Below are 44,330 nucleotides of genomic sequence, written 5' to 3' on the forward strand. Positions count from 1 at the left end.
CGGATGCCTCGGCCGAGGCATCCGCTCATCTTGTGTCTCGTCGCGGTCAGGCGCCGAAGTACTGGTTGCCCAGCGCCTTGCTCTTGAGGGCGTCGAACTCGCCCTGCGTGATCGTCCCGGCGTCGAGGAGCGCCTTCGCCTTCGCGATGTCTTCCGCGGGGCTCACCGACGCGGACGGCCGGTAGTCGTCGGCCTCGGGAACGCCCGCGTACCGCTCGCGGGCACGCTCTGCCATGCCCTTGCCGCGCGCGATGACGTAGATCAGCGCGGTGAGGAAGGGCACGAAGACGAGCGCGATGATCCACAGCGCCTTGAACCAGCCGCTCAGGTTCTCGTCACGGAAGAGGTCGGTGATCACGACGATCACGACGTAGATGTAGGCGGTGAACCAGAAGATCCACAGAAGCCACCAGATCAGGTCCATGCGAGGGGCCCCCCTGTCAGAGAAACGGAACGGTCGCGCTCAGCATAGTGAGCGCGACCGTCCGGTCACAGGATCGCCGCGGGACTACTCCCCCGATTTGTAGATCGGTGCCTTGCCGTGCACGGCGTCGCCGATCTTGTGGATGCGGATGTCGTTGGTCGAGCCGATGATCCCGGGAGGGGAACCCGAGATCACGACCACCTTGTCGCCGACCTTCGCGAGGTCGTTGGACAGGAAGTAGTCGTCGACCTGGATGAACATGCGGTCGGTGTGCGCGACGTGCTCGACGAGCGCCGACTGCACGCCCCATGTGAGCGCCATGCGACGACGGATCGCCGGCTCGGGCGTGAAGCCGATCATGGGTATACGCGGGCGGAGGCGCGACATGCGACGCGCGGTGTCACCCGACTCGGTGAAGATGCAGAGGTACTTCGCCTCGACGAACTCCGCGACCTCGAGGGCTGCGAGGGTGATCGCACCGCCCTGTGTGCGCGGCTTGGTCGTCAGCGGCTGGATGCGCTCCAGGCCGTGCTCCTCGGTCGAGTCGACGATGCGTGCCATCGTCTCCACGACGCCCACCGGGTACTTGCCCACGCTGGTCTCGCCGGAGAGCATCACCGCGTCGGCGCCGTCGAGGACGGCGTTGGCGACGTCGCTCGTCTCGGCGCGGGTGGGGACCGGGTTCTCGATCATCGACTCGAGCATCTGAGTCGCGACGATGACGGGCTTCGCCATGCGGCGGCACAGCTCGACGGCGCGCTTCTGGACGATCGGCACGGCCTCGAGCGGCAGCTCGACGCCGAGGTCGCCGCGGGCGACCATGATCCCGTCGAACGCGTCGATGATCTCTTCGAGATTGTCGACGGCCTGCGGCTTCTCGATCTTGGCGATCACCGGGATGTGACGACCCTCTTCGGCCATGATCACGTGGACGCGCTGCACGTCCTTCGCGTCGCGGACGAACGACAGCGCGATGATGTCGGCGCCGGCGCGCAGACCCCAGCGCAGATCGGCCTCGTCCTTCTCGGAGAGCGCGGGTACGTTGACCGCGACACCGGGAAGGTTGATGCCCTTGTTGTTGGAGACCGGACCGCCGACGATGACCTTCGTGGTCACGACGGTGCCGTCGGTCTCGACGACCTCGACGCGCACCTTGCCGTCGTCGATCAGGAGGAAGTCGCCCGCCTTGACGTCCTGCGGGAGGCCCTTGAAGGTCGTCGAGACGATCTCCTTGGTGCCGAGGATGTCGTCGACGGTGATCTTGAAGATGTCGCCGGCGGCGAGGTCGTGCGGGCCGTTCTCGAACTTGCCGAGGCGGATCTTCGGACCCTGGAGGTCGACGAGGACGGCGACGGGGCGTCCGGCGTCGTCTGCGGCCTTGCGCACGTTGGCGAAGTTGTTGTCGTGAACCGAGTAGTCGCCGTGGCTCAGGTTGAAGCGGGCGACGTCCACGCCGGCGTCGATGATCGCGCGCACGCTCTCATAGGTCGACGTGGCGGGTCCGAGGGTTGCGACGATTTTGGCGCGTCTCATCCGTGTGTGTTCTCCGGGTGGTTTCGAGGGCGAAATGCCGTGGCCAGCCTACGCGGGCAGCAGGCCGATAGCGACATCATGGGGGCGGACAGGGGCGGGCAGCTGGGTGGCGCCCATCAGGTAGGCGTCGACGCTCGCGGCGGCCGCACGGCCCTCGGCGATCGCCCACACGATCAGGGACTGTCCGCGGCCGGCATCGCCCGCCACGAACACACCCGGGGCGGTCGTCTGGTAGTCGTCCTCGCGGTGCACGTTGCCCCGGTCAGTGAAACGGGCGCCGAGCTGGTCCTCGAGGAACGTGCGCTCCGGGCCGGTGAAGCCCATCGCGATGAGGACGAGGTCGGCGGGGATCTCGCGCTCGGTGCCGCTCTTGGGCACGCGCCGGCCGTCGACGAACTCGGTCTCGGCCACGCGCAGCGCGCGCACTTCGCCGGCCTCGTTCGCGAGGAACTCGACCGTCGACGCGAGGTACGACCTCTCGCCGCCCTCCTCGTGCGCGGACGAGACCTCGAACAGCGTGGGCGACATGGGCCAGGGCTGGTGCTCGGGACGGTCGCCCGGAGGGCGGCGCCCGATCGCGAGGTTCGTGACGCTGAGGGCACCGTGGCGGTGCGCCGTGCCGATGCAGTCAGCGCCTGTGTCGCCGCCGCCGATGACGACGACGTGCTTGCCCTCGGCGCTGATCTGGTTAGGCACTGCGTCGCCGGCCACGGCCTTGTTGGACTCGACCAGGTACTCCATGGCGAAGTGCACGCCCGCGAGGTCGCGCCCGGGGATCGCAAGCTCCCGCGGAAGGGTCGCGCCGGTGGCGATGACCACGGCGTCGTAGCGCGCGCGAAGGTCGCTCCACGAGATGTCCTTGCCGATCTCGACCCCGGCGCGGAAGCGCGTGCCCTCGTCCCGCATCTGACGCAGGCGCGATTCGAGGTGCTTCTTCTCCATCTTGAAGTCGGGGATGCCGTAGCGGAGCAGACCGCCGATCCGGTCGTCGCGCTCGAACACGGCGACGGTGTGACCGGCGCGCGTGAGCTGCTGCGCGGCCGCGAGGCCGGCGGGGCCCGATCCGACGACGGCGACGGTCTTGCCGGTCAGCCGTCCCGGCGGCTCAGCCTCGACCCAGCCGTTCGAGAACGCCTCGTCGATGATCGAGACCTCGATCTGCTTGATGGTCACGGCGGGCTGGTTGATGCCGAGCACGCACGAGCTTTCGCACGGGGCGGGGCACAGACGGCCCGTGAACTCGGGGAAGTTGTTCGTCGAGTGCAGGCGCTCGATGGCCGAGCGGCCCTCGCCGCGCCACGTGAGGTCGTTCCACTCGGGGATCAGATTGCCCAGGGGGCAGCCCTTGTGGCAGAACGGCACGCCGCAGTCCATGCAGCGACCCGCCTGACGACGGAGCACGGCCGTGTCGCCCGGCTCGTAGACCTCTTTCCAGTCCATGATGCGCACCGGCACGGGGCGCCGCGGGGGCAGCTCGCGCTCGGTGTTCTTCAGAAAGCCCTTCGGGTCAGCCACCCGTCACCTCCAGGATGCGGTTCCAGACGACGTCGCCGTCGGGGTCGAGCCCCTCGGCGACGGCGTTCTGGCGCGTCTGCAGGACCGCGGCGTAATCGCGCGGCAGGACGCGGACGAAATTGTGCAGCTCTCCTTCGAAGTCGGCGAGGAGCGCCGCCGCGAGGGTCGAGTCGGTCTCGGCGACGTGCTGCTCGAGCAGATCGCGCAGGATCTCGGCGTCGCCTGAGCCCAGCTCGCCGAGTTCGAGCTCGCCGGACGCGAGCGCCTCGCGGTTGACGAGCTTGCGGTCGAGCCTGTAGACGTACGCGGTGCCGCCGGACATGCCGGCGCCCAGGTTCCTGCCCGTGGCGCCGAGGATCACGGCGAGACCGCCCGTCATGTACTCGAGCGCGTGGTCGCCCACACCCTCGACGACGGCGGTCGCGCCGGAGTTGCGCACGAAGAACCGCTCCCCCACGACGCCGCGGAGGAACAGCGTGCCCTGGGTCGCGCCGTAGCCGATGACGTTGCCGGCGATGACGTTCTGCGACGCGTCGAACGCGGCGTCGCGCGGTGGGCGCACGACGATCTGACCGCCCGACAGGCCCTTGCCGACGTAGTCGTTGGAGTCGCCCTCGAGACGCAGCGTGATCCCGGCGGGCATGAACGCGCCGAAGGACTGGCCGGCCGAACCGGTGAGGTTCACCACGATGCTGCCGGACGGCAGGCCGTTCTCGCCGCGCGCCCGGGTGACGTGGTGTCCCAGCAGCGTCCCGACGGCGCGCTCCGTGTTGCGGATCGGCAGGTCGATCGTCAGCTGACCGCCGCTCGTGATGACGTCCTGAGCGAGCTCGATGAGGGGAACGTCGAAGTGCTGCTCGAGCTCGTGCTCGTGGCTCGTCGTGTTGCGCCGGGGCTCGTCCTCGGCGAAGGTCGGGCCCTCGAGCACGGGTGCGAGGTCGAGTCCGCTCGCCTTCCAGTGATCGACGGCGCCGTCGACGTCGAGGAGCTCGCTGCGGCCGATGGCCTCGTCGAGCGAACGGAAGCCCAGCTCGGCGAGGTACTCGCGCACCTCCTCCGCGATGAACTCCATGAAGTTCACGACGAACTCGGGCTTGCCGTTGAACCGCTGGCGCAGCACGGGGTTCTGGGTCGCGACGCCCACGGGGCAGGTGTCGAGGTGGCAGACGCGCATCATGATGCAGCCGGAGACGACGAGGGGCGCCGTGGCGAAGCCGAACTCCTCGGCGCCGAGCAGCGCGCCGATGATGACGTCGCGTCCGGTCTTGAGCTGGCCGTCGACCTGCACCACGACGCGGTCGCGCATGCCGTTGAGCATGAGCGTCTGCTGCGTCTCGGCCAGGCCGAGCTCCCACGGGGTGCCGGCGTGCTTGAGCGAATTGAGCGGGCTCGCGCCCGTTCCGCCGTCGTGACCCGACACGAGGATGACGTCCGCCAGCGCCTTCGCGGTGCCGGCGGCGACCGCGCCGATGCCCGACTGGCTCACGAGCTTGACGTGCACACGAGCCGAGGGGTTGGCGCGCTTGAGGTCGAAGATCAGCTGCTTGAGGTCTTCGATCGAGTAGATGTCGTGGTGCGGCGGCGGCGAGATGAGCCCGACGCCGGCCGTCGCGTGCCGCGTGCGCGCGACCCACGGATACACCTTCGTGGGCGGCAGCTGTCCGCCCTCGCCGGGCTTCGCGCCCTGGGCCAGCTTGATCTGGATGTCGTCGGCCTCGGTGAGGTACAGGCTCGTGACCCCGAAGCGTCCGGAGGCCACCTGCTTGATCGAGCTGCGACGTTCCGGGTCGAGCAGGCGGTCGACGTCCTCGCCGCCCTCACCGGTGTTCGACTTCGCGCCGAGACGGTTCATCGCGATCGCGAGCGTCTCGTGCGCCTCCTTCGAGATGGAGCCGTAGCTCATCGCACCGGTGGAGAACCGCTTTACGATCGACGACACCGGCTCGACCTCGTCTATCGGCACGGCGGTGCGCCCGGTCGTCTTGAGCTTGAACAGGCCGCGCAGCGTCTTGAGCTCGTTCGCCTGGTCGTCGACGAGCTTGGTGTACTCGCGGAAGATGTCGTAGCGGCGCGTGCGCGTCGAGTGCTGCAGGCGGAAGACCGTGTCGGGGTTGAAGAGGTGCGGCGATCCGTCGCGGCGCCACTGGTACTCGCCGCCCGTCCACAGCCGCTCGTGGGCGCGGACCGCGGCGTCCTCGGGATACGCGTACGCGTGGCGCGCCGCGTTCTCGGCCGCGATGACGTCGAGCCCGACGCCGCCGAGCTTGGACTCGGTGCCCGTGAAGTACTTCGCGACGAACTCGTCCGACAGGCCGACGGCCTCGAAGACCTGTGCGCCGGCGTAGGACGACACGGTCGAGATTCCCATCTTGGACATGATCTTCAGCACGCCCTTGCCGAGCGCGTAGATCAGGTTGCGCACGGCCTTCTCCGGCGTGATGCCCGTGATGTAGCCCGCGCGGACGAGGTACTCGACGGTCTCCATCGCGAGGTAGGGATTGACGGCGGATGCCCCGTACCCGATGAGCGTCGCGATGTGATGCACCTCGCGCACGTCGCCGGCCTCGACCACGAGACCGCACTTCATGCGGGTCTGGTTGCGGATGAGGTGATGGTGCACCGCGGCGAGCATGAGCAGGGACGGGATGGGCGCGAGGTCCTTGTTGGAGTCGCGGTCGGACAGCACGATGAACTCCGCGCCGTCCTCGATCGCCTGGTCGACCTCCTCGCACATCTGCGCGAGACGTTTCTGCATCCCCTTGTGCCCGGCCTCGACGCGGTAGAGGCCGCGGATCGTGACCGACGTGCGGCCAGGGAGCGCAGTGTCGATGTGCTGGATCTTGGCCAGCTCGTCGTTGTCGATCACCGGGAAGTCGAGCGTCACGACCCGGGTGTGGTCGGGACCCCACTCGAGCAGGTTTCGCTCGGGGCCGAGCCCGAGCGACAGCGACGTGACGACCTCTTCGCGGATCGAGTCGAGCGGCGGGTTGGTGACCTGCGCGAACTGCTGCGTGAAGTAGTCGAACAGAAGCCGCGGGCGCTCGCTGAGCACCGCGACCGGGGTGTCGCTTCCCATCGCACCGAGGGGCTCGGCCCCGGTCTGACCCATCGGGGTCAGGAGGATCCGCACCTCCTCCTCGGTGTAGCCGAACGTGCGCTGGCGGCGCGTGATCGAGGCGATCGGGTGCACGATGTGCTCGCGCTCCGGCAGTTCGGCCAGGCGCACGCGGCCCTTGTCGAGCCACTCCTGCCACGGCTCGAGCTCCGCGAGGTCGCGCTTGATCTCGTCGTCTTCGACGATGCGGCCCTGCGCCGTGTCGACGAGGAACATGCGGCCGGGGCGGAGGCGGCCGCGCCGCTTGATGCGCTCGGGCGCGAAGTCGAGCACGCCGGTCTCGCTGCCGATCACGACGAGGCCGTCGGTGGTCTCGGTCCAGCGGCCGGGGCGCAGCCCGTTGCGGTCCAGCGTGGCGCCGACGAGCGTGCCGTCGGTGAAAATGAGGGCTGCGGGCCCGTCCCAGGGCTCCATCTGCATCGAGTGGAACTCGTAGAACGACCGCAGCTTCGGGTCGATGTCGGCCTGCTTCTCGTAGGCCTCCGGCACCATCATCATGATGGCGTGCGGCAGGCTGCGCCCGGTGAGGGTGAGCAGCTCCAGCACCTCGTCGAATGACGCCGAGTCGCTCGCGCCCTCGGTGCAGATCGGCAGCAGCGGCCGGATGTCGCCGAGCAGCTCGGACTCGAGCTGCGACTGACGCGCGCGCATCCAGTTGCGGTTGCCGTTGACCGTGTTGATCTCACCGTTGTGCGCGAGCATGCGCAGCGGCTGGGCGAGCGGCCACGACGGGAAGGTGTTGGTCGAGTAGCGGGAGTGCACCACTGCGAGCTCGGACGCGAAGCGCTCGTCCTGCAGGTCGGGGTAGAACGGCTCGAGCTGGAGGGTAGTGACCATGCCCTTGTAGCCCAGCGTGCGGGCCGACAGCGAGACGAAGTACGCGTCGAGCTCGGTGCGGGCGCGCTTGCGCAGACGGAACGTGCGACGGTCGAGCGCGATGCCCGACAGAGCGGGCGCGTCGCCGACGGCCGGGCGCGAGACGAACAGCTGCTCGAACACGGGGCGGGCCGCGAAGGCCAGCTTGCCGAGGTTCTCATCGACGGTGGGAACTTCGCGCCAGCCGAGGACGGTGAGGTTCTCGGACGCCGCGATCTTCTCGATGCCGGCCTTCTGCGCGGCACGGGCCTCGTCGTCGCGAGGCAGGAACACCATTCCCGCCGCATACTCCCCCACGACGGGAAGGTCGAAGTCGACCACCGCGCGCAGGAAGGCGTCGGGCATCTGCGTGAGGATGCCCGCGCCGTCGCCGGTGCCCGCGTCGGAGCCGATCGCGCCGCGGTGCTCGAGATTGCGCAGCGCGGTCAGCGCCAGATCGATGATGTCGTGGCCGGCCTCGCCGCGCAGCGTGGCGACCATGGCCAGACCGCACGCGTCCTTCTCGAAGGCAGGGTTGTACATGCCCTGCTTGGCGGGGAAGCCGCTCAGGCCGTTCGGGGAAATGCTCGCCTGCGGGGAGGCGTCGCGACGGGGGCTCGAAGCCATACCTACCGTCCTCACGTTGATGCTCAAGATGGGACGACGTCGGCCCTGTGCTAGTCGAACTGCACGTGCTAGCTGTTCAGCATGCGTTATTTCGTGGCGGGGGTGCTTGTGGCGGTGCCTTCGACGGACTCGGACGTCGGGGGTTCGCTGACGTCGACGAAGTCGTCGGTATTCTGCGATTGTACAGCCTGTCCGGCGGTCCACTCGCGCCCGGACACATAGGGCGAAGGCTCGAAGCCGGGGTGACGGCGCTTCTGCACGAAGAAGATCGCCAGGCCCAGGATCACGCCGAAGATGGCGGCCCACACGTTGGTGCGGAGCCCGAGGAAGATGTCGCTCGGATCGATGCGGATCGACTCCCACACGATGCGCCCGCCGCTGTACCAGATCAGGTACAGGCCGAACAGGCGTCCCCACTGGAGGCGGAACTTGTGGCCGGCCCACAGCAGGACGACGACGCCGATCAGGTTCCATACGACCTCGTAGAGGAACGTCGGGTGGAAGAGCGTGCCCTCGGGCAGCCCGACCGGCCAAGCCGAGTTCGGGTAGTCGATCTCGAGGCCCCACGGGAGGTCGGTCGGGAGGCCGAAGAGCTCCTGGTTGAACCAGTTGCCGAAGCGGCCCATCGCCTGCGCGAGCAGCAGGCCGGGGGCGAGGGCGTCGGCGAAGGTCCAGAAGCGGATGCCGGTCCAGCGGCAGCCCAGCCATGCGCCGATCGCGCCGCCGATCAGGGCACCGTAGATCGCGATGCCGCCCTCCCAGATGTACAGCGCCGAGAGCGGGTTGCTGCCCTCGCCGAAGTAGAAGTCGAAGTGGGTGAGCACGTGGTAGATGCGTGCGCCGATGATGGCGAGCGGCACCGCGAGCAGCGAGATGTCGATGACGACCCACGGTTCGGCGCCGCGCTTGGTGAGACGGTGGTTCGTCAGCAGCACCGCGGCGATGATGCCGGCGATGATGCAGAGCGCGTAGAAGTGGATCGTAAGAGGCCCGAGCGGGAACGAGCTCACATCGGGGCTCGGGATGCTGGCGACGACGCCCTGGGCGAGGCTCTGTGCGGCGGTGATCATGTGCGATCGAATCCTTGCTGGTGGGGACGACGGCGGCGAGCCGACGTGAGAAGTCTAATTCGCGGTGCGGATCGTGCCCGCGGCGAGGGCGCGCGCGGCCTGTGCGAGGCCGTCGATCCCGCCGTCGCGCAGCGCGCGCACGAGCGCGGTGCCGACGATGGCGCCGTCGGCATAGCCCAGCACTCCCGCGACCTGCTCGGCGTTCGAGATCCCGATGCCCACGCACGCGTGCCCGACGCCGCGTTCGCGCAGGCGCCCGACCAGGGTCCGGGCTGCTGCGTCGAGCTGCGCCCGCTCCCCCGTGATCCCCATCGTCGACACCGTGTACACGAAGCCGGTGGAGTTCTGCACGATCAGGTCGAGGCGCTCGTCCGTGGACGTCGGAGCCGCGAGGAAGACGCGGTCGAGACCGGTCCGCTCGCTGGCGGCGATCCATTCGGGCGCGGCCTCGGGCGTGATGTCGGGCGTGATGAGGCCCGCCCCGCCCGCGGCGAGCAGGTCGTCGGCGTAGCGGTCGACGCCGTACTGAAGAACCGGATTCCAGTACGTCATCACGAGGACGGGCACGTCGACGCGCCGGGTGATCTCGGCGACCGCGGTGAACGTGTCGCGCAGCCGGTAGCCGTGGGCGAGGGCGGCCTGCGTCGCCTCCTGGATGACGGTGCCGTCCATGACCGGGTCGGAGTACGGCGGGCCGAGCTCCAGGACGTCCGCGCCGTTCTCGGCCAGGGCGACCGCGGCATCGATGCTCGTCTGCAGGTCGGGGAAGCCGAGCGGCAGGTAGCCGATGAGCGCGCCTCTCCCGTCGGCGTGCGCGGCGTCGATCGCGGCGGCGACGCGTGAGCTCACAGCTTCTCCCCCTCGCCGTGCGCGGCGTCGGCGTGCGGCGCCGCAGCCGCGGTCGCGGCATCCTGTCCCTCGTCGTACAGCGAGAAGTAGCGCGCCGCCGTGTCCATGTCCTTGTCGCCGCGGCCCGAGAGGCACACGGCGAGAATCGCGTCGGGACCGAGCTCGCGGCCGATGCGCAGCGCGCCCGCGAGAGCGTGCGCGGACTCGATCGCGGGGATGATGCCCTCGGTCTCGGACAGCAGCCGCAGAGCCTGCATCGCCTCGTCGTCGGTCGCGGGGATGTACTCGGCACGCCCGATCGCGGCCAGCCACGCGTGCTCGGGTCCGACGCCGGGGTAGTCGAGGCCCGCCGAGATCGAGTGGGACTCGGTCGTCTGGCCGTCCTCGTCCTGCAGGACGAAGGTCTTCGCGCCGTGCAGCACGCCGGGGCGCCCGCGCTGGATCGAGGCCGCGTGGCGGGGCGTGTCGACGCCGTCGCCTGCCGCCTCGACCCCGTAGAGCCGAACGCCCTCGTCGTCGAGGAATGCGTCGAACATGCCGATCGCGTTCGATCCGCCGCCGACGCAGGCGAGCACCGCATCGGGGAGACGGCCGGCCTCGTCGATCAGCTGCGCCCGAGCCTCTTCGCTGATCACCTTCTGGAAGTCGCGCACCATCGCCGGGAACGGGTGAGGCCCCGCGGCGGTGCCGAAGATGTAGTTCGTGGTCTCGACGGTCGCGACCCAGTCGCGGTAGGCGTCGTTGATGGCGTCCTTGAGCGTGCGCGACCCGGTCTTCACCGGCACCACCTCGGCGCCGAGCAGCCGCATGCGGGCGACGTTGAGGGCCTGGCGCTCGGTGTCGACCTCGCCCATGTAGATCGTGCACTCGAGGCCGAAGAGGGCTGCGGCCGTGGCGGTGGCGACGCCGTGCTGGCCCGCCCCGGTCTCGGCGATCACACGCGTCTTGCCGAGGCGCTTCGTGAGCAGGGCCTGCCCGAGCACGTTGTTGATCTTGTGCGATCCCGTGTGGTTGAGGTCCTCGCGCTTGAGGAAGACCCGCGCACCGCCCGCGTGCTCGGCGAAGCGCTGCACCTCGGTGATCGGCGACGGACGGCCGGCGTAGGTGTGGAGCAGACGGACGAATTCGGCCTGGAACGCGGGGTCGGCCTTCGCGGCCTCGTACTCGGCGGTGAGCTCGTCGATCGCCGCGATGAGCGACTCCGGCATGTAGCGCCCGCCGAAGTCGCCGAAGAACGGGCCGGATGCCTCGCGAAGACTCATGCGCCTGCCTCCAGGAACGACTGCAGGGTGGTGACGGGATCGTTGGTGACGAGCGCCTCGCCCACCAGCACGACATCGGCTCCGGCGGCGCGGTAGTGCGCGACGTCGGCAGGGGCGAGCACCGCCGACTCGGCGATCTTGATCGCATCGGCGGGGATGCGCCCGGCGAGGCGGCCGAACAGGTCGCGGTCGAGCTCGAACGTGGACAGGTCGCGGGCGTTCACCCCGACGAGCCGCGCGCCGATGTCGGCGGCCCGGTCGACCTCGGCGGCCGAGTGGGTCTCGACGAGCGGGGTCATGCCGAGTGCGAGCGTGAACGCGTGGAGCCGGGCGAGGACGTCTTGCTCGAGGGCGGCCACGATGAGGAGCACGAGGTCGGCGCCGGCCGCGCGAGCCTCGAGCACCTGGTACTCGGTCGCGATGAAGTCCTTGCGCAGGACGGGGAGTCCCACTGCCCCCTTGACGGCTTCGAGATCGGCGAGGCTGCCCTTGAAGCGCCGTCCCTCGGTCAGCACCGAGATGGCGGAGGCGCCGCCCTGCTCGTAGAGCCGCGCCTGCAGCGCGGGGTCGGGGATCGAGGCGAGATCGCCGCGCGAGGGGCTCGCGCGCTTGACCTCGGCGATGATCTTCACCCGGTCGGCGGGTGCCAGGGCGGCCAGGACGTCGAGCGCCGGCGACTGGGCGAGGGCTGCTGCCTCGACGACCGCCTGTGGCCGCGCCGAGGCGCGGGCCTCGGCATCCTCAACCGCGCCGGCCGTGAGGTCGGCGAGCACGTCAGTGCTCTTTCGCGCTGTACTTCGAGCCGTTGACGCCGTAGCCGGCCTTCGCCATGACCCAGCCGACGATGAGGCCCACGACGAGGAGCGCGGCGGATGCCCACACGAGCACCGGCATGTCGAACCAGTAGAACACCGTGCCGAGCGCGACCGCGACGAGCATGATCACGACGGCCGTCCAGGCGGCGGGCGAGTGTCCGTGGCCGGGGTCGCCGATGTGGTTGCTCATGGATCTCCTCCAGGTAGGCGCGGGATGTGGTCAGTCTAGCGGGCGGGCGGTGGGATCCTCGCCACGCGACAGGTCATCCCACGAGTCGATGGCGTCGTGCGGACGGGACCCGGTGGGGCCCGCGGCGCGCACGGATTCCTCGGTGCGGTAGCGGCGGCTGCCGCTCTTCCAGCGATGCCCCGTCGCCAGGATGAAGACGCCGACGGTGAGGAGCGCGACCCAGATCGCGAAGGTCGCGGCGGGCCACGGCGTCGCATCGATCGAGGCGACGAGGTCTGCCACGGCGGACTCCCCTGTGATCCCCGTGGCCTCGGTCACGGTGGACGCGACCGCCGAGGTAGGGCGCGCGAAGGCGACCTGGGCGGTGAGCCAGCCGAGCAGCGCGGCGATGACGACGGTCAGGCCGCCGAAGAGATACCGCAGCACCAGTCCGACGATCGACAGCGCGCCGCCCAGGGCGAGCACCGCGAGGCTCAGGGGAGCGAGAACCGGGATCGCCGATGCCCCGGCGACGTCGAGTGTCCGGCCCGCGCTGTCGTCGAGGACGACGGTGAGCCACGTCTGGGTCGAGGAGATGACGCCGATCGCGCCGCAGAGGAGGAGACCGGCGACGGCGAGCAGGCGGGCGCGGTGGATCACGGAGTGGATCCCAGACCGTCGACCGCCTCGAGATCGCGTCCGTCGAAGCACGTGCGCGTGCCGGTGTGGCACGCCGCGCCGACCTGGTCCACCTCGATGAGGATGGCGTCTCCGTCGCAGTCGAGGCTGGCGCCGCGCACGACCTGGATGTGGCCGGACGTGTCGCCCTTGCGCCAGTACTCCTGACGCGACCGCGACCAGAACGTCACGCGGCCCTCGGTGAGGGTGCGGCGGAGCGCCTCGGCATCCATCCACCCGAGCATGAGCACTTCGCGCGAGTCCCACTGCTGGATGATGGCGGCGACCAGCCCGCGGTCGTCGAACGCGACGCGGTCGATGCGGTCCTGCACGGGGCCCGTCACGCTGCGGCCTCGCGCACGTGGCGCACCTCGATGCCGTCTCCGGCCATCGCCGCCTTCACATCGCCCACGGTCAGCTGACCCGAGTGGAACACGGATGCCGCGAGCACTGCGTCGGCCCCGGCGGCGACCGCCGGGCCGAAGTGCTCGGCGCTCCCGGCGCCGCCGGAGGCGATCACCGGCACACTCGAGACCTCGCGCATGAGGGAGACGAGTTCGAGGTCGAAGCCCTCGCGGGTGCCGTCGGCGTCGATCGAGTTGACGAGAAGCTCACCGGCACCCCGTTCGATGGCCTCGCGCGCCCACAGCAGGGCGTCGAGGGTCGTCTCTGTCCGGCCGCCATGGGTCGTCACGACGAATCCTGACTCGGTCGCCGCCGACCGCTTCACGTCCAGCGAGAGCACGAGCACCTGTGCTCCGAAGCGGTCGGCGATCTCGTCGAGCAGGGCAGGGCGCGCGATCGCGGCGGAGTTCACGCCGATCTTGTCGGCGCCGACCGACAGGAGGCGCGCGACGTCCTCCGCGGAGCGGACTCCCCCGCCGACCGTCAAGGGGATGAACACCTCTTCCGCTGTGCGCCGCACGACGTCGTACGTCGTCGAGCGCTCGTCCACCGTCGCGGTGACGTCGAGGAACGTGAGCTCGTCCGCACCCTGCCGGAAGTACTCGCGCGCGAGTTCGACGGGGTCGCCCATGTCGCGCAGGTTCTCGAAGTTGACGCCCTTCACGACCCGCCCTGCGGCGACGTCGAGACACGGGATGACGCGGCAGACCAGGCTCATCAGAGCCTCGCGTTGTGGATGGCGGTCACGAGGATGGCGCGGGCGCCGAGCGCGTAGAGCGCATCCATCACCTGGTTCGCCGTCTGCCGCGGGCTCATGACGCGCACGGCCACCCACGCGGGATCGCGCAGCGGCGAGATGGTGGGCGACTCGATGCCGGGCGCGAGGGCGACGGCCTCGTCGATGAGCGACGCGGGAAGGTCGTAGTCGATGAGCACGTAGCGCCGGGCGACCATGACGCCGCGCAGCCGTCGCAGGAGCGTCTGCGTGCCCTCGACCTCGTCGGGTGCACCGATGAGGACGGCCTCGGACTCGAGGATGACGGGCCCGAAGATCTCGAGGCCCGCCTGGCGCAGCGTCGTGCCGGTCGAGACGACGTCGGCGACGGCATCCGCCACGCCCAGTCGGACCGCGGACTCGACCGCACCGTCCAGCGGCACGAGATCCACCGCGACGCCGTGGTCGTCGAGGAAGCCGTCGACGAGGCCGGGGTACGCCGTCGCGACGCGCATGCCCTCGAGATCTTCGACCGTGTCGAAGCGCCCGGGAGGACCGGCGAAGCGGAACGTCGAGCCGCCGAATCCGAGCGCCTCGATCTCGCGGGCCCCGGGCATGCGGGCATCCAGCAGGAGGTCGCGGCCGGTGATGCCGACGTCGAGCGCGCCGGAGCCGACGTAGGTGGCGATGTCCTTCGGGCGGAGATAGAAGAACTCGACCTCGTTGCGGGGGTCGATGACGTGGAGGTCTTTCGGGTCGCGACGGCCGGTGTAGCCCGCCTCGGAGAGCATCTCGGAGGCGGTCTCGGCGAGCGAGCCCTTGTTCGGCACGGCGATTCGCAGCATGGCAGCGGGGCTTTCGGTTCGAGGGCGGTGGGCGGGCGCGCGCTCAGAGATGTCGGTAGACGTCTTCGAGGCTCAGACCCTTCGCGAGCATCAGCACCTGCAGGTGGTACAGCAGCTGCGAGATCTCCTCGGCCGCGGCATCCGTCGACTCGTACTCGGCGGCCATCCAGACCTCGGCCGCCTCTTCGACGATCTTCTTGCCGATCGCGTGGACGCCGGCGTCGAGCTGTGCGACCGTGCCCGATCCCTCGGGGCGCTCGGCCGCTTTCGCGGCGAGCTCGGCGAACAGCGCATCGAACGTCTTCACCATGCCAGGTTATCGAACGAGCGGATGCCGCGGCCCCGCGTGACGCTCGCGCGGCGGTGGCGCGCACGGACGCGTCGCGTCAGCTGGCTGCCTTCGCGAACTCTTCCACGACCCTCTGTCTCAGCCATCCGGTCGAGGGATGCGGGATTCGAAGGTCAGCACCCGCACGGGAGGAGGCTATCGCAGGGGCGCGCGGCCCCGCGTGACGCGGGGCGATCAGTGCCGGTGGTGGTGCGCCGCCGCTCGCAGGCCGGCGATCGCGTTCGCCGGGTCGGTGGCGCCGAACACGGCGGAGCCGGCGACGAACGTGTCGGCCCCGGCCTCGGCGGCCTGGGCGATCGTCGACTCGCCGATCCCCCCGTCGACCTGCAGCCACACCGACGACCCGCGCCGCCGCGCCTCGTCGGCGAGCCGGCGCAGCTTCGGCATCGTCTCGGGCATGAAGGACTGGCCGCCGAAGCCCGGCTCGACGGTCATCACGAGGATCTGATCGAAGTCGTCGAGCAGGTCGAGGAGCCCCTCGACCGGGGTGGCCGGCTTGACCGCGACGCCGGCGCGGGCGCCGATCTGCCGGAGCCGCCGCGCGAGCGCGACGGGCCCGGTGGCCGCCTCGAGGTGGAAGGTGACGGAGGCGGCGCCGATCTCGGCGTACTCCGGGGCCCACCGATCCGGGTCGGCGATCATGAGGTGCACGTCGAGCGGCACGGGGCTCGTGGCCTGGATGCGCTCCACCATCTGCGGCCCGAAGGTGAGGTTCGGCACGAAGTGGTTGTCCATGACGTCCACGTGCACGAAGTCCGCCGTGGCGATGCGGGCGAGCTCCGTCTGCATGTTGACGAAGTCGGCGGCCAGGATGCTCGGGTTGATGCGGACGCCGGCGCGGCCGTCCTCGTCGCGGTGGGTCACGGCTCCATTATGGTCGAGCCGTGGACTCCATTACGGCGCTCCTGAGCAGCGCACTCGAAGAGGTACGGCCACTGGACGGGGGCGCCACCGCCTCGTACATCCCCGAGCTCGCGGACGCCGATCCGGAGCGCCTCGCCCTCTCGGTCGTGGGCCCGCGCGGTCGCGTGCGATCGGTGGGCGACGAGGACGCGGAGTTCACGATCCAATCGATGTCGAAGCCCTTCGTGCTCGCCCTCGCGCTCGCCGAGCGCGGACGCGATGCCGTGCTCTCCAAGGTCGGCGCCGAGCCGAGCGGCGAGCCGTTCAACGCCATCAGCCTCGAGGCGGTCACCGGCCGCCCGGCGAACCCGATGATCAACGCGGGCGCGATCGCCACGACCGCGCTCGTCGGCGGCGACGACGTCGACGCGCGCACGGGTCGGATCGTCGAGCTCATGTCCGGCTTCGCCGGCCGCTCGCTGTGGGTGGACGAGGCCGTGTACGCCTCCGAGTCGAGCACCGGCGACCGCAACCGCGCGCTCGCGCACCTCCTGCGCTCGTACGGAGTGATCGAGGTCCCGGTCGAACTCGCGGTGGAGACCTACTTCCGGCAGTGCTCGGTGCTCGTGACGGTGCGCGATCTCGCGGTGATGGCGTCGACGCTCGCGTTCGGGGGCTGGAACCCCGTCACGGGCCAGAGGGTCGTCAGCGAGGCCGTGGCGCGCGATGTGCTGTCGATGATGGCGAGCTGCGGCATGTACGACTTCTCGGGGCAGTGGCTGCTGCGCGTCGGGCTGCCGGCGAAGAGCGGCGTGAGCGGCGGCGTGCTCGCCGTCGCCCCGTCGCAGTTCGGCGTGGCGGCGTTCAGTCCGCGTCTCGACGCGCACGGAAACAGCGTGCGTGCGGTCGCGGTCGTCGAGCTGCTTTCGGAGCGGCTCGGCATGCACCTGCTCGAACCGCACGAGAGCATGGCGGCGCCGGCCGTGTCGGTCGATGCCGGCGACGACGGCCCCACCATCCGGCTGAGCGGCGAGCTCGGCTTCGCGGGCACGGAACGCGTCGTGGCCGTGCTCCGCGAACTCGCCGGCGGGCTTCCCGCCGGCTCCGTCGTGCGTCTCGACGCCCGTGAGCTGGCCCGCACGCACCCTGCCGCCCTGGCGGCGCTCGAGGGCGAGTTCGAGGGACTCCCCCTCGGCTTCCGACTCGAGACCTGACTCAGACGCGCCGCAGCAGCGAGATCGACATCGCGTCGGTGTTGTGCCGATGCGGCCAGAGCTGCGCGCGCTCGGACCCGTCAGCCTGCGGCGCGAGGCCGGGATCGGCATCCGACAGCGCGGTGATGACGTCGCGTGCGGACACCTCCTCGAGGGCCGCGCCCCACTCGCGCCGCACCTCGGCGACGACGCCGGCGGTCTCGGCGAGGTGCGGTGAACAGGTGACGTAGGCGACGATGCCCCCGGGCTTGAGCGCGCTGACCGCAGCCTCGAGCAGCTCGCGCTGCAGGCCGGTGAGCTCCGGGACGTCCGCGGGCGCTTTGCGCCAGCGCGCCTCGGGCCGCCGGCGCAGCGCGCCGAGCCCCGTGCACGGCGCGTCGACGAGGATGCGGTCGTAGGTCTCGGGCGACTCGGCGGCGCGGACCCGTCCGTCCTGCTCGGACACCGGCACCTCGAGCGGGACGCCCTCCAGCGCCTTGCGCACGAGACCCGCCCGCGACGGGGAGATCTCGTTGGCCTCGAGCCGCGCACCGTGGGCGAGCGCCTCGGCGGCGAGCAGCGCCGTCTTCCCGCCGGGGCCCGCGCACAGGTCGAGCCACCGCTCCCCCTCGCGCACCGGCATCGCCCGGCTGAGCGCCAGCGCCGCGAGCTGCGATCCCTCATCCTGCACGCGCACGCGACCTCCGGACGCGCGGATCGCCGCTTCCGGATCGCCGCCGCCGAGGCGGAAGCCGACGGGCGAGAACGGCGTGCTGCGGGCTTCTTCGGGCACCTCTGCGAGCCCCGGCAGGGCGATCATCGTGACGCGCGGGGCGGCGTTGTCGGCCGTGAGGAGCGCTTCGAGCTCGTCCGCCCGCCCTTCGGCGGCCAGTGCGCGACGGAAAGCGCGCACGACCCACACCGGGTGCGAGAAGAGCAGGCCGAGCTTCTCGTCGTCGGACCGCGCACCGTCGGCGATGCGCGTCATCCAGTCACCGGGCGTGTCGCGCGAGACCCGCCGCAGCACGGCGTTGGCGAATCCGGCGGAGCCGCGCCCGCCCGCCCCGCGCGCGAGCTCGACCGACTCGTTCACGGCGGCGTGCGAGGCGACGCGCGTCGAGAGCAGCTGGTGCACGCCGAGCCGGAGCGCGTCGAGCACGGCGGGGTCGATGTCGCCGGTGCTGCGGTCGGCCGCGATCGCGATGACCGCATCGTAGGTGCCCTGACGTCGGAGCGTGCCGTAGGTCAGCTCCGTCGCCAGCGCCGCGTCCGAGGTGGCGAGGCCCGCGCGGGTGATCGACGTCGGGAGCAGCAGATTCGCGTAGGCGTCGGATTCGTGAACCGCGCGGATCGTGTCGTACGCGACACGCCGCGACCCGGCGACGCCGCTCACGAGCCCGCCACCGGCGCGGTCGAGCGCAGGCCGCGCCACCAGTCCGCCGCACGCATGGGGCCCTTGCCTGCGGGCTGCACGGTCTCGAGCACGATCGGGCGGCTGCCGGTGCCGGCGATCACGCTCTTGCCGTGGAGGGCCAGTCGACCGGGCTCCAGCGTCGGGGCGCCGGCGTCGGCCCGCCCGACGGCGAGGACCTTGAGCCGGGCACCCTCGACGATGGTGTGCGCACCCGGCTCCGGGGTGACGCCGCGGATGCGGCCGAGCACCGACTCCGCCGGCTCGGTCCAGCGCACTGCGCCGTCGGCGTCGCCGAGCTTGGGGGCGTAGGTCGGTTCGCCCGCCTGCGGGCGCGACCGCGCAGTGCCGGCGGCGATGTCGTCCACGACCTGGAGCAGCAGTTCGGCACCGCTCTCTGCCAGAGCGGTGAGAAGCTCACCGGCCGTCTCATCAGGCGCGATCGCGCGGGACTGCTCGGCGAAGACCGCGCCCGCGTCGAGGTCGGGGACGAGCTGGAAGACGCTCGCCCCGGTCTCGGCGTCACCCGCGATCAGCGCGTGCTGCACGGGTGCCGCACCGCGCCAGCGGGGCAGGAGCGAGAAGTGCAGGTTGATCCACCCGTAGACCGGCGTCGACAACAGCGGCTCCCGCACGAGTCCTCCGTAGGCGACGATGACGCCGAGGTCCGGACGAAGGGCGGTGATGCGCTCGGTCACCTCGGTGTCGAGGCGGTCGGCCCGTATCGCGTGGAATCCCAGCTCGTCCGCCGCTGCGGCCACCGGCGACGGGGTCAGCACCCTCTTGCGTCCGAGGGGCGCATCGCGCCGTGTGACGACGGCGGCGATGTCGTGGCCTGATGCCGCGAGCCGCCGCAGAGCCGGCACCGCCGGCTCGGGGGTTCCGGCGAAGACGAGTCGCATGGGGTTCCTCACAGATCGAGATCGGGCACGTCGACCCTGACTCTGAGTGTATTGCGGGCACCGGGGGCGCGCCCCTTCGCCGGGCGCCGGGCCTTGATCGCCGTGCTCACGACGGAGGCGCGCAGGCTCTCCGCGACGCGTGCGCCCAGCGCGTACTCGAAACGCACCAGGGCGCGTACGCCCTCGTCGCGGGGCAGCGGGCCGAGCACCGCGTCGTCGTCGAGTTCCGGGACGGCGGCGCTCAGCGCGGCGACGGCCGCATCGACGGTGCGCCGGTCGCCGTCGAGCGCCGCCACCCGCACCGTGGGAGGCATGCGCAGGGGCGCACGGTCGGCGAGCTCGGCACGGGCGTAGGCCGCCTGCGTCCACGTCGCCAGGGCGCGGGCCACGGGACCGGCCACGCCCACGAGGTGCACCGGCGCGCCGGGCGCGGCCAGCGCCGCGGCATTCGACCACCAGCGCAGGCAAGACTCACCGATGCGCAGGTCGTCGGCGAGCAGCATCCGATCGCCGTCGAGGAGGATGACGGCGCGGTAGCCGCCTGCCGCGAGCGGCTCCGCGCCGCGCGTGGCGACCACGAGGGCGGGTCTCGCGTCGACGTGAGTGACCGGATGCTCGCCGTCGGCGACGATCACGCGCACCCCGGGGAATGCGCGCCCGAGCTCGTCGGCGGTGCGCTCGCTGCCCGACGACGCCATGCGCAGACGCGTCGATGAGCAGTCGGGGCAGGTCCAGCCGGGCGCTCCCCGCCCGCACCACGTGCACGTCGGCACGGCGCCCTGCTTCGCCGCGTGCAGCGGACCGCCGCAGTGCCGGCAGCGGGCGGGATGCCGGCAGTCCGCGCAGACGAGGACCGGGGCGTAGCCGGGGCGGGCGACCTGCACGAGGACGGGGCCGTGCGCCAGCGCCTCGCGCGCCGCGGCGAAGGCGGCGGACGGCACGCGCGACCCGCGCGACTCCCCCTCGCGCGTCGCACTCAGCACGACCCGCGGGCTCGGGCGCCGAGCCGCCGGAAGTCCTCGCACGTAGCCGACGGCGACGAGCCTCTCCACATCGGTCGTGCGCGTATGCCCCGCGAACACCAGGGCGCCGCCGTCGAGCTCCTGGCGGAGCAGCGCGGCATCGCGCGCGTGGACGCCCGGGCTCAGCGGCTCCGAGAGCAGCGGATCGCCGTCGTCCCACAGGGCGACGAGCCCGAGAGCGTGCACGGGCGCGTAGACCGCGGAGCGGTTTCCGATGACGATGCACGGCGCGTCGGAGAGCGTGCGCAGGAAGGCGGCGTAGCGCAACGGCGAACTCTGCTTCGCATCGTCGCGTACGACCGCTCCGGCGGGGACGCGGTCTGCGAGCACCGCCTCGAGCTGGGCCCGGTCGCGGTGGTCGGGCACCACGAGGATCGCACTGCGGCCGGAGGCGAGCGTGCGTACGGCCGCGGCGACCAGGAGCGCCGCCCACGCGCCGACCGCGGTGCCGTCCTCGAGCGACGCGGGCGACGGGGGTGCGTCGAGGGCCAGACGCTGTGCGCGGTCGAGCGCCTCGCCCAGCCCCGGGTACGGCGCGAGGACGGACTCGGCCCACGCGCGCGCATCGTCGGCGACGGCCGGCGTCTCGGGTGGACCGGCCGCGAGCCAGGCCTTCTCGGCCCGCACCATGCGCTTCGGGATCGCGAGGCGCAGGATGTCGCCCGCCGATCCCGCCGCCCGGTCGGCGCAGCGCCGTGCGAGCGCGTAGAGCCCGGACGTCAGCACGGGGACCGGTGAGACGACCGCGTCGAGTTCGGAGAGCGGCCGGTCGGAGGCATCCGGCTCCCCCAGTTCGACGAGGTAGCCGTCGACCATGCGCCCGGCGGTGCGCAGCGGTGCGCGCACGCGGACCCCGGGTACCGCGAGCTCGGCGAGCTCGCTCGGGATGGCGTAGTCGAACAGCCGGTCGAGCTGCGGCAGCGGAGAGTCGATCAGCACCCGCGCGACGCGCCGCGCAGTCACCGCGTCGCTCCGCGCGCGGACGGGCCGGCCTCACGCCCCCGGCGCGGGGCGCGGCCCGGCATCACAGCCCGGCGGCGGCGCGCAGGTCGTCGGCGCGGTCCGGGCGCTCCCACGTGAACTCGGGCAGCTCGCGCCCGAAATGACCGTAGGCCGCCGTCTTCGCGTAGATCGGGCGCAGCAGGTCGAGCTGGTCGATGATGGCCTTGGGGCGGAGATCGAACACGTCGAGGATCGCGCGCGTGATCGCCTCGTCGGAGACGCGCCCGGTGCCGAAGGTCTCGACGTACAGCCCGACCGGCTTCGCCTTGCCGATGGCGTACGCCACCTGCACCTCGAGCCGCTCCGCCAGGCCTGCCGCAACGGCATTCTTGGCCACCCAGCGCATCGCATACGCCGCCGAGCGGTCGACCTTCGACGGGTCCTTCCCACTGAAGGCGCCACCGCCGTGACGGGATGCTCCGCCGTACGTGTCGATGATGATCTTGCGGCCGGTGAGCCCGGCGTCGCCCTTCGGGCCACCCGTCACGAACGGGCCGGCGGGGTTGATGTAGAACTTCACGTCGGGAAGCTCGAGCCCGGTGGCCTCGAGCACCGGGTCGATGACTTCGGCTCGCACGGCGGCGCGCAGCGCCTTCTGCGAGATGTCGGGCTGGTGCTGCGTGGACAGCACCACCGACTCGACGGTGCGCGGCGTGTGGCCGTCGTACCCGAGCGTCACCTGGGTCTTGCCGTCGGGGCGAAGGAACGGCAGCTCGCCGGAGCGGCGCACCTCGGCGAGTCGCTCCGCCATGCGGTGGGCCGTCCATGCCGCCATGGGCATGAGCTGCGGCGTCTCGGTGGTCGCGTAGCCGAACATGATGCCCTGGTCACCGGCGCCCTGCAGGTCGTGCGGGTCTTCCGAGCCGTCCTCGCGGCGCTCGAACGCCTTGTCGACACCCGCCGCGATGTCGGACGACTGCGCGCCGATCGAGACGCTCACGCCGCACGAGTCGCCGTCGAAGCCGGTCTCGCTCGACGTGTAGCCGATGCGGTTGACGACCGAGCGCACGATCGCCGGGATCTCGACGTACGCCGAGGTCGACACCTCGCCGGCGACGTGGACGAGACCGGTGGTCACGAGCGTCTCGACGGCCACGCGGCCCTTGGGGTCGGCGGCGAGGATGGCGTCGAGGATGCTGTCGGAGATCTGGTCGCAGATCTTGTCGGGATGCCCCTCGGTGACGGATTCGGACGTGAACAGACGAAGGTCGGTCATCGATGCTCCAGGTCGGATGTGTGCCGGCACCAGTATGCCCCCGTGGGCGGACAGAGCCGCCCCGGGGGCATCAGGACGTAACGTGCCTACTCGACGGGACGCAGGCGGAGCTTGTCCTCGTGGATCTCGTGCATGGCGATCGTGAGGGGCTTGTCCTCGACGGTCGAATCGACGAGGGGTCCGACGTTGTCGAACAGGTTGCCCTCGTGCAGGTCGGAGTAGTAGTCGTTGATCTGGCGCGCGCGCTTGGACGCGAAGATCACGAGCTGGTACTTGGAGTCGACCTTCTCGAGAAGGCTGTCGATGGGGGGCTCGATGATGCCCTGGTTCGTTCCGGCCATGGGAATCCTCCTGGATCGGATGACGGTGGAGAGGTCTGCGGGCCCCGGACATGCCGAGGCATCCTGTCATTCTACTTCAGCGGGCGCCGATCAGCGCGCAAGGCCCGCCACCTCGTCGGCGGCGCGGGCGACATCGTCGTTCACGACGCGGAAGTCGAACTCGCCCTGCGACGCGAGCTCGGTCTTGGCGGTGCGCAGCCGGCGGCTGCGCTCCTCGTCGCCTTCGGTGCCGCGGCCGACCAGCCGCTGCACGAGCTCGTCCCAGCTCGGCGGCAGGAGGAAGACGAGCGTCGCGGAAGGATCCGCGGCCCGCACCTGGCGAGCACCCTGGAGGTCGATCTCGAGAAGGGCGGTGCGGCCGTCGGCCAGGACCCGCTCGATGGGCTTGCGCGGCGTTCCGTACCGGTACGCGTTGTGGACGGTCGCGTGCTCGAGGAGCTCGCCGTCCGCGACGAGACGGTCGAACTCGGCGTCGTCGACGAAGAAGTAATGCTCGCCGTCGATCTCACCCGGCCGCGGAGCGCGCGTGGTCGCCGACACCGAGAGGTGGATCTCAGGGTGGTGCTCCTTGATGTGCGCGGCCACCGTCCCCTTGCCCACGGCCGTGGGGCCCGCCAGCACGACGAGCCGGCTCCGGCCGCCCCGCGGCGCGAGCTCCGGCCATCGGTCGTCGAGGAAGCGGCGCAGCGACGCGCGCTGACGCGTGCCGAGACCGCCGAGGCGCTTGACGGGCGAGATCTCGAGGTCCTGGAGGATGCGATCGCGCTTGCCCTCGCCGATCGCGGGGATCGATGTGAGGAACTCCGTGACCCGCATGGCGCCGGCGGCCGACTCGGGCTCGGCGAGAGCACGTCGCAGCAGCTCCTGGGGAGTGATGACCCGCATCGCGACGTCCTTCTTGAGGGCGGCGCGCTCACGGCGTGCGGCGACGGCGCGACGGGATGCCGCGACCCGGTCGACCTCGGGGGGCCTGCGCGCGTCAGACATCGGCACTCTTCGCGTAGAGCGCCGACCGTTCGGCGATGCGCGCCGCCACCCCGCCGGGACCCGCCGAGAGGATCGAGCGGCTCTCGGAGGCGACGACGTTCGCCGCCACACCGCCGAAGAGCGACGGAAGATCAGCCGGCTGAGCGCCCTGCGCACCGAAGCCGGGCGCGAGGATCGGAGCGCCGCGCAGCGCGTCGTCGTCGAGACCGACCGCCTCGCGGTCGACGGTGGCGCCCACGACGAGACCGATGGGCCCGAGCTCGCCCGAGAAGGCGGCCGAGCCGTTCACCCACGCGATGTCGCGCGCGACGCGGCCGGCGACGGTCTGGCCGTCGGCCGCCTCGACGTCGACCACCTGCGCGCTCTGAAGGGCGAAGGCCTCCGGGTTGCTGGTGGCGGCGAGGACGAACGCGCCCTTGCCGTGGCGGACCGCTGTGGCCAGCGTCGCCCGCAGCGACTCGGCGCCGAGGTAGGGGCTGAGGGTGACGGCGTCCGCCTCGAGCGGCGACCCCGGGGTGAGCCACGCCTCGGCGTAGCCGTCCATCGTCGAGCCGATGTCTCCGCGCTTGGCGTCGGCGATCACGACGAGACCCGCCTCGCGCGCCGCGACGAGGACGTCCTCGAGGGCCGCGAAGCCCGCGGATCCGAACCGCTCGAAGAACGCGACCTGGGGTTTGACGACGCCGACCCTTCCCGCGGCGGCGTCGACCACGCGAAGGCCGAACTCGCGAGCACCGGCGGCCGAGGCATCCAGTCCCCACTCCTCGAGGAGCGAGCCGTGGGGATCGATGCCCACGCAGAGGGGGCCGCGGGCGTCGAGCGCCGCCCGCAGGCGCGAGCCGAACGAGGTCACGCGCCCACCGCCCGGTCGGCCGCGTACTCCTGGAGGCTCTTGACGTCGAAGCCCTCGCGCAGGACGGGCAGCGCGCTCACGGCGGCGCCGAGCACGGCCATGGTCGTGAAGAGCGCCTTGTCGCCGGCGACGGCCGCCGCCCGGATCTCGTAGCCGTCCGCGCGGGCGCTGCCGCCCGACGGGGTGTTGACCACGATGTCGATCTCGCCCGCGTTGATGAGGTCGACGATGTTCGTCGCCCCGGTCTCCTGGGTCTCGGAGAACTTGCCGACCACGCGCACGTCGATGCCGTTGCGCGAGAGGATCTCGGCGGTTCCCTCCGTCGCGACGAGATCGAAGCCGAGCTCCTGCAGGCGGTGGGCGGGCAGGATCACGGCGCGCTTGTCGCTGTCGGCGACCGAGATGAAGACCGTGCCCTCGAGCGGCATGCCGCCGTAGGCGGCCTCCTGCGACTTGGCGAACGCGGTCGGGAAGTCGCGGTCGATCCCCATGACCTCGCCCGTGGAGCGCATCTCCGGGCCGAGGACCGAGTCGACCGTCTGACCGTCGGCGGTGCGGAAGCGCTTGAAGGGCAGCACGGCCTCCTTGACGGCGACCGGCGCGTCGAGCGGCACGCGTGAGCCGTCCTGCTCGGGGAGCAGCCCCTCGGCCTTGAGCTCGGCGATGGTCGCACCGGCCATGATGCGCGACGCGGCCTTGGCGAGCGGGATGCCGAGCGCCTTCGACACGAACGGAACGGTGCGGCTCGCACGCGGGTTCGCCTCGATGACGTAGAGCACTCCGGCCGAGATGGCGAACTGCACGTTGAGGAGGCCCCGCACGCCCACGCCCTCGGCGATCGCCTGCGTCGCGACCCGGACACGGTCGATGTCGGTGCGGCCGAGGCTCACGGGAGGCAGCGTGCAGCTCGAGTCGCCGGAGTGGATGCCCGCCTCCTCGAGGTGCTCCATCACGCCGCCGATGTACAGCTCGTCGCCGTCGTACAGGGCGTCGACGTCGAGCTCGATCGCGTCGTCGAGGAAGCGGTCGACCAGCAGCGGGAGGCCCGGGCCGATGATCGCCTCGCCCGCGACGCGCACGAAGTAGTCGCGCAGGGCCTCGGTCGAGTACACGATCTCCATGCCGCGGCCGCCGAGCACGAAGCTCGGGCGCACGAGGACCGGGTAGCCGATCTCCTCGGCCACCGCGACGGCGCCCTCGACGTCGATCGCCGTGCCGTTGCGCGGTGCGACGAGGCCCGCGTCGTCGAGCAGGCGCGAGAACAGTTCGCGCTCCTCTGCCAGGTCGATGGCGGCGGGCTTCGTGCCGAGGATCGTGTACCCGGCCTCTTCGATGCCCTTCGCGAGACCCAGTGGGGTCTGGCCGCCGAGCTGGCAGATCACGCCGAGGATCCTGCCCGAACGCGATTCGGCGTGCAGCACCTCGAGCACGTCTTCGAGCGTGAGCGGCTCGAAGTACAGACGGTCGGACGTGTCGTAGTCGGTCGACACGGTCTCGGGGTTGCAGTTGACCATCACCGTCTCGTAGCCGGCGTCGGCGAGGGCGAACGACGCGTGCACGCACGAGTAGTCGAACTCGACGCCCTGGCCGATGCGGTTGGGGCCCGACCCGATGATGACGACCTTCGTGCGCTCCGAGGGCGTGACCTCGGTCTCGAAGTCGTAGCTCGAGTAGTGGTACGGAGTCAGTGCGGGGAACTCCCCCGCGCAGGTGTCGACGGTCTTGTAGACCGGACGCAGACCGAGAGCGTGACGGATGCCGCGCACCGACGGCTCGCTGTCGCCGCGCAGCTGCGCGATCTGGGCGTCGCTGAAGCCGTGCTCCTTCGCGACGCGCAGGGTCCCGGCATCCAGTTCCTGCGCCTTCGCCACGAAGTCGGCGACCTCGTTGATCAGGACGATCTGGTCGAGGAACCAGGGGTCGATCTTGGTCGCCTCGAAGGCCTGCTCGACGCTCGCGCCCTTGCGCAGCGCCTGCTGCAGCACGACGATGCGGCCGTCGGTCGGGGTTTTCGCGACCTCGAGCAGCTGCTCCGCCGAGCGGGACTCGTCGCCCCAGTGGAAGCTCGAGCCGCGCTTCTCGAGCGAGCGCAGCGCCTTCTGCAGCGCGGTGGCGTAGTTGCGGCCGATCGCCATCGCCTCGCCGACCGACTTCATGGTCGTGGTGAGAGTGGTGTCGGCCGCGGGGAACTTCTCGAAGTTGAAGCGGGGCACCTTGACGACGACGTAGTCGAGCGTCGGCTCGAAGCTCGCCGGCGTGACCTTCGTGATGTCGTTCGGGATCTCGTCGAGGCGGTAGCCGATCGCGAGCTTGGCGGCGATCTTCGCGATCGGGAAGCCGGTCGCCTTCGACGCCAGGGCCGACGAGCGCGACACGCGGGGGTTCATCTCGATGACGATGATGCGCCCGGTGGCAGGGTCGACGGCGAACTGGATGTTGCAGCCGCCCGTGTCGACGCCCACCGCGCGGATGATGTCGATGCCGATGTCGCGGAGCCGCTGGTACTCGCGGTCGGTGAGCGTGAGGGCCGGGGCGACGGTGATGGAGTCGCCCGTGTGGACGCCGACGGGGTCGACGTTCTCGATCGAGCACACGACGACGGTGTTGTCGGCCGTGTCGCGCATGAGTTCGAGCTCGTACTCCTTCCAGCCGAGGATCGACTCCTCGAGCAGAACCTCGCTCGTGGGCGAGTCGTGCAGGCCCGCGCCGCCGATGCGACGGAGGTCCGCCTCGTCGTATGCGAACCCCGATCCGAGTCCGCCCATGGTGAAGGAAGGACGCACGACGAGCGGGTAGCCCAGCTTCTCGGCGCCCGCCAGCAGTTCGTCCATCGAGTGGCAGATGACGGATGCCGCGACGTCGGCGCCGGCATCCAGCACCAGCTGCTTGAAGATCTGGCGGTCCTCGCCCTTGTTGATCGCCTCGAAGTCGGCGCCGATGAGCTCGACGTCGTACCTCTCGAGGATGCCGTTCTTGTGCAGGTCGATCGCGGCGTTGAGCGCCGTCTGACCGCCGAGGGTCGGGAGGATCGCTTCGGGCTTCTCCTTGGCGATGATCGTCTCGATCACGCGCCAGTTGATCGGCTCGATGTAGGTCGCGTCCGCGAAGTCCGGGTCGGTCATGATCGTGGCCGGGTTGGAGTTGACGAGGATGACGCGCACGCCCTCCTCGCGGAGCACGCGGCAGGCCTGCGTGCCCGAGTAGTCGAACTCGCACGCCTGGCCGATCACGATCGGGCCGGACCCGATGACGAGGACCGAGTTGATGTCGTCGCGCTTAGGCATTCTTCTTGGTCTCCAGGTTCGCGACGACCAGGTCGCGGAAGCGGTCGAACAGGTAGTTGGCGTCGTGGGGCCCGGCGGCCGCCTCGGGGTGGTACTGCACCGAGAACGCCGGGATGTCGAGGGCGCGCAGGCCCTCGACCACGTTGTCGTTGAGGCCGACGTGGCTGACCTCGACCTTGCCGTAGCCGCTCGGGCTGTCGAACGACCCCTCGATGGGCGCATCGACCGCGAAGCCGTGGTTGTGCGCGGTGATCTCGACGCGGCCGGTCGCCTTGTCGAGCACCGGCTGATTGATGCCGCGATGGCCGAACGGCAGCTTGAACGTGCCGAGGCCGAGCGCGCGGCCCAGGAGCTGGTTGCCGAAGCAGATGCCGAAGAACGGGAGCCCGTCGTCGAGCACGCCCCGGAGGAGCTCGACATGGTCACCGGATGCCGCGGGGTCGCCGGGGCCGTTGGAGTAGAAGACGGCGACCGGGTCGATGGCGCGGATGTCGTCGATCGTGACGTCCTGCGGGAGCACGTGCACGTCGAATCCGCGCGCGGCGAGGTTGTCGACGGTCGCCTGCTTCACGCCGAGGTCGAGCACGGCGAGATTGCCGATGCGCTCCCCCGTCGCCGCGGTGACCTCGGCGGCGGACACCGACACCTGGGACGACAGGTTCCGGCCGGCCATCTGCGGCGCCTCGCGGACCAGCTCGAGCTGTCGATCGGCGTCGAGCGAGGCGGCCTCGCCCGAGAAGATGCCGCCCCGCATGCTGCCGGCCGACCGGATGTGACGCGTCACGGCGCGGGTGTCGATGCCGCTGATGCCGATCACGCCGTCGTTCACGAGGGCGTCGTCGAGCGACTCGTCCGCACGCCAGTTCGACACGACGCGGGAGGGATCGCGGACGATGTAGCCCGACACCCAGATGCGGCGGGACTCGGGGTCTTCCCCGTTCATGCCCGTGTTGCCGATGTGCGGCGCGGTCTGGAGCACGATCTGGCCCGCGTATGAAGGGTCGGTGAGCGTCTCCTGGTAACCGGTCATGCCGGTCGCGAAGACGACTTCGCCGAGGGTCGTGCCGAGTGCGCCGTACGCGCGCCCGACGTGGCGGGTGCCGTCCTCGAGGACGAGGACGGCGGGATCGGACTGGAACAGGGAGGTCATGCGTCGGTTCCCGTCTGGGTGGGGGTGAGCAGGCCCGAGACCGCGTCGGCGACAGCGCGCGCCGACGCCTCCTGCGGGCGGAGATAGGTGTCGACGACGGTGCCGTCGTCGAGGCGCCACGAGAGGCGCACGAGGCCGTCGCGCTCGACGACCCGGTCGATGGTCACCGTCGACTGGTCGACGTCGGCGATGCGCGCGGATGCCAGGAAGACGCGCGGCTGACCGGTCAGGTCGAGCGCGAGTCCCGCATCGGTCACGGTGAGGTCGGCGCGCGAGCGGTACGCGAGGCCGCGGATCGCGAGGCGCTCGAGCGGCTCGCCCCCGCGGGTCGTCGCGACGTACAGCACCGGGAAGACGGCGGTCGTCGTCGCGCCCGCGGGTGCCTCGCCGACCGGTGCCTGGATTCCGCGATCCCGACGGGAGCGCCTCGCCCACGCCCACACGCCCAGCGCGATGAGGGAGAGCGCAGCGACGATCATGATGGTGATGGCCGCCTGCTGGGTCATGCGCGCGCTCCGGGTGCGTCGAGGACTTCGCCGTCGGCGACCGTGGCGACGCCGCCGTGCAGCGTCCACCGCACCTCGCCGGGAAGCTCGCGACCCAGATAGGGCGAGTTCACGCTGCGACCCCGCAGGTCGGCGGTCGAGAACGTGCGCAGGGGTGCCGCATCGTAGAACGCGACCGAGGCCGGCTGCCCCGCGGTGAGCGGCGTGCCGTGGCCGCCGAGACGGCCGATGCGCGCCGGTTCGCGCGACATCACCCTGGCCACGTCGCCCCATGTCAGCAGACCCGTGTCGACCATCGCCTGGTGAACGACGCGCAGGGCGCTCTCGAGCCCCACCATGCCGTTCGCGGCGGCGTGCCACTCGCACGCCTTGGCCTCGGCGGGGTGCGGGGCGTGATCGGTCGCGACGATGTCGATCGTGCCGTCGGCGAGGCCCTCGCGCACGGCCAGCACGTCTTCTTCGCGACGCAGCGGCGGATTGACCTTGAACCGCGCGTCGTAGTCGCGCACGAGCTCATCCGTCAGGAGGAGGTGGTGCGGGGTGACCTCGGCGGTGACGTCGACGCCGCGGCGCTTCGCCCAGCGGATGATGTCGACCGAGCCCGCGGTGGAGAGGTGGCACACGTGCAGGCGTGAGCCGACGTGCTCGGCCAGCAGCACGTCGCGCGCGATGATCGACTCCTCGGCGACGGCCGGCCAGCCCGCCAGCCCGAGTTCGGCCGATACGGCGCCCTCGTTCATCTGGGCGCCTTCGGTGAGGCGCGGGTCCTGCGCGTGCTGGGCGATCACGCCGTCGAACGCCTTGACGTACTCGAGCGCGCGCCGCATGATCAGCGGATCCCACACGCAGAAGCCGTCGTCGCTGAAGACCCGGACCCGGGCACGCGAGTCGGCCATCGCGCCGAGCTCGGCCAGGCGCTCGCCCTTCTGGCCGACCGTGACCGCGCCGATGGGCTGCACCGTCACGAAGCCGGCGGCCTCGCCCAGTGCGAGCTCCTGATCGACGACGCCCGCGGTGTCGGCGACGGGCGACGTGTTGGGCATCGCGAAGACGGCGGTGTAGCCGCCCGCGGCTGCGGCGCGCGAGCCGGTGAGGATGGTCTCGGATGCCTCGTACCCGGGCTCGCGCAGGTGCGTGTGCAGATCGACCAGGCCGGGCAGTGCGATGAGGCCGTCGACGTCGATGACCGTCGCGCCGGCGCGGCTCACTCCCGAGCCGATCTCGGCGATGACCCCGTCGGCGACGAGGATGTCGGCAGCGCCGGACCCTTCGACCAGCGCCCCGCGGAACAGCAGGGTCTCGGTCGTCGGGCCGCCGCTCGCGGCGTGACGGGACACGCTCATCGTGTGGTCTCCTTCTCTGCGCCCGTTCGGGGATCGTCGCCGGCCTCCGCACCCGCCAGAAGCAGGTAGAGCGCCGCCATGCGCACCGAGACGCCGTTGGTCACCTGCTCGAGGACGGTCGAGCGCGGCGAGTCCGCGGCTTCTGCGGAGATCTCGAGACCCCGGTTCATCGGTCCGGGGTGCATGACAATGCTATCGGCACCGAGGGCGTCCAGCCGTCGCGCGTCGAGGCCCCAGCGTCGGGAATACTCCCGTTCAGTGGGGAAATAGGCGGCGTTCATGCGCTCGAGCTGGATGCGGAGCATCATGAGGGCGTCGGGCCCGTCGGCGATGGCCTCATCGAGGTCGTACACGACGCGCGCCGGCCAGGCCGAGACGTCCTGCGGCACCAGGGTGGGCGGGGCCACGAGCGTGACGTCCGCGCCGAGGGTGTCCAGCAGCCACACGTTCGACCGCGCCACGCGCGAGTGCAGGATGTCCCCCACGACAGTGACCTTCACGCCTGCGAGGTCGCGGCCGCGGCTGTCGCCGCCGAACCGGCGCTTGCGGATCGTGTACGCGTCGAGCAGCGCCTGGGTCGGATGCTCGTGCGTGCCGTCGCCGGCGTTGACGACGCCGGCCGTGATCCAGCCGCTGGTCGCGAGCGTGCGCGGCGCGCCGGAGGCCCCGTGACGGATGACCACGGCGTCGGCGCCCATCGCCTGGAGGGTCTGCGCGGTGTCCTGCAGCGACTCCCCCTTCGACACGCTGGAGCCCTTGGCGGAGAAGTTGATGACGTCGGCGCTCAGCCGCTTCGCCGCGGCTTCGAACGAGATGCGGGTGCGGGTCGAGTCCTCGAAGAACAGGTTCACGACGGTCTTGCCGCGGAGCGTCGGGAGCTTCTTGACCTCGCGCTGCTGGGTGGCCGCCATGTCCTCGGCGACGTCGAGGATGCGCAGCGCGTCCGCGCGGGACAGCGTCTTCGTGTCGAGCAGGTGCCTCATGACTCGATCGTCACCTCCTCGCGCCCGTCGGTCTCGGCCAGGCGCACGTTCACCCGCTCCTCGCGGGAGCTGGGCAGGTTCTTGCCGACGAAGTCGGGGCGGATGGGCAGTTCGCGGTGGCCGCGGTCGACGAGGGTCGCGAGCCGCACGGCGGTGGGGCGCCCGATGTCCTGGAGGGCGTCGAGGGCGGCGCGGATGCTGCGGCCGGAGAAGAGCACGTCGTCGACGAGCACGACGACGCGTCCGTCGATCCCGCCGGGCGGGATCTGCGTCGGCTGCGGCGCCCGCGTCGGGTTGCGGTGGAGGTCGTCGCGGTACATCGTGACGTCGAGCGCGCCGACGGGCACGGGCGCGCCGCCGAACTCCTCGACGAGCGCGGCGATCCGGTGGGCGAGGGTCACGCCTCGAGTGGGAATGCCCAGGAGGACCAGATTCTCGGGGCCCCTGTTGGACTCGAGGATCTCGTGCGAGATCCGAGTCAGGGCCCGGGCGATGTCGGCCTGGTGCAGCACGGTGCGTGTGCTCATCCGCCGCTCCCTTCTCCGCCTCACAGGACGGGGTTAAAGGTTGCTGTGGTTCCCCGACAGCCTACCAGCGGCGCTGCTCCGCCGGTTCCTGATGACGGGGCGTATCAGGGCTCCGACCGGTCCCCTCGATAGCGGCAAGGCCCCTCGGGGCATCACACGGGGAAAGGTGCAGGGCATGGAGTATTCATCCGAGCGTGGATCGGCGCGACTGATCGACGCATACAAGAACCGCGGCATGGAGTTCGGCGACGAGCTCGTGAGCCGCCTGTCGGACTCGCTCGAGCCGTTCGACATCCACGACGTGTTCATCAAGGGCATCGTGCATCCGGACTACCTCCGCGCCGGGTTCTCCGTCAGCGGCGAGGACGAGGCCGCGAAGGCCGTGGTGCGGATGCTGGGCACGCTCAAGGAGGTCCCGCTTTCGCAGATCCGGCTCTTCCCGAAGGGGATTCCCTGGCCGGAGATCTTCAACGTCGAGATCGTCGTCGGCCAGCGCTGAGCACCCGAGGGCGGCGGTCATCATGCGACTGACAGCGGACCGGGGCATCGTGCAGGTGCACCCGACACGGCGCTGCAATCTGACGTGCCTGCACTGCTACTCGTCGTCGGGCCCGCGTGTCGACGCCACGACGCCGATCGAGCAGCTCGCGGGGGCGCTCGACGATGCCGTCGCCCTCGGATACAGCGTGCTCAGCGTGTCGGGCGGAGAGCCGCTGCTCTACCGCCCGCTCCTCGAGCTCCTCGACCACGCGCGCGCCCTCGGCATGCGCACGACGGTCACGACCAACGGCCTGCTCCTGTCGGAGCGGCGGCTCGGCGAGCTCGCCGGTCGCGTGGACGTGATGGCGATCTCGGTCGACGGCCGTCCCGAGACGCACGACGTGATGCGCAACAGCGCGGGTGCCTTCGCGAAGCTCCAGAGCCGCCTCCCCCACGTGGCGCGCTCGGGCATCCCGTTCGGCTTCATCACGACGCTCACGCAGTCGAATGTCGACGAGGTGGAGTTCGTCGTGGCCCTCGCGGCCCGTTTCGGGGCGGCACTGGTGCAGGTCCATCCGCTCGAGCCGGTGGGCGCGGCCCGGCACAACCTCGCGGGCGCGGTGCCCGACGAGAAGGAGCTCGGCTTCGCGATGTTCGAGGGGCTCATGCAGTCGGCCATGCAGGACGGAGTGAAGGTGCACGTCGACGTGGCCCGCGCAGCCGACATCGCGGCGCTCGCGATGCCCGCACCGAGCGCCCCGCGTGGACGACTCGGAGACTGGCTCTCCCCCCTCGTCATCGAGACCGACGGCACCGTCGTGCCGATGACCTATGGCTTCGCGCGGAGGTTCGCGCTCGGATCGCTCGCGGATCGCCGGCTCGCCGAACTGGCGGGCGCGTGGGACGAGCGCCCGTTCGTCGACCTGTGCGCCGCGGTGCGCGACCGCATCCTGGGCGAGCGGCGCCCGTTCTTCAACTGGTACGAAGAGGTCCGGCACGCAGCGGCGCGATCCGTGGGGGCGCGCAACCTGGGGCTCACCCCGGTGTGACGGCTGTCAGGCCGCAGGCGCCTCGGCGTCGCTGTCGGCGTCGGCCTCGACGAGGCTGGCGCGGATCGGGTGCCCCTGGCTCGTGAGGCACCGCCCCGACGCGAGGTCCCACTTCCAGTCGTGGAGCGAGCACGTCAGCACGCCGTCCTCGATCTTGCCGGTCTTGGTCAGATCCGCGCGCAGGTGCGGGCAGCGGCGCTGCACAATCCAGTCCCCCAGCCGGGCGTCCTCGGTCTGGTCGGTCTGCTCGGCGTACCAGTTCTCGACGTATTCGATGCGGTCGCGCGACAGGCACTTGAGGAACGTCGTGAGGAACTCGTTGAACTTGCCGCTGCGCCCCACCTCGAACTGCATCGACAGGAAGATCGAGTTCGACCAGTCGATCTCGTGGTCTGCGATGTTCGTCGAGACGAGGTCGGCGGGGATCGTGTACCAGTAGATGCACTCCTCCCCCGCGTACTCGCGCACCTTCGCCTTGGGGAAGTCGACGACCATGTCGAGCTCGCCGATGCGGAACCGCACGACGCCTCCGACACCGTTGCGGATCGTCCGCGCGCGGCGCAGCAGCGGCTCCCACCACTCCTTGATGGCCGCGAGCATCTCGTCGGGCGGCAGCACGGCGGCGCGCGTGGCCTCCTCGGCGCGGATCTCGTCCTGGCGTGAATCGCGCTGCTCAGCGAGGTAGGCCCACTTGTCGTCGAAGATCCGGTCGATCTCGGCCGCGGTGTAGAGGGTCTGCGTCACGGAGATCTCTCCGCCCGACAGCTCCACGACCGTGCCCGGCACGAACTCGTAGCCCTTCTGGTCGGGACGCATCTCGGCCATGTGGGTGAGGAACTGGCGCTGATCGGTGAAGATCGCGTCGTCGTCGAGGCCCCAGCCGTTGTACTTGAAGAGCTCCTCCCGCAAGAACATCGGTGGGCCGGCCATCGGGAAGACGTGCTCCGCATCGACCTTCTCGATGTAGTACATCGCCCGCTTGTTCTGCGCGTCGCGCTTGAGCTTGGCGAAGTTCTGCTTGGAGTCCTGGGGCAGGTCGTAGACCATCGGCCACCAGATGGCGCCCGAGACCTGCGTGAAGTACGCCTCGGGTTTCGAGAACGACATCAGCTTCTCGAGATCGAGCGGGTGCGAGTCGTTCTGGTTGAGGATGCTGGCGGTGCCGTCGTCGACCGACAGCGATGAGTCGCCGATGGGGCCGTCGCTGGGCGCCCGGAGCGGCGTGACCATGAGCTTCAAGGGGCCGAACTCGAGCGGCACGCCGGCCTGTGTATAGACGATGTTGTCGTAGCCGAGCTTCCGCAGATCCTGCTCGAGCTCGTCCGTCGGGTAGTCGGGCAGGAGCACCCTGACGCTCTTCGGCACGTGGCGCTCCATGAGCGCCGGGTCGAAGTGGTCGCGGTGGCGGTGCGAGATGTACAGGAAGTCGGCGTTGCCGTACTTCGCCCAGTCGAGCGCCCGGTTGTCGGGGAAGGGGAACCACGATCCGAAGAAGGTGGGTCCGATCACCGGGTCGCAGAGGATGCTTCCTCCCGCCGTCTCGATGAACATTCCGGCGTGACCGAGGCCCGTGATGCGCATGCTGGCTCCTTCCTCGACAAGTCTACGAGAGGGGTATCGGCACGTCCGCAGACCCGGCCGTGCAAAAGGCGACGCACCGTGCCCGAGAGCACGATGCGTCGCCGGATGATCAGGAGGAGCGCGCGATGCGCCCCAGCACGCCGTGCACGAACGACCCGGAGTCGTCGGTGGAGAACTCCTTCGCGAGCTCGACGGCCTCGTCGATCGCGACGGCGGCGGGCACCTCGTCGTTGTAGAGGATCTCCCACACGCCGATGCGCAGCACGGCGCGGTCGACCGCCGGCATGCGGGCGAGCGACCAGTCCTTCGCGAAGGTCGTGATCTGCTCGTCGATGGCGTCGCGGTTGTCGATCACGCCGTCGACGATCTCACGCGCGTACAGCCAGGACGACTCCCGCGCGGGCTCGTTCGCCGCGCGCTTCGCCTCGACGGCGAGCATCGAGGGCAGTTCCTCGCCGCGCACGTCGGCCTGGAAGAGGATGTCGAGGGCGCGCTTGCGCGCCTTGCTCCGGGCGCTCAACGGTCAGCTGACGCGGCCGAGGTAGTCCCCGGTGCGCGTGTCGACCTTGACCTTGGTGCCCGCCTCGACGAACAGCGGCACCTGGATCTCGTAGCCGGTCTCGACGGTGGCGGGCTTGGTGCCGGCCGACGAGCGGTCGCCCTGCAGGCCCGGCTCGGTGTAGGTGATCTCGAGCACGACCGAGGCGGGGAGCTCGATGTAGAGCGGGTTGCCGTTGTTGAGCGCGATCTGCACCTGCTGGTTCTCGAGCAGGTAGTTCGCGGCGTCGCCGACCGTGGCGGCGCCCACGGTGATCTGGTCGTAGTCGGCGACATCCATGAAGACGAAGCCCTCGCCGTCGTTGTAGAGGTAGGTGAAGTCGCGGCGGTCGACGTTCTCGGTCTCGATCTTCGCGCCGGCGTTGAAGGTCTTGTCGACGACTTTGCCGGACAGGACGTTCTTGAGCTTCGTGCGGACGAACGCGCCACCCTTGCCGGGCTTCACGTGCTGGAACTCCACGACGCTCCAGAGCTGCCCGTCGATGTTCAGGACGACGCCGTTCTTGATGTCTGCGGTGGATGCCATGGGGATGGAGGTTCCGTTCGTGAGGAGAAATGGCCGATCGCGGCCCGACAGTGCATTCTACGGGATGCCGCGGCGAGACCCCTCGACGCGGCATCCGCTCATCAGTCCGTCTGCCCCGTGATCACGGCGATCAGGCGCTCGACGGCGGTGGCGTAGCCGCGCACCCCCTCGCCCACGACGTGCACGATGGCGACGTCGGCGACGTAGGAGTGGTGACGGAACTCCTCACGCGCGCGGATGTCGGAGATGTGCACCTCGGCGACGGGCAGCGAGACGCCCGAGAGAGCATCGCGCAGGACCACCGAGGTGTGCGTGAGGCCCCCGGGGTTGATGACGATCCCGGCGCAGTCCTCGCGGGCGTCGTGGATCGCGTCGAGGAGGACGCCCTCGTGATTGCTCTGCACCGCGCGCACCTCGAACCCGCGCGCCGCGGCGGTGGCCGTCGCCAGCGCCTCCACATCCGCGAGCGTCTCCGTGCCGTAGACCTCCGGCTCGCGGGTGCCGAGCAGATTGAGGTTCGGGCCGTTGACGAGGAGCAGGCGGTGGGGCGCGGTCACGCGGCCACGCTATCAGCGCTGGTCGGCGCCCTGCTCCGCGTTGTCCTCCGCGTGGTACTGGGCGAGCAGCTCGCGCTCGCGGGCCGCCTTCGGGAACTTCCAGAAGACGATGGCCGCGCCGATCAGCACGGCGATGATGCCCGCGAGGTACGCCCAGTCCTGGCCGCTGAGGAACGACTCCTTGGCGGCCTGGGTGATGGCGTCGGCGTACTGCGGGTACTGCTTCGCCGCCGTCTCCGCGCTCGCGAAGGACTTGGTGAGCTGGCTCTGCATGCTCGAGGTGACCTTCGACGCATCCGCCGAGCTGCCGATCTGCGAGACCATCGCCGCGGCGTAGCCGGCCGTGAGCAGCGTCCCGAGGATCGACTGCATGATCGCGCCGCCGAGATCGCGCTGGAGGTCGGCCGTGCCCGAGGCCATACCCGCCCGGCGCACGGGGACCGCTCCGGCGAGCGAGCGCGACGCGGGCGTGCCGGCGAGGCCCACGCCCGCGCCCACGAGTGCATACCCGAGCGCGACGGCCCAGTAGCTCGAGCCCTCGCGCCACAGGATCAGCATCGTCACGAAGCCGAGGAGCACCGGGATGTACCCGAGGAGCATCGTGAACCGGGCTCCCCTGCTCTCGACCAGCTTCGCCGAGCGCGGCGCGAGCAGCACCATGAAGATCGCGGCGGGGAGGATGGCCGCGCCGGATTGCACCGTGGAGTAGCCGAGGACGTTCTGCAGGAACTGCTGCCCGATGAACATCGCCCCCATGAGAGAGCCGAAGACGATGATGCCCGCGACCGCGGCGACCCAGAAGATCGGGCGCTTGGCGACCTCGAGGTCGTACAGCGGATTCTTCGCCCGACGCTGCCGCCAGAGGAAGGCGATGAGGGTGACGACGGTGAGGCCGGCGAGGCTCAGGACGAGCACGGTCGAATCGGGCACGGTCGCGAAGTTGATCGCCACGATGAGAGCGCCCACGAGCACGACGGACAGCAGGCCGCCGAGGTTGTCGACGGGCTCGGTCGCCTCGTTGACGTGCGCGGGGATGAACTTCAGCGTCAGCGGGACGGCCACCACGATGAGCGGGACGGTGACGAGGAACACCGATCCCCACCAGAGGTTCTCGAGCAGCAGTCCGGAGGTGAGCGGGCCGAGCGCCGAGATCGCGCCGCCCGTGGCCGACCACAGCGCGATCGACTTCGTCCGGGCCGGACCCGACCACAGCGCCGTGATCAGCGCGAGGGTCGTCGGGTATGCCATGCCGGCTGCGACGCCGCCCACGATGCGTGCGGCGATGAGGATCTCGATCGACGGGGCGAACGCCGCCACGAGGCCCGCCGGGAGCGACAGCAGCACGCCGATCAGCAGCATCCGCCGTCGCCCGTAGCGGTCGCCGACCGCCCCCAGCCACAGCACCGACGCCGCGAGGCCGAGCGAATAGCCGATGGCCACGAGGTTCAGCTGTGTCTGCGAGGCGTCGAAGGCGACGCCGATGTCGGGCAGAGCGACGTTGGCCACGGCGAGCGGGAGGTTCGCCACCGCAGCGACGAGGATCAGCGTGCCGAGAACGGCGCCGCCGCGCGCGGGCTTCGTGGATGCGTCGGCCATCGACGGCCTCCTCTGGATGCCTGGCCGGGGCGAGGTGCCGCCGGCCAGCCCTCATCCTGCCGGAAGGTCCGTCGCACTCCGCGGGTGATTTCGCCCGGCGTCAGCCGGCGACCTCCTGGTACGCGGCGAAGAGCAGCGACTCGTCGGGAGCCTGCAGCACCGTGGGCTTGGCGATGTCGTCGAGCACGATGAAGCGGAGCATCCCGCCGCGGCTCTTCTTGTCGCGCTGCATCGTCGCCAGCAGCTGCGGCCACCCGCCCGGCCGGTAGGTCGTCGGCAGGCCGAGGGAGTCGAGGATCTCGCGGTGACGCTGGGCAGCGGCATCCGGAAGCCGTCCTGCGAGTCGCGAGAGCTCGGCGGCGAACACCATGCCCACCGAGATCGCGGCGCCGTGCCGCCAGCGGTAGCGCTCGGCGTGCTCGATGGCGTGGCCGAGGGTGTGCCCGTAGTTGAGGATCTCGCGCAGCCCCGCTTCGCGGAGGTCCTCCCCCACGACCTTGGCCTTCATGTCGATGGCGAGCTCGATCGAGCGGCGGAAGGCGTCGCTGCGCGGATCGGTGGCCGTCTCGGGGTCGGCCTCGACGAGCTCGAGGATCTCGGGCGCCCAGATGAAACCGGCCTTGACGACCTCGGCGAAGCCGGCGACGCGCTCGTTGCGCGAGAGCGAGTCGAGCAGGTCGAGGTCGCACAGCACGGCGCGCGGCGCCCAGAAGGCGCCCACCAGGTTCTTGCCCTCCGCCGTGTTGACGCCCGTCTTGCCGCCGACGGCGGCGTCGACCATGCCGAGCACGGTCGTCGGCACCTGCACGACCTCGACCCCGCGGAGCCACGTGGCCGCCACGAAGCCGGCGAGGTCGGTGACCGCGCCGCCGCCGAACCCGACCACGACATCGGTCCGGGTGAAGTCGGCCTTGCCCATGACCTGCCAGCAGAAAGCGGCCACCTCGATGCGCTTGCCTGCCTCCGCGTCGGGGATCTCGGCCAGCAGCACCTCGCGGTCGCCCTTGAGCGCGTCGCGCAGGGCCTCGGCCTGCGCCGCGAGCGTCGGCGGGTGGATCACGAGCACCTTGCGGGCGGCAGGCGGGAGCGCCTCGCCGAGTGCCGACAGGATGCCGCGCCCGACGGTGATGTCGTAAGCCGCGTCCCCGCTCACCGTGATCGTCGTCGCGTCGCTCATGCTTCTCCTCGGTCCTCGGCGGGCTCCGCCGGCTCGTCGTGCACCCATGCCACGATCTTCTCGACGACGTTCTGGAGCGGCCCGTTCGAAGTGTCGAACGTCGCGTCGGCCAGCTCCTCGTAGATCGGCCGGCGCTCCTCGTAGATTCTGCTCCACCGTGTCAGCGTGTCCTCGCCGCCCTCGAGCAGCGGGCGGTTCGAGCCGCGCACGCGGATCGCCACGACCCGCGGGGCCACCGTCAGGAGCACGACGCGGTGGCAGGCGAGATCCGCGCGCGTCGCCGGGTCGAGCACCGCGCCCCCGCCGAGCGAGACGACGCCGCCGGCGGCGAGGCCCTCCTCCACCGCCGCGCGCTCCAGCGCGCGGAAGTGGGCCTCGCCGTGCTCGGCGAACAGCTGCTCGATCGGACCGTGAGCGCGCACGACGGCCGCGTCGGTGTCGTAGAAGGGCACCTCGAGCGCCCGCGCGACCCGCTTGCCGACGCTCGTCTTGCCGGCGCCCATCGGGCCGATGAGGACGACGGCGTCAGAGGGCGAGGTCATGCTGTGCGAGCGCCGCATCGCTGGCGGTCGCGGTGCGGAGCGTGGCGGGGATCGCCGCCAGGTAGCCGTCGAGGTTGCGCCGGGTCTCGGTCACGCTGTCGCCGCCGAACTTCTCGAGCACGACCTCGGCCAGCACGATCGCCACCATCGCCTCGGCCACGACGCCGGCCGCGGGCACGGCGCACACGTCGGAGCGCTGGTGGTGGGCCGAGGCGGTGTCGCCCGTGGCGACGTCGACGGTGCGCAGCGCCTTCGGAACGGTCGCGATGGGCTTCATGCCGGCACGGACCCGCAGCACGGTGCCCGTGGACATCCCGCCCTCGGTGCCGCCCGCCTTGTCGGTCGCGCGCGCGATCCCGCCGTCGGTCGCGTAGAGCTCGTCGTGCGCCTGCGACCCGCGACGCGTCGTCGTGACGAAGCCGTCGCCGACCTCGACGCCCTTGATCGCCTGGATGCTCATGAGCGCCTGCGCGAGCTTGCCGTCGAGGCGACGGTCCCAGTGAACGTGCGAGCCGAGGCCCGGCGGCAGGCCGTACGCGAGCACCTCGACGATGCCGCCGAGGGTGTCGCCGTCCTTGCGGGCGTCATCTACCTCGGCGACCATTCGCGCGCTGGTCGCGGGGTCGAAGCACCGCAGCGGATCCGCATCGAGCGCGGCGACGTCGTCCGGAGTCGGGAGCGCCGCGTCGTCGGGGACGCGCACGGGGCCGATCGACAGCGTGTGGCTCACGAGCCGGATGCCGAGCTCCGAGAGGAACGCGCGGGCGACGGCGCCGAGCGCGACGCGTGCGGCGGTCTCGCGGGCGCTCGCGCGCTCGAGGATCGGACGAGCCTCGTCGAAGTCGTACTTCTGCATGCCGACGAGGTCGGCGTGCCCGGGCCGGGGGCGCGTGAGCGCGGCGCCGCGGCCGCGGGACTTGTCGGTGAGCTCCACCGGCTCGGGGTTCATCACCTCGACCCACTTGGGCCACTCGGTGTTGCCGATCCGCAGCGCGATCGGGCTGCCCAGCGTGCGACCGTGCACGACGCCGGACGAGATCGTGAGCTCGTCCTGCTCGAACTTCATGCGCGAGCCGCGGCCGTAGCCGAGCTTGCGGCGTTCGAGGTCGGCTTGGATGGCGACGCTCGAGATCGGGACGCCCGAAGGCAGACCCTCCATGACGGCGACGAGTTCGGGACCGTGCGATTCGCCGGCCGTGAGCACGCGGAGCATTGCTCCAGTCTCCCACGTGACGGGAGACCGTTACGTCAGTGGTCGCCCTCGAGCGCTCGTCGCATCGCTGCGACGACGGCGTCCTCGTCCGGCAGCGGCGACTCGGGGTCGCCCGCGGTGAAGACGCGCACCTGCCGGACGGCCTGATGCAGCAGCATCCCGAGACCCGAGACGGCGACTGCGCCCGCCCGCCCCCATGCGGTCGACAGGGCCGTCGGCCAGTGCCCGTAGACCACGTCGAGAAGAAGCCCGCCGTGCGCGGCCAGCCCGTCGGCGGCAGCATCCGGCACCGCGGCATCGCCCGGAAGCGTCGCGATCGTGACGGGCACGGAAGAGCGAGCGGATGCCTCGAACGGCGCGCTCGTCACCTCGACGCCGAGCCTCGAGCCGAGCTCCGCGAGCGGCTTCACGGCAGGCTGACGGCGGGCGACGACCTCGACCCGGCGCGCGCCGAGTTCCGCCAGGGCGACGAGCGCCGAGGTGGCGGTCGCCCCCGCACCGAGGATGCGAGCCTCGTCGAGGGCACGTATGCCCTCGTCGGCCAGCGCGGCGACGATTCCGCCCACGTCGGTGTTGAAGCCCTGCGGCCCGTCCGCGGTCAGGAGGAGGGTGTTGACGGCGCCGGTCAGCTCGGCGCGGCGGTCGCGAGCGCGCGCCGCGGCGAAGGCCTCGCCCTTGAGCGGCATCGTGAGCGACAGGCCGCGCCAAGAGGCGTCGAGGCCGTGGAGGGCCGGCGCGAAGCCTGCCTCGTCGACCCGTCGACGCTCGTAGGACCACTCGAGCCCGAGCACGGCGTACGCGGCGGCGTGCAGCTGCGGCGAGCGGCTGTGAGCGATGGGGTCGCCCCATACCGCCAGCCGCGTGGCGTGGGGATTCAGCACCCGGAGTCCGGGTGAGCCGAACACCACTCCTGCCACTGGCTGACCGCGCGGTTGTGATCCGCCAGATTCGTCGTGAACACGGTCTCGCCTGTGTCGAGGTTGACGGTGACGAAGTACATCCAGTCGCCGCCGGACGGATTCATCACGGCCTTGATCGCGGCGTCGCCGGGATTGGCGATCGGACCGACCGGCAGCCCCGGGTTCACGTAGGTGTTCCAGGGGTTCGGATCGGTGAGCGCCTCCTCCGACGAGCTCACCGTGCCGTCGTGCATCTCGCCGTAGCCGTACTGCGCTGTGGAGTCCATCTGCAGGAGTCCGAAGGTCTCCTGGTTGTCGGGGTTCAGGCGGTTCTCGATCACCGTCGCGACCTTCTGCATGTCCTGCTCGTACCGCGCCTCGCGCTCGATGATCGAGGCGACGGTGAGCACGCGCTGCCGGTCGTCGACGGCCACGCCTGCCGCGTCGAGAGACTGCACGGTGCGGTCGACCAGGGTCTGGATGACCTGTGCCGCCGTGACCTCGGGGTCGAACGTGTACGTCGCCGGGAACAGCCATCCCTCGAGCGAGTCCGCCGCGACGCCGTACACCGACGGGTCGGCGACCGCGGCCTGGAACTCTTCGAGCGGGATGCCGGTGCCCTCCGCGAGGAGCGGCAGCGACTGCTCGACGGTGAGCCCCTCGCGCAGCTGCGCGGTGTTCTCCATCTTGTTGGCCGGGTCGAGCAGTGCGGTGAGCGCAGCCTCGGACGTCATCTGCTTCTGCAGCTTGAACACGCCGGGGACGAACGGCGGGTTCTGGCCGCTCTCGATGAGGTAGTCGTAGAACGCGTCGGGCGTCATCGTCACGCCCGCGTCGTAGAGGCTCTGCGAGATCGGCTGGCCGGTGTCGCCGTCCTTGATGGTGACGTACGCCTCGCCGTTCGCGAGACCCGCCTCGTAGTCCTTGGGCTCTTCCCAGCCCATCACCTCGCGGATCTGCTCCTCGTAGGTCGTCCAGACGTAGAGGCCACCGGCGGCGACGCCGCCGAGGATGAGCAGGACGACGCCGAGCGCGATCCAGCCGCCGATGCGGCGCTTGCGCTTGTTCTTGGGCGGCGGCGGTGCGCCGAGCTCGTCGGTGGAGCTCGCGCCGGTGAAGAGGTCCTCGAGGGTCGCGGTCGAGGCCGGCCGGGTCGTCGCGGTCGCGGTGGCCGTCGCAGCGGCGGCGACCTGCGGGTTGGAGCCGGTGCGGCTGTACGGCATCGCGGGCGCCGCGCCGCCGGTGAACATCCAGCTGTCGTCCTCGACGGGCTCGTCCTGCGCGGGCCGGGAGGCGGAGGGGCGAGGCTGGGCGAGGAGGCGCGAGTCGTCAACCGTGGAGAACCGGGCGGTCGCGGGCTCCG

At 70.9% G+C, this 44,330-nt stretch carries 41 protein-coding genes; 3 read left to right on the plus strand and 38 right to left on the minus strand.

The window, feature by feature from the left end:
• Positions 1 to 46: 46 nt before the first annotated feature.
• The 15 genes from OB08_RS12480 to rpe form a co-directional block, all read right to left on the minus strand.
• On the minus strand, positions 47 to 424 hold the full coding sequence (locus OB08_RS12480) for an SHOCT domain-containing protein (protein ID WP_461475188.1): 378 nt from the start codon (positions 422 to 424) through the stop codon (positions 47 to 49).
• 84 nt (positions 425 to 508) lie between these two features.
• Positions 509 to 1,957: a pyruvate kinase gene (gene pyk, locus OB08_RS12485; protein ID WP_461475190.1), complete on the minus strand. Its 1,449-nt coding sequence runs from the start codon at positions 1,955 to 1,957 to the stop codon at positions 509 to 511.
• Between the two features lie 48 nt (positions 1,958 to 2,005).
• Positions 2,006 to 3,472: a glutamate synthase subunit beta gene (locus tag OB08_RS12490; protein ID WP_461475192.1), complete on the minus strand. Its 1,467-nt coding sequence runs from the start codon at positions 3,470 to 3,472 to the stop codon at positions 2,006 to 2,008.
• Positions 3,465 to 8,069, minus strand: coding sequence for a glutamate synthase large subunit (gene gltB / locus OB08_RS12495; RefSeq protein WP_461475194.1), 4,605 nt, complete (start codon positions 8,067 to 8,069; stop codon positions 3,465 to 3,467). Before gltB ends, OB08_RS12490 begins: the two co-directional genes overlap by 8 nt.
• An 86-nt stretch (positions 8,070 to 8,155) precedes the next feature.
• Complete coding sequence (gene lgt / locus OB08_RS12500) at positions 8,156 to 9,139, minus strand: prolipoprotein diacylglyceryl transferase (RefSeq protein ID WP_461475195.1); 984 nt, start codon at positions 9,137 to 9,139, stop codon at positions 8,156 to 8,158.
• A 54-nt stretch (positions 9,140 to 9,193) separates the two neighbouring features.
• Complete coding sequence (gene trpA, locus OB08_RS12505) at positions 9,194 to 9,988, minus strand: tryptophan synthase subunit alpha (protein WP_461475197.1); 795 nt, start codon at positions 9,986 to 9,988, stop codon at positions 9,194 to 9,196.
• Positions 9,985 to 11,250: a tryptophan synthase subunit beta gene (gene trpB / locus OB08_RS12510; protein ID WP_461475199.1), complete on the minus strand. Its 1,266-nt coding sequence runs from the start codon at positions 11,248 to 11,250 to the stop codon at positions 9,985 to 9,987. Before trpB ends, trpA begins: the two co-directional genes overlap by 4 nt.
• Positions 11,247 to 12,023: an indole-3-glycerol phosphate synthase TrpC gene (gene trpC / locus OB08_RS12515; RefSeq protein WP_461475201.1), complete on the minus strand. Its 777-nt coding sequence runs from the start codon at positions 12,021 to 12,023 to the stop codon at positions 11,247 to 11,249. The genes trpB and trpC overlap by 4 nt, the downstream gene beginning before the upstream one ends.
• A 1-nt stretch (position 12,024) precedes the next feature.
• Positions 12,025 to 12,255: a DUF6704 family protein gene (locus tag OB08_RS12520; protein WP_461475203.1), complete on the minus strand. Its 231-nt coding sequence runs from the start codon at positions 12,253 to 12,255 to the stop codon at positions 12,025 to 12,027.
• A 30-nt stretch (positions 12,256 to 12,285) separates the two neighbouring features.
• Positions 12,286 to 12,894 carry a Trp biosynthesis-associated membrane protein gene (locus tag OB08_RS12525; RefSeq protein WP_461475205.1) on the minus strand — a complete coding sequence of 203 codons (609 nt, stop codon included), beginning with the start codon at positions 12,892 to 12,894 and terminating at the stop codon, positions 12,286 to 12,288.
• A complete protein-coding gene (gene hisI / locus OB08_RS12530) occupies positions 12,891 to 13,256 on the minus strand; it encodes a phosphoribosyl-AMP cyclohydrolase (RefSeq protein WP_461475207.1) in 366 nt (121 codons plus the stop codon). Before hisI ends, OB08_RS12525 begins: the two co-directional genes overlap by 4 nt.
• The gene (gene hisF, locus OB08_RS12535; RefSeq protein ID WP_461475209.1) at positions 13,253 to 14,035 is read right to left on the minus strand and encodes an imidazole glycerol phosphate synthase subunit HisF; all 783 of its coding nucleotides are present in this window, start codon (positions 14,033 to 14,035) and stop codon (positions 13,253 to 13,255) included. The genes hisI and hisF overlap by 4 nt, the downstream gene beginning before the upstream one ends.
• Positions 14,035 to 14,877, minus strand: a complete 843-nt coding sequence (gene hisG, locus OB08_RS12540) for an ATP phosphoribosyltransferase (protein ID WP_461475210.1) — start codon at positions 14,875 to 14,877, stop codon at positions 14,035 to 14,037. Before hisG ends, hisF begins: the two co-directional genes overlap by 1 nt.
• 43 nt (positions 14,878 to 14,920) lie before the next feature.
• Complete coding sequence (locus OB08_RS12545) at positions 14,921 to 15,184, minus strand: phosphoribosyl-ATP diphosphatase (RefSeq protein WP_194411800.1); 264 nt, start codon at positions 15,182 to 15,184, stop codon at positions 14,921 to 14,923.
• A 216-nt stretch (positions 15,185 to 15,400) separates the two neighbouring features.
• Positions 15,401 to 16,090 carry a ribulose-phosphate 3-epimerase gene (gene rpe, locus OB08_RS12550; RefSeq protein ID WP_461475213.1) on the minus strand — a complete coding sequence of 230 codons (690 nt, stop codon included), beginning with the start codon at positions 16,088 to 16,090 and terminating at the stop codon, positions 15,401 to 15,403.
• A gap of 20 nt (positions 16,091 to 16,110) precedes the next feature.
• Here rpe and glsA point away from each other — a divergent pair, with 20 nt between their 5' ends.
• Positions 16,111 to 17,283 (plus strand): glutaminase A, encoded by a 1,173-nt coding sequence (gene glsA, locus OB08_RS12555; protein WP_461475215.1) that lies wholly within the window; start codon positions 16,111 to 16,113, stop codon positions 17,281 to 17,283.
• Position 17,284: 1 nt separating this feature from the next.
• On the opposite strand, the gene OB08_RS12560 is transcribed toward glsA, so the two are convergent.
• The 13 genes from OB08_RS12560 to pyrR all read right to left on the minus strand — a co-directional run bounded on the left by OB08_RS12560 (position 17,285) and on the right by pyrR (position 32,789).
• On the minus strand, positions 17,285 to 18,694 hold the full coding sequence (locus OB08_RS12560) for an RsmB/NOP family class I SAM-dependent RNA methyltransferase (RefSeq protein WP_461475217.1): 1,410 nt from the start codon (positions 18,692 to 18,694) through the stop codon (positions 17,285 to 17,287).
• Complete coding sequence (gene fmt / locus OB08_RS12565; RefSeq protein WP_461475218.1) at positions 18,652 to 19,575, minus strand: methionyl-tRNA formyltransferase; 924 nt, start codon at positions 19,573 to 19,575, stop codon at positions 18,652 to 18,654. Before fmt ends, OB08_RS12560 begins: the two co-directional genes overlap by 43 nt.
• Positions 19,576 to 19,583: 8 nt before the next feature.
• The gene (locus OB08_RS12570) at positions 19,584 to 21,560 is read right to left on the minus strand and encodes a primosomal protein N' family DNA-binding protein (RefSeq protein WP_461475220.1); all 1,977 of its coding nucleotides are present in this window, start codon (positions 21,558 to 21,560) and stop codon (positions 19,584 to 19,586) included.
• A 61-nt stretch (positions 21,561 to 21,621) separates the two neighbouring features.
• Positions 21,622 to 22,815 carry a methionine adenosyltransferase gene (metK, locus tag OB08_RS12575; protein WP_461475222.1) on the minus strand — a complete coding sequence of 398 codons (1,194 nt, stop codon included), beginning with the start codon at positions 22,813 to 22,815 and terminating at the stop codon, positions 21,622 to 21,624.
• Between the two features lie 86 nt (positions 22,816 to 22,901).
• Positions 22,902 to 23,156 carry a DNA-directed RNA polymerase subunit omega gene (rpoZ, locus tag OB08_RS12580; protein WP_191766458.1) on the minus strand — a complete coding sequence of 85 codons (255 nt, stop codon included), beginning with the start codon at positions 23,154 to 23,156 and terminating at the stop codon, positions 22,902 to 22,904.
• Between the two features lie 90 nt (positions 23,157 to 23,246).
• Positions 23,247 to 24,143, minus strand: coding sequence for a guanylate kinase (gmk, locus tag OB08_RS12585; RefSeq protein ID WP_461475224.1), 897 nt, complete (start codon positions 24,141 to 24,143; stop codon positions 23,247 to 23,249).
• The gene (gene pyrF, locus OB08_RS12590) at positions 24,136 to 24,996 is read right to left on the minus strand and encodes an orotidine-5'-phosphate decarboxylase (protein WP_461475226.1); all 861 of its coding nucleotides are present in this window, start codon (positions 24,994 to 24,996) and stop codon (positions 24,136 to 24,138) included. Before pyrF ends, gmk begins: the two co-directional genes overlap by 8 nt.
• Positions 24,993 to 28,280, minus strand: coding sequence for a carbamoyl-phosphate synthase large subunit (gene carB / locus OB08_RS12595; RefSeq protein ID WP_461475228.1), 3,288 nt, complete (start codon positions 28,278 to 28,280; stop codon positions 24,993 to 24,995). Before carB ends, pyrF begins: the two co-directional genes overlap by 4 nt.
• Complete coding sequence (gene carA, locus OB08_RS12600; protein ID WP_461475230.1) at positions 28,273 to 29,430, minus strand: glutamine-hydrolyzing carbamoyl-phosphate synthase small subunit; 1,158 nt, start codon at positions 29,428 to 29,430, stop codon at positions 28,273 to 28,275. Before carA ends, carB begins: the two co-directional genes overlap by 8 nt.
• Positions 29,427 to 29,936, minus strand: a complete 510-nt coding sequence (locus OB08_RS12605; protein ID WP_461475232.1) for a PH-like domain-containing protein — start codon at positions 29,934 to 29,936, stop codon at positions 29,427 to 29,429. Before OB08_RS12605 ends, carA begins: the two co-directional genes overlap by 4 nt.
• Positions 29,933 to 31,279 carry a dihydroorotase gene (locus tag OB08_RS12610; protein WP_461475234.1) on the minus strand — a complete coding sequence of 449 codons (1,347 nt, stop codon included), beginning with the start codon at positions 31,277 to 31,279 and terminating at the stop codon, positions 29,933 to 29,935. Before OB08_RS12610 ends, OB08_RS12605 begins: the two co-directional genes overlap by 4 nt.
• Positions 31,276 to 32,262: an aspartate carbamoyltransferase catalytic subunit gene (locus OB08_RS12615; RefSeq protein WP_461475236.1), complete on the minus strand. Its 987-nt coding sequence runs from the start codon at positions 32,260 to 32,262 to the stop codon at positions 31,276 to 31,278. The genes OB08_RS12610 and OB08_RS12615 overlap by 4 nt, the downstream gene beginning before the upstream one ends.
• Entirely contained in the window at positions 32,259 to 32,789 is a 531-nt protein-coding gene (gene pyrR, locus OB08_RS12620; RefSeq protein ID WP_461475238.1) for a bifunctional pyr operon transcriptional regulator/uracil phosphoribosyltransferase PyrR, read from the minus strand. Before pyrR ends, OB08_RS12615 begins: the two co-directional genes overlap by 4 nt.
• Positions 32,790 to 32,964: 175 nt before the next feature.
• Here pyrR and OB08_RS12625 point away from each other — a divergent pair, with 175 nt between their 5' ends.
• Positions 32,965 to 33,288 carry a hypothetical protein gene (locus OB08_RS12625; RefSeq protein WP_461475240.1) on the plus strand — a complete coding sequence of 108 codons (324 nt, stop codon included), beginning with the start codon at positions 32,965 to 32,967 and terminating at the stop codon, positions 33,286 to 33,288.
• Between the two features lie 22 nt (positions 33,289 to 33,310).
• Complete coding sequence (locus OB08_RS12630; RefSeq protein ID WP_461475242.1) at positions 33,311 to 34,318, plus strand: radical SAM protein; 1,008 nt, start codon at positions 33,311 to 33,313, stop codon at positions 34,316 to 34,318.
• A 6-nt stretch (positions 34,319 to 34,324) separates the two neighbouring features.
• Here OB08_RS12630 and OB08_RS12635 read toward each other — a convergent pair whose 3' ends face one another.
• The 10 genes from OB08_RS12635 to mltG all read right to left on the minus strand — a co-directional run.
• Positions 34,325 to 35,899, minus strand: a complete 1,575-nt coding sequence (locus OB08_RS12635) for a Rieske 2Fe-2S domain-containing protein (protein ID WP_461475244.1) — start codon at positions 35,897 to 35,899, stop codon at positions 34,325 to 34,327.
• 109 nt (positions 35,900 to 36,008) lie between these two features.
• Positions 36,009 to 36,419 (minus strand): transcription antitermination factor NusB, encoded by a 411-nt coding sequence (gene nusB / locus OB08_RS12640; protein WP_461475246.1) that lies wholly within the window; start codon positions 36,417 to 36,419, stop codon positions 36,009 to 36,011.
• Between the two features lie 3 nt (positions 36,420 to 36,422).
• Positions 36,423 to 36,983 carry an elongation factor P gene (gene efp, locus OB08_RS12645; protein ID WP_461475248.1) on the minus strand — a complete coding sequence of 187 codons (561 nt, stop codon included), beginning with the start codon at positions 36,981 to 36,983 and terminating at the stop codon, positions 36,423 to 36,425.
• A gap of 101 nt (positions 36,984 to 37,084) precedes the next feature.
• Positions 37,085 to 37,540, minus strand: a complete 456-nt coding sequence (aroQ, locus tag OB08_RS12650; RefSeq protein ID WP_461475250.1) for a type II 3-dehydroquinate dehydratase — start codon at positions 37,538 to 37,540, stop codon at positions 37,085 to 37,087.
• A gap of 12 nt (positions 37,541 to 37,552) precedes the next feature.
• Positions 37,553 to 39,136, minus strand: coding sequence for an MFS transporter (locus OB08_RS12655; protein WP_461475252.1), 1,584 nt, complete (start codon positions 39,134 to 39,136; stop codon positions 37,553 to 37,555).
• Between the two features lie 100 nt (positions 39,137 to 39,236).
• Positions 39,237 to 40,313 (minus strand): 3-dehydroquinate synthase, encoded by a 1,077-nt coding sequence (gene aroB, locus OB08_RS12660; protein WP_461475254.1) that lies wholly within the window; start codon positions 40,311 to 40,313, stop codon positions 39,237 to 39,239.
• Complete coding sequence (locus tag OB08_RS12665; RefSeq protein ID WP_461475255.1) at positions 40,310 to 40,855, minus strand: shikimate kinase; 546 nt, start codon at positions 40,853 to 40,855, stop codon at positions 40,310 to 40,312. The genes aroB and OB08_RS12665 overlap by 4 nt, the downstream gene beginning before the upstream one ends.
• Complete coding sequence (gene aroC, locus OB08_RS12670) at positions 40,839 to 42,068, minus strand: chorismate synthase (protein WP_461475257.1); 1,230 nt, start codon at positions 42,066 to 42,068, stop codon at positions 40,839 to 40,841. Before aroC ends, OB08_RS12665 begins: the two co-directional genes overlap by 17 nt.
• A 35-nt stretch (positions 42,069 to 42,103) precedes the next feature.
• Positions 42,104 to 42,949, minus strand: coding sequence for a shikimate dehydrogenase (locus tag OB08_RS12675; RefSeq protein ID WP_461475259.1), 846 nt, complete (start codon positions 42,947 to 42,949; stop codon positions 42,104 to 42,106).
• The coding region (gene mltG / locus OB08_RS12680) for an endolytic transglycosylase MltG (protein WP_461475261.1) at positions 42,943 to 44,330 on the minus strand (1,388 nt) is incomplete at its 5' end. The genes OB08_RS12675 and mltG, both read right to left, overlap by 7 nt.

It is taken from the genome of Microbacterium sp. HJ5 (genome assembly GCF_054824025.1).

What these genes read in the sequence shown, in the direction of transcription:
- OB08_RS12630 (WP_461475242.1), top strand. Translation starts at nt 33,311, where the DNA reads ATGCGACTGACAGCGGACCGGGGCATCGTGCAGGTGCACCCGACACGG.
- carB (WP_461475228.1), bottom strand. Translation starts at nt 28,280, where the DNA reads ATGCCTAAGCGCGACGACATCAACTCGGTCCTCGTCATCGGGTCCGGC.
- OB08_RS12655 (WP_461475252.1), bottom strand. Translation starts at nt 39,136, where the DNA reads ATGGCCGACGCATCCACGAAGCCCGCGCGCGGCGGCGCCGTTCTCGGC.
- hisF (WP_461475209.1), bottom strand. Translation starts at nt 14,035, where the DNA reads ATGAGCCTGGTCTGCCGCGTCATCCCGTGTCTCGACGTCGCCGCAGGG.
- aroC (WP_461475257.1), bottom strand. Translation starts at nt 42,068, where the DNA reads ATGCTCCGCGTGCTCACGGCCGGCGAATCGCACGGTCCCGAACTCGTC.
- gltB (WP_461475194.1), bottom strand. Translation starts at nt 8,069, where the DNA reads ATGGCTTCGAGCCCCCGTCGCGACGCCTCCCCGCAGGCGAGCATTTCC.
- fmt (WP_461475218.1), bottom strand. Translation starts at nt 19,575, where the DNA reads ATGCGACTCGTCTTCGCCGGAACCCCCGAGCCGGCGGTGCCGGCTCTG.
- OB08_RS12665 (WP_461475255.1), bottom strand. Translation starts at nt 40,855, where the DNA reads ATGACCTCGCCCTCTGACGCCGTCGTCCTCATCGGCCCGATGGGCGCC.
- OB08_RS12635 (WP_461475244.1), bottom strand. Translation starts at nt 35,899, where the DNA reads ATGCGCATCACGGGCCTCGGTCACGCCGGAATGTTCATCGAGACGGCG.
- carA (WP_461475230.1), bottom strand. Translation starts at nt 29,430, where the DNA reads ATGACCTCCCTGTTCCAGTCCGATCCCGCCGTCCTCGTCCTCGAGGAC.
- OB08_RS12625 (WP_461475240.1), top strand. Translation starts at nt 32,965, where the DNA reads ATGGAGTATTCATCCGAGCGTGGATCGGCGCGACTGATCGACGCATAC.
- lgt (WP_461475195.1), bottom strand. Translation starts at nt 9,139, where the DNA reads ATGATCACCGCCGCACAGAGCCTCGCCCAGGGCGTCGTCGCCAGCATC.
- trpB (WP_461475199.1), bottom strand. Translation starts at nt 11,250, where the DNA reads ATGAGTCTTCGCGAGGCATCCGGCCCGTTCTTCGGCGACTTCGGCGGG.
- pyrR (WP_461475238.1), bottom strand. Translation starts at nt 32,789, where the DNA reads ATGAGCACACGCACCGTGCTGCACCAGGCCGACATCGCCCGGGCCCTG.
- OB08_RS12480 (WP_461475188.1), bottom strand. Translation starts at nt 424, where the DNA reads ATGGACCTGATCTGGTGGCTTCTGTGGATCTTCTGGTTCACCGCCTAC.
- pyk (WP_461475190.1), bottom strand. Translation starts at nt 1,957, where the DNA reads ATGAGACGCGCCAAAATCGTCGCAACCCTCGGACCCGCCACGTCGACC.
- hisG (WP_461475210.1), bottom strand. Translation starts at nt 14,877, where the DNA reads ATGCTGCGAATCGCCGTGCCGAACAAGGGCTCGCTCGCCGAGACCGCC.
- metK (WP_461475222.1), bottom strand. Translation starts at nt 22,815, where the DNA reads ATGACCGACCTTCGTCTGTTCACGTCCGAATCCGTCACCGAGGGGCAT.
- gmk (WP_461475224.1), bottom strand. Translation starts at nt 24,143, where the DNA reads ATGTCTGACGCGCGCAGGCCCCCCGAGGTCGACCGGGTCGCGGCATCC.
- rpoZ (WP_191766458.1), bottom strand. Translation starts at nt 23,156, where the DNA reads ATGGCCGGAACGAACCAGGGCATCATCGAGCCCCCCATCGACAGCCTT.
- aroB (WP_461475254.1), bottom strand. Translation starts at nt 40,313, where the DNA reads ATGAGCGACGCGACGACGATCACGGTGAGCGGGGACGCGGCTTACGAC.
- OB08_RS12615 (WP_461475236.1), bottom strand. Translation starts at nt 32,262, where the DNA reads ATGAGGCACCTGCTCGACACGAAGACGCTGTCCCGCGCGGACGCGCTG.
- efp (WP_461475248.1), bottom strand. Translation starts at nt 36,983, where the DNA reads ATGGCATCCACCGCAGACATCAAGAACGGCGTCGTCCTGAACATCGAC.
- OB08_RS12610 (WP_461475234.1), bottom strand. Translation starts at nt 31,279, where the DNA reads ATGAGCGTGTCCCGTCACGCCGCGAGCGGCGGCCCGACGACCGAGACC.
- OB08_RS12605 (WP_461475232.1), bottom strand. Translation starts at nt 29,936, where the DNA reads ATGACCCAGCAGGCGGCCATCACCATCATGATCGTCGCTGCGCTCTCC.
- OB08_RS12520 (WP_461475203.1), bottom strand. Translation starts at nt 12,255, where the DNA reads ATGAGCAACCACATCGGCGACCCCGGCCACGGACACTCGCCCGCCGCC.